50 protein-coding genes, 1 pseudogene and 1 riboswitch (1 of these 52 cut by a window edge) are annotated in these 57,671 nt (G+C 49.8%); of the genes and pseudogenes, 42 read left to right on the top strand and 9 right to left on the bottom strand.

Features of this window, described 5'->3' with window-relative positions:
- The 11 genes from HMPREF9469_RS21145 to HMPREF9469_RS21090 all read left to right on the top strand — a co-directional run.
- Positions 1–125 carry the final stretch of a PTS sugar transporter subunit IIA gene (locus HMPREF9469_RS21145; RefSeq protein WP_007866538.1) on the top strand. The gene continues 271 nt to the left of window position 1, outside the view, so 125 of the gene's 396 nt are visible here — the last part of the coding sequence; its start codon lies off the left edge, out of view; its stop codon occupies positions 123–125.
- Positions 126–281: 156 nt separating this feature from the next.
- A complete protein-coding gene (locus HMPREF9469_RS21140) occupies positions 282–770 on the top strand; it encodes a PTS sugar transporter subunit IIB (RefSeq protein ID WP_007866535.1) in 489 nt (162 codons plus the stop codon).
- Positions 771–788: 18 nt separating this feature from the next.
- Positions 789–1,535, top strand: coding sequence for a PTS mannose/fructose/sorbose/N-acetylgalactosamine transporter subunit IIC (locus HMPREF9469_RS21135; protein ID WP_007866533.1), 747 nt, complete (start codon positions 789–791; stop codon positions 1,533–1,535).
- Between the two features lie 23 nt (positions 1,536–1,558).
- Positions 1,559–2,392 carry a PTS system mannose/fructose/sorbose family transporter subunit IID gene (locus tag HMPREF9469_RS21130; protein WP_007866530.1) on the top strand — a complete coding sequence of 278 codons (834 nt, stop codon included), beginning with the start codon at positions 1,559–1,561 and terminating at the stop codon, positions 2,390–2,392.
- A 16-nt stretch (positions 2,393–2,408) separates the two neighbouring features.
- Entirely contained in the window at positions 2,409–3,137 is a 729-nt protein-coding gene (locus HMPREF9469_RS21125; protein WP_007866527.1) for an amidohydrolase family protein, read from the top strand.
- 85 nt (positions 3,138–3,222) lie between these two features.
- A complete protein-coding gene (locus HMPREF9469_RS21120) occupies positions 3,223–4,197 on the top strand; it encodes an IF-2B domain-containing protein (protein WP_007866524.1) in 975 nt (324 codons plus the stop codon).
- Positions 4,198–4,221: 24 nt separating this feature from the next.
- Positions 4,222–5,010 carry a BtpA/SgcQ family protein gene (locus tag HMPREF9469_RS21115; RefSeq protein ID WP_007866521.1) on the top strand — a complete coding sequence of 263 codons (789 nt, stop codon included), beginning with the start codon at positions 4,222–4,224 and terminating at the stop codon, positions 5,008–5,010.
- A 406-nt stretch (positions 5,011–5,416) separates the two neighbouring features.
- A riboswitch (glycine riboswitch) is annotated at positions 5,417–5,500 on the top strand.
- Between the two features lie 190 nt (positions 5,501–5,690).
- Positions 5,691–7,295 carry an AbgT family transporter gene (locus tag HMPREF9469_RS21105; RefSeq protein ID WP_007866517.1) on the top strand — a complete coding sequence of 535 codons (1,605 nt, stop codon included), beginning with the start codon at positions 5,691–5,693 and terminating at the stop codon, positions 7,293–7,295.
- Positions 7,296–7,402: 107 nt separating this feature from the next.
- Positions 7,403–8,191, top strand: a complete 789-nt coding sequence (locus HMPREF9469_RS21100) for an SDR family NAD(P)-dependent oxidoreductase (RefSeq protein WP_007866515.1) — start codon at positions 7,403–7,405, stop codon at positions 8,189–8,191.
- A gap of 57 nt (positions 8,192–8,248) precedes the next feature.
- The gene (locus HMPREF9469_RS21095; RefSeq protein WP_007866513.1) at positions 8,249–9,982 is read left to right on the top strand and encodes a M28 family peptidase; all 1,734 of its coding nucleotides are present in this window, start codon (positions 8,249–8,251) and stop codon (positions 9,980–9,982) included.
- Between the two features lie 20 nt (positions 9,983–10,002).
- Positions 10,003–11,070 carry a ketopantoate reductase family protein gene (locus tag HMPREF9469_RS21090; protein WP_007866510.1) on the top strand — a complete coding sequence of 356 codons (1,068 nt, stop codon included), beginning with the start codon at positions 10,003–10,005 and terminating at the stop codon, positions 11,068–11,070.
- Between the two features lie 282 nt (positions 11,071–11,352).
- Here HMPREF9469_RS21090 and HMPREF9469_RS21085 read toward each other — a convergent pair whose 3' ends face one another.
- Positions 11,353–12,141: an IclR family transcriptional regulator gene (locus tag HMPREF9469_RS21085; RefSeq protein ID WP_161797504.1), complete on the bottom strand. Its 789-nt coding sequence runs from the start codon at positions 12,139–12,141 to the stop codon at positions 11,353–11,355.
- Between the two features lie 599 nt (positions 12,142–12,740).
- Here HMPREF9469_RS21085 and HMPREF9469_RS21080 point away from each other — a divergent pair.
- From HMPREF9469_RS21080 to tuf, 18 genes are all read left to right on the top strand, one after another.
- A complete protein-coding gene (locus tag HMPREF9469_RS21080) occupies positions 12,741–13,847 on the top strand; it encodes a TRAP transporter substrate-binding protein (RefSeq protein ID WP_007866497.1) in 1,107 nt (368 codons plus the stop codon).
- A 64-nt stretch (positions 13,848–13,911) separates the two neighbouring features.
- Positions 13,912–14,430: a TRAP transporter small permease gene (locus HMPREF9469_RS21075; RefSeq protein WP_007866494.1), complete on the top strand. Its 519-nt coding sequence runs from the start codon at positions 13,912–13,914 to the stop codon at positions 14,428–14,430.
- The gene (locus HMPREF9469_RS21070) at positions 14,423–15,727 is read left to right on the top strand and encodes a TRAP transporter large permease (protein WP_007866487.1); all 1,305 of its coding nucleotides are present in this window, start codon (positions 14,423–14,425) and stop codon (positions 15,725–15,727) included. The genes HMPREF9469_RS21075 and HMPREF9469_RS21070 overlap by 8 nt, the downstream gene beginning before the upstream one ends.
- 69 nt (positions 15,728–15,796) lie before the next feature.
- Entirely contained in the window at positions 15,797–16,795 is a 999-nt protein-coding gene (locus HMPREF9469_RS21065) for a uroporphyrinogen decarboxylase family protein (RefSeq protein ID WP_007866485.1), read from the top strand.
- 78 nt (positions 16,796–16,873) lie between these two features.
- Positions 16,874–18,175 (top strand): L-cysteine desulfidase family protein, encoded by a 1,302-nt coding sequence (locus HMPREF9469_RS21060; protein ID WP_007866484.1) that lies wholly within the window; start codon positions 16,874–16,876, stop codon positions 18,173–18,175.
- Positions 18,176–18,221: 46 nt separating this feature from the next.
- Complete coding sequence (locus HMPREF9469_RS21055; protein ID WP_007866483.1) at positions 18,222–19,241, top strand: uroporphyrinogen decarboxylase family protein; 1,020 nt, start codon at positions 18,222–18,224, stop codon at positions 19,239–19,241.
- Between the two features lie 61 nt (positions 19,242–19,302).
- Complete coding sequence (locus HMPREF9469_RS21050; protein WP_007866482.1) at positions 19,303–20,199, top strand: sugar phosphate isomerase/epimerase family protein; 897 nt, start codon at positions 19,303–19,305, stop codon at positions 20,197–20,199.
- Positions 20,196–21,158 (top strand): D-2-hydroxyacid dehydrogenase, encoded by a 963-nt coding sequence (locus HMPREF9469_RS21045; RefSeq protein WP_007866480.1) that lies wholly within the window; start codon positions 20,196–20,198, stop codon positions 21,156–21,158. Before HMPREF9469_RS21050 ends, HMPREF9469_RS21045 begins: the two co-directional genes overlap by 4 nt.
- 40 nt (positions 21,159–21,198) lie before the next feature.
- On the top strand, positions 21,199–22,893 hold the full coding sequence (locus HMPREF9469_RS21040) for a thiamine pyrophosphate-dependent enzyme (protein ID WP_007866478.1): 1,695 nt from the start codon (positions 21,199–21,201) through the stop codon (positions 22,891–22,893).
- Positions 22,894–23,140: 247 nt separating this feature from the next.
- The gene (locus tag HMPREF9469_RS21035) at positions 23,141–24,217 is read left to right on the top strand and encodes a M24 family metallopeptidase (RefSeq protein ID WP_007866477.1); all 1,077 of its coding nucleotides are present in this window, start codon (positions 23,141–23,143) and stop codon (positions 24,215–24,217) included.
- A 58-nt stretch (positions 24,218–24,275) separates the two neighbouring features.
- Positions 24,276–25,673 carry a YfcC family protein gene (locus HMPREF9469_RS21030; protein WP_007866475.1) on the top strand — a complete coding sequence of 466 codons (1,398 nt, stop codon included), beginning with the start codon at positions 24,276–24,278 and terminating at the stop codon, positions 25,671–25,673.
- Between the two features lie 39 nt (positions 25,674–25,712).
- Positions 25,713–27,110, top strand: a complete 1,398-nt coding sequence (locus tag HMPREF9469_RS21025; RefSeq protein ID WP_007866473.1) for a YfcC family protein — start codon at positions 25,713–25,715, stop codon at positions 27,108–27,110.
- Between the two features lie 55 nt (positions 27,111–27,165).
- Positions 27,166–28,347, top strand: a complete 1,182-nt coding sequence (locus HMPREF9469_RS21020; protein WP_007866471.1) for a M20 metallopeptidase family protein — start codon at positions 27,166–27,168, stop codon at positions 28,345–28,347.
- 135 nt (positions 28,348–28,482) lie between these two features.
- The gene (locus HMPREF9469_RS21015) at positions 28,483–29,691 is read left to right on the top strand and encodes a DUF401 family protein (protein WP_007866468.1); all 1,209 of its coding nucleotides are present in this window, start codon (positions 28,483–28,485) and stop codon (positions 29,689–29,691) included.
- A gap of 147 nt (positions 29,692–29,838) precedes the next feature.
- Positions 29,839–30,258: a 30S ribosomal protein S12 gene (rpsL, locus tag HMPREF9469_RS21010; protein ID WP_007866466.1), complete on the top strand. Its 420-nt coding sequence runs from the start codon at positions 29,839–29,841 to the stop codon at positions 30,256–30,258.
- A gap of 188 nt (positions 30,259–30,446) precedes the next feature.
- Complete coding sequence (gene rpsG, locus HMPREF9469_RS21005; protein WP_002568226.1) at positions 30,447–30,917, top strand: 30S ribosomal protein S7; 471 nt, start codon at positions 30,447–30,449, stop codon at positions 30,915–30,917.
- 48 nt (positions 30,918–30,965) lie between these two features.
- A complete protein-coding gene (gene fusA, locus HMPREF9469_RS21000; RefSeq protein ID WP_007866451.1) occupies positions 30,966–33,083 on the top strand; it encodes an elongation factor G in 2,118 nt (705 codons plus the stop codon).
- Positions 33,084–33,192: 109 nt separating this feature from the next.
- Positions 33,193–34,386, top strand: a complete 1,194-nt coding sequence (gene tuf, locus HMPREF9469_RS20995) for an elongation factor Tu (RefSeq protein WP_007866448.1) — start codon at positions 33,193–33,195, stop codon at positions 34,384–34,386.
- A 145-nt stretch (positions 34,387–34,531) separates the two neighbouring features.
- Here the strand turns inward: tuf and HMPREF9469_RS30775 are convergent, their stop codons facing one another.
- Positions 34,532–35,422 carry a LysR family transcriptional regulator gene (locus HMPREF9469_RS30775; RefSeq protein WP_007866446.1) on the bottom strand — a complete coding sequence of 297 codons (891 nt, stop codon included), beginning with the start codon at positions 35,420–35,422 and terminating at the stop codon, positions 34,532–34,534.
- Between the two features lie 157 nt (positions 35,423–35,579).
- On the opposite strand from HMPREF9469_RS30775, the gene HMPREF9469_RS20985 reads away from it, so the two are divergent.
- Genes HMPREF9469_RS20985 through HMPREF9469_RS20970 form a run of 4 tightly spaced genes read left to right on the top strand, consistent with a single transcriptional unit; the run spans position 35,580 to position 40,408 of the window.
- Positions 35,580–37,058: an SLC13 family permease gene (locus HMPREF9469_RS20985; RefSeq protein ID WP_007866443.1), complete on the top strand. Its 1,479-nt coding sequence runs from the start codon at positions 35,580–35,582 to the stop codon at positions 37,056–37,058.
- An 11-nt stretch (positions 37,059–37,069) separates the two neighbouring features.
- The gene (locus HMPREF9469_RS20980; RefSeq protein ID WP_007866440.1) at positions 37,070–37,807 is read left to right on the top strand and encodes a hypothetical protein; all 738 of its coding nucleotides are present in this window, start codon (positions 37,070–37,072) and stop codon (positions 37,805–37,807) included.
- A complete protein-coding gene (apgM, locus tag HMPREF9469_RS20975; protein ID WP_007866437.1) occupies positions 37,804–39,063 on the top strand; it encodes a 2,3-bisphosphoglycerate-independent phosphoglycerate mutase in 1,260 nt (419 codons plus the stop codon). The genes HMPREF9469_RS20980 and apgM overlap by 4 nt, the downstream gene beginning before the upstream one ends.
- Positions 39,064–39,121: 58 nt before the next feature.
- The gene (locus HMPREF9469_RS20970) at positions 39,122–40,408 is read left to right on the top strand and encodes an MBL fold metallo-hydrolase (protein ID WP_007866434.1); all 1,287 of its coding nucleotides are present in this window, start codon (positions 39,122–39,124) and stop codon (positions 40,406–40,408) included.
- Positions 40,409–40,444: 36 nt separating this feature from the next.
- Here HMPREF9469_RS20970 and HMPREF9469_RS20965 read toward each other — a convergent pair whose 3' ends face one another.
- Positions 40,445–40,669: a hypothetical protein gene (locus tag HMPREF9469_RS20965; RefSeq protein WP_007866431.1), complete on the bottom strand. Its 225-nt coding sequence runs from the start codon at positions 40,667–40,669 to the stop codon at positions 40,445–40,447.
- Between the two features lie 320 nt (positions 40,670–40,989).
- Here HMPREF9469_RS20965 and HMPREF9469_RS20960 point away from each other — a divergent pair, with 320 nt between their 5' ends.
- Positions 40,990–41,910, top strand: coding sequence for a YitT family protein (locus HMPREF9469_RS20960; RefSeq protein WP_007866429.1), 921 nt, complete (start codon positions 40,990–40,992; stop codon positions 41,908–41,910).
- Here the strand turns inward: HMPREF9469_RS20960 and HMPREF9469_RS20955 are convergent.
- Together HMPREF9469_RS20955 and HMPREF9469_RS20950 are read right to left on the bottom strand one after the other, a co-directional pair.
- Positions 41,883–43,652, bottom strand: coding sequence for an FAD-binding protein (locus HMPREF9469_RS20955; RefSeq protein WP_007866426.1), 1,770 nt, complete (start codon positions 43,650–43,652; stop codon positions 41,883–41,885). The two genes, HMPREF9469_RS20960 and HMPREF9469_RS20955, sit on opposite strands and share 28 nt — an antisense overlap.
- Positions 43,653–43,666: 14 nt before the next feature.
- Positions 43,667–44,380, bottom strand: coding sequence for a FadR/GntR family transcriptional regulator (locus HMPREF9469_RS20950; protein WP_007866423.1), 714 nt, complete (start codon positions 44,378–44,380; stop codon positions 43,667–43,669).
- A 280-nt stretch (positions 44,381–44,660) separates the two neighbouring features.
- Between HMPREF9469_RS20950 and HMPREF9469_RS20945 the strand changes: the two genes are divergently transcribed.
- The 6 genes from HMPREF9469_RS20945 to HMPREF9469_RS20920 all read left to right on the top strand — a co-directional run bounded on the left by HMPREF9469_RS20945 (position 44,661) and on the right by HMPREF9469_RS20920 (position 51,605).
- Positions 44,661–46,397 (top strand): ABC transporter substrate-binding protein, encoded by a 1,737-nt coding sequence (locus HMPREF9469_RS20945; protein WP_007866420.1) that lies wholly within the window; start codon positions 44,661–44,663, stop codon positions 46,395–46,397.
- A gap of 166 nt (positions 46,398–46,563) precedes the next feature.
- Positions 46,564–47,523 (top strand): ABC transporter permease, encoded by a 960-nt coding sequence (locus HMPREF9469_RS20940; protein ID WP_007866418.1) that lies wholly within the window; start codon positions 46,564–46,566, stop codon positions 47,521–47,523.
- A gap of 10 nt (positions 47,524–47,533) precedes the next feature.
- Entirely contained in the window at positions 47,534–48,445 is a 912-nt protein-coding gene (locus HMPREF9469_RS20935) for an ABC transporter permease (protein WP_007866416.1), read from the top strand.
- A gap of 182 nt (positions 48,446–48,627) precedes the next feature.
- A complete protein-coding gene (locus HMPREF9469_RS20930) occupies positions 48,628–49,635 on the top strand; it encodes an ABC transporter ATP-binding protein (RefSeq protein ID WP_007866413.1) in 1,008 nt (335 codons plus the stop codon).
- Positions 49,636–49,639: 4 nt separating this feature from the next.
- Positions 49,640–50,689, top strand: a complete 1,050-nt coding sequence (locus HMPREF9469_RS20925) for an ABC transporter ATP-binding protein (RefSeq protein ID WP_007866410.1) — start codon at positions 49,640–49,642, stop codon at positions 50,687–50,689.
- Complete coding sequence (locus HMPREF9469_RS20920; protein WP_007866407.1) at positions 50,682–51,605, top strand: dihydrodipicolinate synthase family protein; 924 nt, start codon at positions 50,682–50,684, stop codon at positions 51,603–51,605. The genes HMPREF9469_RS20925 and HMPREF9469_RS20920 overlap by 8 nt, the downstream gene beginning before the upstream one ends.
- Positions 51,606–51,691: 86 nt before the next feature.
- Here HMPREF9469_RS20920 and HMPREF9469_RS20915 read toward each other — a convergent pair whose 3' ends face one another.
- Positions 51,692–52,240, bottom strand: coding sequence for a CDP-alcohol phosphatidyltransferase family protein (locus HMPREF9469_RS20915; RefSeq protein ID WP_007866404.1), 549 nt, complete (start codon positions 52,238–52,240; stop codon positions 51,692–51,694).
- A gap of 255 nt (positions 52,241–52,495) precedes the next feature.
- Between HMPREF9469_RS20915 and HMPREF9469_RS20910 the strand changes: the two genes are divergently transcribed.
- Entirely contained in the window at positions 52,496–53,350 is an 855-nt protein-coding gene (locus HMPREF9469_RS20910; protein ID WP_007866402.1) for a MurR/RpiR family transcriptional regulator, read from the top strand.
- Here the strand turns inward: HMPREF9469_RS20910 and HMPREF9469_RS20905 are convergent.
- On the bottom strand, positions 53,331–54,257 hold the full coding sequence (locus HMPREF9469_RS20905; RefSeq protein ID WP_007866392.1) for a LysR family transcriptional regulator: 927 nt from the start codon (positions 54,255–54,257) through the stop codon (positions 53,331–53,333). The two genes, HMPREF9469_RS20910 and HMPREF9469_RS20905, sit on opposite strands and share 20 nt — an antisense overlap.
- A 284-nt stretch (positions 54,258–54,541) precedes the next feature.
- Between HMPREF9469_RS20905 and ilvD the strand changes: the two genes are divergently transcribed.
- Positions 54,542–56,281, top strand: a complete 1,740-nt coding sequence (gene ilvD / locus HMPREF9469_RS20900; RefSeq protein WP_007866389.1) for a dihydroxy-acid dehydratase — start codon at positions 54,542–54,544, stop codon at positions 56,279–56,281.
- Positions 56,282–56,464: 183 nt separating this feature from the next.
- Here the strand turns inward: ilvD and HMPREF9469_RS20895 are convergent, their stop codons facing one another.
- Entirely contained in the window at positions 56,465–57,190 is a 726-nt protein-coding gene (locus HMPREF9469_RS20895) for a DUF975 family protein (RefSeq protein ID WP_007866387.1), read from the bottom strand.
- Positions 57,191–57,438: 248 nt separating this feature from the next.
- Positions 57,439–57,671 (bottom strand): annotated as a pseudogene (locus HMPREF9469_RS33870) (hypothetical protein); the annotation flags it as partial.

Here is a 57,671-nt window from a genome sequence, read left to right as displayed (position 1 = left end):
GGATGAACCTTCCTATACTGATCGAGGCCATTGTACAGTGCGGAAACCCGGATATTAAACTTAAGGACCTGGCTGAGTATTTACAGCAGCAGAGCGGCTCCACCATTGGATTAAGTGAACTGTAGGATCGCACGTAGGAGACCAAAATACGGTCTCCAAGTGCTCATAACGAGCCACTGCACTAAGCTCGTGGGAGACCTCGCTAAGTGCCAGTGACATGTATCGCACGTAGGAGACCAAAATACGGTCTCCAAGTGCTCATAACGAGGAGGTTATAAGAGATGGATATAAGCGTATTTCGTATTGATGACAGATTGATTCATGGACAGATCATTACGGCGTGGATTGCCTACGCTGATGCAAAGACTATTATTGTGGCGGATGACAAGGCGGCTAAGGATGAGTTCCAGCAGTCCCTTCTTAAGATGGCCACACCGGATTCCATTGCCCTGAAGATCCTCAGCGTGGATGACGCCATTGCCTATATCCAGTCAGGCGAGGGGAGCGGAAAGGTGCTGCTGCTTATGCGCGGTCCGGAGCAGGCCCTGAAGTTCATAGAGGCGGGGATTGAGAAAGATCAGATCAATGTGGGAAATATGAACATGAAAAAGGGCAAGACCAAAGTGCTTGGCAACCTGTGGGTGTTCCCGGAGGATGTGGAGGCCATTAAGGGGATCTATGGACATGGCGTAAGACTGGAAGTGCGGGCGGTTCCAAATGAGCGCAGCCAGGATGTGATGGAACTTCTGAAAAAGTGTAAGTTGGCATAATAAGGGGAGGATAAGGTTATGAGTTTATTTATGCAGGCATTATTGGTAGCAGTGTTTGTGACGGTTGCTTTTATTGATTCCCATACGACCCAGACGCATATATTCCGTCCGGTGGTGGTCGGCCCGGTGGTGGGTCTGATCATGGGGGATGTGCAGACCGGCTTTGCAGTGGGTGTTACGGTGGAACTTATGTTTTTGACTGTTATCTTTGTGGGTACGGCAGTGCCGCCCAATCCCACCATCAGCACAGCCATTGCAACCGGGATCGCTATCCTGGGCGGAGGCGGAACGGATCTGGCCGTGGCGACCGCACTTCCTGTTTCCTTTATCGGACAGATGGCAGAGACATTCCAGAATTCAGTGATCAACGTATACCTGATGCACCGCGTGGAAAAGGCGGCGGAACGCCTGGATACCAGGGGGATCGTTGCCAATAACCTGATCTTTCCCATGGCAGCCAACGCCCTGTTGTACGGCGTTCCCACATTTCTGGCCATTTATTTTGGGGCATCTTATGTGCAGGCGATCATCAACGCCATCCCGGCCAAGGTCATCACAGGCCTGTCAGTGGGAGGCAGCATGATCGGAGCGGTCGGTTTTGCGTTGCTGCTCAATTCCATTAAGGTAAAGAAGTTTTGGCCCTTCTTCCTTTTAGGCTTCTTTGTGGCAGCATACCTGAATATCAACATGATCGGGATCGCCCTTTTGGCAGTGATCTGTGTGGCCATGTACTATTACTTTAAGATTGCGGATGCAAACGCGTGATTGGGGAAAGGACGGAGAATGATATGAGTACAGAGAACAACGGGAATGAGAACAAGCTTACAAACCGCGACTTATGGAAGGTATTCCTGCACCAGCTTACCATCAGGGGTACCAACAACTATGAGCGCCAGCAGAACGCGGGATTTACAGAGGCAATGATGCCTGTGATTGAAAAGTATTATGAGGACCCTGAGGAGAAGAAGGAAGCATATGCAAGGCATATGGAATATTTCCTTACCAATGACATCACTTCAGCCATTCCCGTGGGAGTGGCCGCGGCCATGGAGGAGCGGTACGCTACGGAGGGCGATATTGACCCTGATTCTATCAATGCTGTTAAGACCGCCCTGATGGGACCTCTGGCAGGACTGGGGGATTCCCTCTTAAACGGTACGGCCAGACCCATCCTGGCAGGTATCGCCATTTCACTTATCACAGCGGGACTCGGCTGGATAGGGCCCATATTCTTTGTGATCGGCATGTCCATCGTGTCGCTGGGCGTAAGGTATCTGGGGGTGTTCCAGGGCTATAAACAGGGCGTTAAATTTGTGGAAAAGATACAGTCCAGCGGACTGATCAGCAGGATCTCAGAGCTGGCGGCCATTGCGGCTTATGTGATCGTGGGCGGATTTATACCGGCCCTTGTGGTCATTTCCATTCCCATTGTGTACCAGAGCGGCGATACGGTGCTCAGCATCCAGGAAACCCTTGACGGGCTGATGCCGGGCATACTGGGGATGCTGTACACTGGGCTTATGTATCTGCTGATCTCCAAAAAGAAGATATCCGCAGTTAAACTGATCCTGGTTACCATGATCGTGGGTATTGTGGGAACTTACTGCGGTATTTTGGGATAAGACTGGAGGTAGAAGGATGATCGTTGATATCCATTCGCATATTAAGAGGAATCCTGCAGGACAGGAAGAAGAGGAGAAAAAACTCCTTTTGGATATGGAGAAGAACGGGATTGACTTCCGCGTGGTTTCTGCCCTGGATGGCTGGCCTGTGGAAGCGGGGAACCGGTATATATCAAAGCTGGTGTCCGCTTATCCGGACCGTCTGGCCGGCTGCGCGGTCATCAACCCAAAGGAGGATAACTGCGCCGAAACAGCCAGGAAAGCCCTAAAGCTTCCCGGCATGGTGATGTTGGAATTTAATTCCGTGGAGCACGGCTATTATCCCGATGCATGCAGCGGGATTGAGGATGTGCTTGCAGTGGCTGAGGAACGCAGGGTTCCGGTCAAGGTATTTACCGGAATCGGCTCCCGCTCCATGCCGCAGCAGTGGCTGGGACATGTGAGAAGGCATCCGGACCTTGTGTTCCTGTTCCTTCACATGGGATGTTTCGATTATGGATATGGCTGCGTGGACCTGGGAAAGGAGATCCCTAATATTTATCTTGAGACCTCCAACCAGTATGAGGTCCAGATTCTGAAGAAAGCAGTGACCAGCCTTCCAAAGGAGAAGCTGGTGTTTGGCTCATCCTATCCGGAACGGTTGACCAGATGCTCTTTGGATGTGTTTGATATGTTCCATCTGGATGAAACATACAGGGAGTATCTGTTTGGAAAAAACGGCGCCAGGATACTGGGGCTTGACTGAGTCAACGGAAACTGCTGAGGCAATTGAGATAACAAAATGCGGGGCGGATCCTGTATCCGCGCCGCACAAGGGGAGATTTGTTAAAATGGAAAACAACGTAAGGAATATACTGCCCGGCCCTATGAGGGAAGTATTTGATTCAATTGTGGAGCAAAGGGTCCTGGGGGCGAGCAATCATATCGCCATGGTCGGGGATATGATCGAAGCCGTGGTCCGAAGGGGAGAGGATGAACAAAGGCCCGCGGACCAGGTGATTGATGAGATCCTGGCGGTGGCGGATTTTTTTATCGCCACAAGAGGGGAGGCCAGCCAGGCGGTCAGCAATGCGATCCTGCTTATGACTCATAATATCAGATCTTATGCAGGGATGGACTTGAAGGAAGCGGCGCCCCTGATACTGGAGACAAAGAACAGCTATGCCAGGACGGCTGCTGAGGCAGTGAAGCAGTGTGTGGCTTATGGGGTCAGACTGGCGGAGACCATGGAGACCATATTTGTATACGATTATTCCAGCACGGTTGAGAAGTTCCTCCGGGGATTAAAGGAGAATGGAAAACAGTATACGGTCTATATTGCGGAGAGCCGGATCATTGACGGGGGAAGGCCTTTTGTAAAGGCGTGCCTGGAGTCCGGGCATAAGATCAAGTTTATCCCGGAGGCGTCCATGATGTATTATCTTAAGGACTGCCATGGCGCCTTCATGGGCGCGGAGACATTTTATCCGGACGGCACGGGCTTTAATACCACAGGCTCTGATATAGTGGGCCTGATATGCAGGCATTACGGGGTACCGCTGTATTTCCTTACACCTCTGATCAAGCTTGATATAAGGCCGGTGTTTGGCGGCAGGAAGAAGCTGGTATATGATGACCTGAAGGAAAAGCTGACAGCGAACTGGGGAGAGGACCTGGACAGGGGGTCCGTTGATTTTATCACCCCCGAGCTGGTGGGTGTGGAACCGGAGTTCATCCGGGGGTTTGTGACTGAAAAGGGTGTGATACCCTCTGGTCAGATGTATGGGATCAGCATGGAGTACAGCCGGAATTTAAGGGGAGTATAGGATGAGGAAAAGGAGAGAACGCAGATGAATTGTTTAGGACGCGGTTCAAAGATCGTATTGTCCATGATCCAGCCGGAGCCGCTGCCCGGCAGTTACCGGCACGCGGGGATGGGGATCCGGGAGATCGTGGATATGGCCCTGCGGGAGACGGAAATGGTGGCGGAGAACCATTTTGACGGAATCATTGTACAGAATATGAACGACATGCCCATTAAACAGGAATCCAGTCCCGAGGCGATCGCCTACATGACCAGGATCTCCTATGAGATCAGGAGACGTTTTCCTGAACTGCTCATGGGGATCCTTATGAACTGGGACGGAGTGGCCGGCCTTTCCGTGGCCGATGCGGTGGGAGCGGACTTTGTAAGGGTGGAGCACCTGTTTACAGGAGCAAGCGTTACCAGCGCCGGTATCCTTCAGGCCCAGTGTGTGGACATCGCAAACCTTAGAAAACGCACCGGATCCAAGGTGCCCGTCTATGCGGATGTGTACGAGGTGCACGGAATCCCCCTGGGCAGAAAGCCGGTGGGGGATGCTGCATGGGAGTGTGTCCATGAGGCGTTTGCAGACGGCCTGTTTATGTCCGGTAAGTCTGTGGATGAGAGCATCCGTATGGTCAAGGAAGCCAGGGAGAGGGTAAAGGACACGCCCATTTTTCTTGGCGGAGGAGCCACCGGAGACAACATCCATGAGCTGATGCAATATTTTGACGGCGTGTCCGTTGCCACCTGGATCAAGAACGGGGATATGAAGAATCCAATTGACTCGGAACGGGCCAAGGTCTTTATAAGTGAGGCAAAGCGGAAGTCATAGGATGGGACTCTGAACAGTTGTAAATAAGTCTGAATTTGATTTGCTTTTTTATAAGACATCATCTTTTATGGTTATTGTTGTTTATTAAGCATAAACAGCGTATAACAAAAGAGTATGATGTCTTAATTTGTTTAATTTTCAGATTTGTGCATTTATAATTGAGATAAAACTTTGGACGGAGGGGGGTTATTGTATAATTTCACAATATAATAGTGCGAAATTTATTAAAAAAAACATTTTTTAAAAAAATCTGCTTATAATACCTCTGATTAATTGAAAATTACATAGTTAAAACTGCCAAAATTCAAGAACTTTATCTATTGACTGAAATCGTTAATTGTGCTAATATAGGTTCAGCAAGAGTGGACGAAGAGTCAAATATTTACGGACAACTACATATTATCGGATGATAGATTCGGGAGAGACCGCGCAGGACGCGGCGCCGAAGGGGAAGCGGAGAACTCTCAGGCAAAAGGACCGAATACTGGACGATACTCTGGAAAGCAATGATGCACCGACGAAGCCAAATCTTTCAGGTCAAAAAGACAGAGCGCATGGACATGTTTATTTGTTCATGCATTTTTTTTGCAAAAAGTGAATAAAACCTTAAAATCTAAGGTTTTTAATAAAAAATGGAGTGTTGGATTTGACGCTTCCATACAAAAGAAAGGGGAATGTTAATGAAAAAGGAAGATGATGAAAAAGTAGTTAAGAAAAGCTGGCTAGAGCGATCCATGGGCGCCATTGAAAAGGTGGGGAATCTCTTGCCGCATCCATTTTGGCTGTTTGCAAGCCTGGCTCTGATTACGGTGGTACTCAGTGCTGTTTTGCACGGCATGAATTGGTCAGCTTCTTACGAAACCGTGGTGGATGGGGCCATTCAGGTAACCACTGCCCAGGTCACGAACCTGATGACTTTCGAGACCCTGGCCCATTATCTCACAAACTTTATTAGTATCTTCGTAAATTACTATCCATTGGGCATGCTGATTTTTATGACAGTGGCTGTGGGATATGCAGAAAAGCTGGGCCTTTTTGATGCTCTGATGCGTAAGGCGGTAATTGGCGCTCCCATCATGATCGTTTTCATCGCTGTGTCTTTTGTGGGTGTCAATTCCAGCATAGGATTTGGCGCCGGGGTGGTGTTTACCATGGTTATAGCAGCCGCTGTGTTTAAATCTCTGGGACTGCATCCGTGGATTGGAATCATCATGGGGTATGCGGCAGCCAATGGCGGTTACACGGCCTGTTTGATGATTGCGGCTACAGATACAACTCTGGCTGGAATATCTGCTCAGATTGTTGAGGCTAACCATATTGTGGATGCCACCGGTGCGCTTGCGCCTACCCATGCGGCTATTAACTATTATTTCGTGGCAGCGGCAACCTTTATTATCACTGCTGTCTGTGTGGTAGTCACTAAATACGTAACAGTTCCTCACCTGAACCGCCAGCATCCGGAACTTGTTCTGAAAAAGGACGCCAGCGAACTGGAAAAGATGAAGGTGACCAGCCAGGAAGCGCGGGGGCTTAAATTTGCAGGATGGGCTACTGTGATCTATATAGCTCTTCTTGTAATTGCCTGTATTCCAAAGAACTCTTTTATGCGCAGCCCGGATGGAACTTTGATACCTAATTCACCGTTCTTGAACATGATTATACCGCTGCTGTTCTTTTTCTTTATGATTATAGGCTCGGCTTATGGTATTGGGATCGGTAAGATAAAGGCATGGAAGGATGTTCCTCTGATGATGGAAAAATGTCTGGATATGGCGGCTTCATTTATGGTTGTCTGTCTGACTGCCTGTATTTTTGTGGATCTGTTCTCACGTAGCGGTATTGCTACTGTTCTGGCTGCCAAAGGAGCAGAACTTTTGATCAGTCTGAATATGGGGAATATTGGTCTCTTTATCCTGATCATCCTATTGTCCTGCTTCTGTAACCTCTTTATCACAAGCAATAGCGGAAAGTGGGTTATGCTGGCACCTTTCCTGGTTCCCATGCTGGCCATGCTGAACATAAGTCCGGCCATGACACAGGTCCTGTACCGTATTGGTGACTCATGCTTTAATATCCTGTCTCCTGTTGAACTTAATGTCCCCATCGCATTGGGGCTCCTGGAATCCTATAAAGTGAGCCAGAAGGACAAGGTTGGACTTGGTACATTGATTTCGATGCAGATGCCTTATGCGTTCGCGTATCTGATCGCATTTTTCCTTTTGGTCCTGGTATTCTATTTCCTGAAGCTGCCTCTTGGACCGGGAGCCGGTATTTTCCTGAATTAAGGAAAGCGGGATATGATCATTGGCGTATGTATCATCATTATAGCAGGCCTTCCGGCTTATGAGGGCCTGCGTAGGAAAAATAAGGCAGTCATGAAAGGAGAAGGTATATGATTTCCATGGATTTATCCAATCAAATAGCAATGGTAACAGGCGCCGGAGGAGGGATCGGCGGAGCTCTCAGTCTGGATCTGGCAGGTCTGGGGGCTGATATGGTTCTGACCTGTAGAGGGTCCAGGGCGCGGTGCGAGGAACTGGCTGATCAGATAAGGGAAATGGGGCGCAGGGTTTGCGTCCTTCAGGGAGATATCTCCCATTCGGAGGACTGTAGCCGCATGGCGGAGGAGGCCATGGAGTTTTATGGCAGGCCGGTTCAGATACTGGTCAATAATGCGGGATATTTTTATGATGTAGCCCCTCTGGTAGAGATGAGTGATGATCAGGTGAACAATACAATTGATATTAACTTAAAGGGAACCATGTATATGTCAAGAGAGGTATGCCGGCGTTTGGTTGACGCGGGTACGCCTGGCCGGGTCATAAATATTACTTCAGGTGCGGCTCATTCAGGCCGTGTGAATTTCAGCAATTATTGTGCCAGCAAGGCGGGGATACTGGGCCTGACCAGGGCTATGGCTCTGGAGCTTGCGCCTGCGCATATCAATGTCAACTCGGTTTCGGTGGGATACGTGGAGGTTGGACGCTGGGAGGGCGATCCAAGCAAGGATGCTGTGCGGGCCAATATCATCCCGCGTATTCTTTTGCGGCGTCCTGGTGCGCCCAGGGATATTTCCAGAATGGTCTGCTTCCTGGCAAGCGAATGTGGGGATTGGATTACTGGAAGTGACTTTATCATAGACGGAGGAGAATCCTGCGGACGGGTACCATTTGCAGACTGAGATTCCAGGTTTTGTACCTGGGAATATCGGATCAGACAAGAGAGGGAGTGTAATAAGATGATAAATAAAGAGTTAGAAATCAAGCTGATGGAGGAGGTGGACGGCAAAAAACTGATGGAGCACGCCGAATACATCACAAGCCAGGACAGGGAATCGGGTAGCCCGGGAGAAAAACGGGCGGCTGAGTATTTTCGCAGTGTGATGGGGGAACTGGGGCTGGATGTGGACATCCATTATGTGGAGAATTACATCAGCCTGCCTGTTTTTGGCAGCCTGACCCTTCAGGACGGGACTGAACTATCTTCCTGCATTACCCACAGCTATGGCGCTTCCACAGGGGAAGCAGGCCTGGAGGGGAAAGCGGTTTACGTGGGCGGTAAAAAGCCTGCCAACGGACAGGAGGATATCACGGGCAGGATCGCCGTGATGAATGGTCTGGCTTCGGCGGTTCCCTGCAAGGCGCTGGAGAACCGTGGGGCTGCCGGGATCATCTGCATTACCAGCGGAGACTACCCGTACAATATGTCCATCAGCCCCATCTGGGGCCAGCCGGTTCCCTCCACAGTGGGCATGCTCTCCAAGATACCTGTGGTGACGGTAAATGCATCAGACGGCAAACGGCTTTTAGACAGTCTGGACCGGGGAGAGACCTGCGTAAAGATGGTAACCGAGGTGTCTACTAAATTTCGCACCGTGCCTGTGTGTGTGGCAGAGCTGAAGGCGGACAAACCCACGGACCGGTTTGTCATGTTTGGAGGACATGTGGACTCCTGGCATAAAGGGGGCGCGGACAATGGCGGTTCTAATGCCGTGGTCCTGGAACTGGCCCGGGTGTTCAGCAAATACAAGGACAAGATGAACGTAAATATCCGGTTCGTATGGTGGAGCGGCCACAGCAATGGGCGCTACAGCGGCAGCAATTGGTATGGGGATACCTATTGGGAGGATCTGCATGATCATGCAGTGGCTAACTTTGATATAGACACGGTAGGAACCAAAGGATCCAACAACTTTTCCCATATAGAGTGCAACAAACAGTGCTATGCCCTGGGGCGTCAGGTGGTCAGGGAAAGGACCGGTCAGGATCCGGAATACATGCGTATTCAGCGGAATGGAGACCAGTCCTTCTGGGCTCACGGCGTACCGACCCTGTTTGAATGCCTGTCCCTGCAGCCGGTGGATGGACAGGGGGAGGGAACCTTTATGCCCGGACTTCCCTGGTACTGGCATACCACCCAGGATGTATTTGAACATCTGGGGGAGGAGGAACTGCGCAGGGATGCCCAGATATTTGCATTAGCGATCGCCCGAGTGGTTATGGCCAATGTATATCCATTTTCCTATGCGGAACTGGCGGATGAGATGATGGGGAATTTGGAACATTACCAGAGTGTTGCGTCAGGCGCCTTTGATCTGACGGAGGTGATGAAACTGGTTGGGGGGTTAAAAGATAAATTCTTGACCCTGGACAGGGAAATTACCCGCCTGAACACCCTGGAACAGCTGAATGAATCTGATACTCAAAAGGCAGGCATGCTGAACGATCTCTGCATGGATCTGAACAGGATCCTTATACCGGTGCATTACTGTAAAGACGGCGACCTGTTCCAGGCCGATCTGGCTGTACCCATTCCGGCTTTTCCGGAATTTGACCAGCTGTCCGAACTGGCATCCATGGACAGGAACAGCAATGAATTCAAATTTCTTGAACGCCAGCTGCTGCGTAACAGAAACAGGGTCCGCCATTTTCTCATACAGGCCGCCAGACGGCTGGAGAATGCCGGAATGTGACAAAACAGGGGAGGGTACAAATGAAATATACATTAGTGGGAGCCGGGGCGATCGGAGGTTCCATGGCAGCCTGGCTTACTAGAGCCGGGGCGGAGATCCTGTATGTGGACGCTGTTCCTGACCATATCCGGGCTATGAATGAGAGAGGGCTGACCATCCGTGATCCCCGGGGAGGGGACTTCACGGTTCCGGTAAAAGCAGTCCATATTGATGACTTGGGGGAACCGCTGGAGGTGGTGTTTCTCGCGACTAAAACCCAGCATACCAGAGCGGCCATGGAGAAGATCGCTCCTCTGCTAAAGAAAGACGGATATGTGGTCAGTCTGCAAAATGGCATCAACGAATATGTAATCGCTGAGTATGTGGGCCAGAACCGGGTGGTAGGCGCCTTTGTAAACTGGGCGGCAGATTACATAGAGCCAGGGGTCATCCAATTCGGAGGACATAGCAATTTTGTGATCGGGGAACTGGACGGAAGGATAACAGAGCGTTTGGAACATCTGCGGGAGTTTATTAGTCCCTTCCAGCAGGTGGAGATCAGCGGCCAGGTGATGCGTCAGCTTTGGAGCAAACAGGTGAATATCTGCGCCATGTTTGCCACGGGGATCACCCATCTTCTTATTCCTGGCGGGATGGAGTATGGGCCCACCCAGGAAACCATTGCATGTATTGCGCTGGAGGCCATGCAGGTTCCTGAAAAGCTTGGGATAGAACTGGTGTCCTTTGACGACTTCCGGCCGGATCTGTACCGTCAGGGCCGCTTTAAGGAGGCGCTGCAAGTTACTGCGGACCATTACCGGCCTATGGTCAAAAACTATACAGGTCTATACCGTGACCTGGCGGTGCGTCATCGCAAAAGTGAGATTGATGGTACTGTAGGGGTTACGGTCCAGATGGGGGAAAAACTGGGGCTTTCACTTCCCCTTAACAAAAAACTGGTAGACATGGTAAAGGAGATAGAAGCAGGGCGGCGTACCATCTGCACGGAGAATCTGATGGAACTGAAGGCTGAATATGAGAGGATATATCCGTATGGTATTCCTGATACCATGGTCCATCCGTCAGATGAGGGAAGATGCCCTTTGTAAAGCTTAGCACAAATGCTTCAGCGCTTCTATTACGTCTGTGGTGAGATATGATATGCAAAAGAGAGGATTCCTCGGGCTGTTTCGGCCAGAGGAATCCTTTTTAGGTCCGGCCAGTGTGACCAGTCCTTTTTAATTGTACAATTTGCCCTATTGCGGGGGAGCGGTGCTGGAAAAAGATTGACTTTGATCATGAGGAGTGCTAAGATGACTTCAATACGGATAAAGGGTGAGGGGGGATTGGCGGGCGTTGAACGCCCCCATGAAAATCCATTGAAAAATCCCTTATCCCGTATATCCCAATTCCTTCCGCAGCCTTCCTATGATCTGAAGGGCCGGCTGGAGTTTTAGCTGGATCTGCTTAATGGACATGCGCGCGGTAGGGCCGGTTACGCTTACTCCGGCGATCACTTTGCCTTCCACGTCATATAGGGGGAAGGCGATGCAGCGTGCGCCGATTTCGCACTCCTCATCATCATAGGCATACCCATTCCAGCGGATGCTTTGCAGCTCCTCCACCAACTGTTCCTTTGTGGTTATGGTGCTTTCTGTAAATTTGGTCAGACCTTTGTCGGCGATCACATGGTCCAGCTGTTCGTCCGTGTAGTTCAGTAAGAGCAGTTTGCCGATCGCGGTGCAGTGGAGCGGTGCTATGTGGCCGATGCGCTGCATGCTTCTGAGCATCTTCGTGGAACTTTGGACAATATCAATATAGATTACTTCCCGGTCCTGTTCCACGGCCAGACAGACAACCTCTCCGAACAACATGGAGAGCTCGGTCATATAAGGACGTGCTACATCCTTGATACCGATATGGGAACTTACCTTGCTTCCAAGGGTACATATCTTATAAGTAAGGCTGTACCTGGCTGTTTCCGGCTCCTGCTTGGCATAACCGTTATCCACCAAAGCAGTGAGAAAGCGCAGCACTGTACTGGAGTTCATCTTCAGTTCCTTGGAGATATCCATGAGACGGACTGGCTCGGATTTATCTGCCAGACATTCTATAATCATAAGCAGCTTTCCTGCGGAATGATTTGACTGTGTTCCGTCCTTGCCGGTTGCTTTTTCCAAAATTGCACTTCCTTTCAACATACTTTGAAACCTTCCACCTATTATAACATGCCCTGCTTTGTTTCCACAATAGACAGCCGCCGCTACATTTCCGTTAAGATCCCATGGGGCGCCCGGGGCAGGTTTCTGCCGGTTACAAGGTCTTTCGCGTATTTGTATTTTCATAAAATATCTATGTCATGATATTTCAATATTTAAAATCTTATTTCATGTTATTTTATTATATAGTATCTAAACCAGGTTTGTCAATGTCTTTTAAATCTTATAAAATATTCCTAAAATATATTATAGTTCCCGTATTGACTTATGCAAAATGCACTGTTATAATGACGATATCAAATAGTGAAACGTGATTTTATTTATTAAAATTTTGCTTATGGGTTAGCAGGAACTAAACACCGCCGCTAAGCTACAGGGCAGAATAAAAAGAAGGGGTGGATCACCCTCGATCAAGCCATATGCCTTAATATATATGGGCCCGAGGTATATGACTAAACGATATGTTGTCAGGTGAATTTGACAACAGGGGGATATCATAAAAATGATGAAAAAGAAATGATGAAAAAGAAATGATGAAAAAGAAAGGTGGAAAAGAATTTATGAAAAAAAGACTTATGGCATTTGTGCTGGCAGCTGCAATGACCGCTTCTATGGTAGGATGCGGATCCGGTTCAAGCAACGCAAAGACCTCAGCAACAGAGGCTCCGGCCAAATCTGAGGAGGCTACCACAAAATCTGATTCTGATTCTTCCTCAGCAGCAACCGAATCCAAGTATAAAGAGGGCGAGTTTAAATTAAGGATCGCCACTGTTGTAACAGGCGACCATGCATGGGTCCAGATGGGGCAGTACATGGCTGATCAGTTGAAAGAGCGTTCCGGCGGTGCTATTGAAGCCACTGTTTTCCCGGGCGGTCAGTTGGGAAATGATGAAGGAACCATTGATGACATGCGTACAGGTGCCCTGGACATCGTAATCGGATCCACCCAGAATGCAGCTCCTTTTGTAAACCAGTTCCAGATCTTATCACTGGCATACCTGTTCCCGGACCGTGATGCATTTGAAAGCGTTCTGACTCCGGACGGCGAAGTGTTTAACTACATACAGAAAATGTATGATGATAACGGATTGGGCCTGATTCTTCTGGGACTTAGCAACGGAGGTCAGAGAGACCTGCACACCAATAAGCCCATTGAGTCAGTTGCAGATTTAAAGAACCTGAAGATCAGGACCACCTCCTCCGCTACGGAAGCAATGGTTTGGGAAGCCCTGGGAACCATCCCTACATCCATGAGCTTTAATGATATTTATTCCGCGATCCAGAGTAATACGGTTGCCGCGTTTGAGTGCACACTGGCTGCATTTGATACCAACGCTTTGTATGAGGTTGCCAATTACCACATAAAGACAGCTCATCAGTTTACACCAACCCACATTACCATGGGTGAACTCAGCTACAACAAACTGCCTGAGGAATACCAGCAGCTGATCAGGGAAGTTGCCATTGAGGCATCGGAACTGGGCACCAAGATCGCAGATGAGGCGGATGATACACTGCTTGACAAGCTGGTAGCAGACCATGGTCTGATCGTATGCGAGCCTGACATGGCTGAGTTTAAAGAAATTGTTGAAAAACTGTATCCGCAGATTGCCTCCGGTTGCAACGGACAGGAATTCCTGGACCTGATCAACGGACTGATCAAGTAATCACAGATATCAATGTGAAAACTGGTGTTTTCAGTACCTTTACGCAATAGGAGAGGAAAATTATATGAAAGCTATTTCAAACTTTGTAAAAGTATTCTCAGACCTGATTGAAAAGGTCTGCGAGGGTATTGGCACTTTGTCGGTTGCCGCCTTTGTTGTTATAATTTCCCTGCAGGTTGTCTGCCGTAATTTTTTGAAGATTCCCATGGTATGGGCAAATGACATCAGTGTTGTGTGTTTTGTATGGGCGGTATTTCTTGGAAGCGCCATTGCTGTCCGCCACCGCGCCCACTATGTGCTGGCATTCCTGCCTGACCGTTTTGAAAAGTCCAACTGCCTGTTGGACATTATCAGTAATATTGCGGGCATTATCTTCTTTTATGTATTGATCCGTTATGGCTCGGTTTACACCATTATGGGTATGAAGCGTTTATCCACAGCTATTAACATTCCGCAGGCATATTTCTTTATGTGCATTCCTCTGTCCGGGTGTTTTATGATGTGGTACACCTTGATTCATATGGTCAATGATGTAAGACGGATGATTTCACTATTTAATAAGAAGGGGGATCTCAATGGATAACGGTCAATTGCTTTTAATTTTGTTAGTGAGTTTCGCCATTATGGTCATGATCAAGATCCCGATTGCTTACGCTTTAGGACTTTCCTCCATGATCGTTATTATAAAGATGGGCCTTCCTCTTACCAGCGCCATTAACAGTATGTACAGTTCGGTGAACAACTTTTCACTTCTGGCAGTTCCACTGTTTATGCTTTTGGCGCAGCTGATGGATAAGGGAGGTATCACGGACCGGCTCTTTGCCATATGCGATGCCTTTGTGGGGCACATACGGGGCGGCTTGGGCCATGTAAATGTTTTGATCAGCCTTTTATTCGGACATCTTTCAGGTTCCGCTCAGGCTGATGCCGCCGGTATCGGCGCCATGATTATTCCGGCCATGAAGAGAGCCGGCTATGACAGCGGCTTCTCCGTTGCCATCACTGCCTGTTCATCCACTCTGGGTGTTATCATTCCTCCCAGCGTCCTGCTGGTTGTGTACGGAGCCATGAGCGGCGCTTCCATCGGCGCACTGTTTATTGCAGGCTTTGTTCCTGGTTTCCTTATTGCATTTGCCCAGTGTATGTATACATATTATATGGCAATTAAACATAACTACCCCAGAGGGGAGAGATACACATGGAAAGAGCGGGGCAAGGCTCTTCGCGCAGCCCTTCCGGTTATCTTCCTTCCCATGATCATCCTGGGCGGCACCAGCAGCGGATTGTTCACTGCCACAGAGTCAGCATCCATTTCCTGCTTTTATGCACTGATCCTGATGTTCTGTGTGTACCGTACCTATAAGATCAAGGATGTTCCAAAGATCCTGCTGAAAACAGCCATGGACTTTTCCCTGAGCATGTTTGCAGTGGCTGCCGCAGGTGTTACGGGCTGGCTGATCGCTTACCTGAACGCACCGCAGATGATCGCAGATGCGATCCTGGGCATCACGGACTCCTACCTGGGCGTTTACCTGCTCCTGATCTTGTTCCTGCTGTTTATCGGAACATTCCTGAGCCCCATTACAGCTATTATTATTTTCCTTCCTATTATAAAGCAGCTTGCAGCTGTGGTTGGTATCAATGATGTCCATATGGGACTGATCGTTGTGCTGACACTGTCACTGGGCATGGTTACGCCACCATACGGCACCTGCCTGATGATCACTTCCCAGATTGGAGAGATCACCATACCCCAGGCATTTAAGAGCGTTGCGCCCATCATTGGAGTGACCCTGCTGGTGATTTTCCTGGGCGTACTGTTCCCCAACCTGTTCCTGTTCCTGCCAAAGATGCTGGTTCCCACCGCATTCCCGGCTTAACAACTGAATCCTTACAAAAGGAGACTTTTTTACAATATATCACACATTATGAGAGGAGATAGTATTATCATGACTAAGACCGAGAGAATCAAAGCTTTATTAGAGGGCAAAAAACTGGATACACAATCCATGAACCTTTGGAAACATTTTCCACCATATGACGAGGATCCGAAGGAACTTGTTAAGAAGATCATTCAGTTCCAGGACCGTTTTCAGTGGGATTTCGTTAAGGTAACATACCAGGGCCTTTACAGCGTTCAGGACTGGGGTTCAGCTATTAAGTGGCCGGAGCGCGACAATGTATGGCCGGAGACCTGCTCCAGCGTAGGTGTTGTTACAGATTTCGGTATTAAACATGACGAAGACTGGGCTAAGCTGAACGTACTTCCTATGGATCAGGGTTCCATGGCTGCTACCATCGAGGCTGCAAAGGGCGTTGTTGACCACTATAAGGGCGAGGTTCCTGTTGTTATCACAATCTTCAACCCACTGACAACCGCTATTAAGATGGCTGGCGACAAGATGTTCGTACATATGCGCCGCAATCCTGAACTGTTCCACAAGGGCCTTGAGACCATCTGCCAGACAACCATTAAGCTGGTTGAGGAAATGGCTAAGATGGGAGCTGACGGTATCTTCTTTGCCAGCCAGCTGGGAACCTACGATAAGATGAGCGTTGCTGAGTACGAAGAATTTGGCCGTCCTTACGACCTGAGAGTTCTGGAAGCAGCTAAGGATATGTGGTTCAATATCATGCATATGCATGGAAATGCACCTATGTTCGATATCATGTCACAGTATCCTGTTGCAGCACTGAACTGGCATGACCAGCTGGTGGATATCTCCCTGGCTGATGCACGCAAGAAGAGCGATAAGCTTCTCATCGGCGGCGTAGAGGAACTGAAGGTTCTGGGCACAGCATCTGATGAAGAACTGAAGGCTCACCTGAAAGCTTCCATGGATCAGGTTCCGGATGGCCGTCTGATCCTTGCACCAGGCTGCTGCGTACCGCTGTATGTACCGGAGGATCGTCTGGCTAAGGCTCAGGAAATACTGGCAACAATTTAATCAACCAAGGAACCGCTGCCCCTTTGGGGTAAAGCGGTTCCTACAATTAGGATAAGGATAGATAAAGGAGTAAGTTCAATGAATAAGAACGATATCGATTATACGAATTTTATAAAGATCCTGGAGGAAGAGCTTCTTCCTGCAATGGGATGTACGGAGCCCATTGCTGTTGCTTACTGTGCGGCAATGGCCAGAAAAACACTGGGAGCAGCTCCCGACCGTGTGGTAGTGGAAGCCAGCGGCAACATTATCAAGAATGTAAAGAGCGTAATTGTTCCTAACACAGGACACCTGCGCGGTATCCCGGCAGCAGCGGCAGCAGGTATTGTTGCGGGCAATGCTGATAAGCAGCTGGAAGTAATCGCTTCCGTAACCAAGGAAGAGCAGGAATCCATCCGTGTATTTATGGAGCAGGTTCCCATCGCAGTAAATATCGCTTCCTCCCCACTGATCTTTGACATTGTTGTTACCGTATATGCAGGCGAATCCTATGCTAAGGTTCGTATTGCCAACTACCACACTAATATCGTACTGGTTGAAAAGGACGGAGAAGTCCTTCAGTCCAGCGAGGTTAAGGATGACAGCGAGTCCGATATGACAGACCGTTCCTGCCTCTCTGTTGAGAAAATCTATGATTTTGCAAATACCGTTGATGTTGAAGATGTTAAGAAGCTTCTGGATGTTCAGATCGCTTACAATATGGACATTTCCGAAGAGGGCCTTAAGAACGATTACGGCGCTAACATCGGTTCCGTACTTTTGAAAGCAAACAAGGAAGTTATGGACAGCTGCAATGAGTCCGCACTCCGCCTGAAGGCAAGAGCTATGGCTGCTGCCGGAAGCGATGCGCGTATGAACGGCTGTGAACTGCCTGTTATCATTAACTCCGGTTCAGGAAACCAGGGTATCACCGCTTCTGTACCGGTTATTGTTTATGCCAGAGCAATGGGCGTAGGCGAAGAAAAACTTTACCGCGCACTGGTTCTGTCCAACCTGTTAGGAATCCATCAGAAGACCCCCATCGGCCGTCTTAGCGCATACTGCGGCGCAATCAATGCAGGCGCTGCTGCCGGCTGTGGTATTGCTTACCTCAAGGGCGCTGACCTGGATGGAATCATCCATACACTTGTAAATGCTCTTGCTATTGCTTCCGGTGTTGTATGTGACGGTGCCAAGGCATCCTGCGCAGGCAAGATCGCACTGGCAGTTGACAACGGTATCCTGGGCTATGAGATGTATCAGGAAGGCCAGCAGTTTGTCGGCGGAGACGGTATTGTAAAGAAGGGCGTAGAGAACATGATCGCCAGTGTTGGACGTCTGGGCCGTGACGGTATGGCAGAGACTGACAAGGAAATCCTGCGCATCATGGTTTCTGACTAAAGCAGCTGAAAACATATTAAATTGATTGATACAGGAGAGGATGTTTATGAATAGGGAAGAACGTGTACGTGCGGCCATAGAGGGCCGTGAACCGGACCGCATTCCGGCCAGTGTGTGGATGCATATATCTGACAAGGATCAGGATCCCCGCTCCCTGGCAGAGGCTATGGTGGAGTTTAACGAAACCTATGATTATGATTTTATCAAAATGATGCCCTTTGGCGCTTATACCGTCTCTGACTGGGGCGCAAAGCTGGATATCTACTGCGACAAATATAAGGAAGTGGAAATTGCGGCTCCTGGTATTGAATGCAGGGAAGACTACAAGAGGATCCAGCCATTGCCGGCAGTTTACGGAACCTGGGGCAAAGTGCTACAGCTGTCCCAGTGGCTGGAGAGGCTGGTTAAACCGGGAACCCCTTACATACAGACCATTTTCTCCCCTGCCACCACCCTGAAAAAACTGGCAGGAAACCGTATGCTTCAGGATATGCTGGAATGCCCTGAACTGGTACACGGAGCATTGGCAGCCATTACGGAGACCACGATTAATTTTGTGAAGGCCAACATTGAGGCTGGTGTAAGCGGATTCTTTTTTGCAAAACAGTGCGCAAGCTACGATTTTATGGGCGATGCCATGTTTGCGGAGTTCTGTAAGCCGTATGATATTCAGATCATCAACGCTTATAAGGATGTAACCTGGTTTAATGTGGTTCATATCCACGGCAGCAACATCAGATTTGATGAAGTATCCGCTTATCCGTGCAACGTGATAAACTGGCATGACCGTCAGAGCGGACCATCCTTAAAGGAAGCCAGGGAGAAGTGCCCCAAGGCATTTCTGGGAGGACTTTATGAGGGACCGGCCATTGTTGGTTCATCCCTGGAATATGACAGCATCATGTCACGCCAGGGCACCACTCCGGACATGATCAAGAAGCATATCCGCGAGGCCATCGACATGGTGGACGGAAAGGGCCTTCTGATCGGCCCGGGCTGTGTGGCAGACCCGCGTTCACCGGAGGAAAATCTGCGCGCTGTGCGTGAAGCGGTGGAGCGCAGCTGATCACAACATTTAGGGAATATTGACACACGTAATTTAGGATTCAAGTAAGGAGCAGAGAGCCATGAAGGAATCAATTCACAAATATTTTCAGGTAGGAACCATTCAGTGGATGAGCTATCCCCAGAGAGATCCCATGGAATCATTGAAGGCCATTTGCAAAGATGATTTCTTTGACGCCATTGAGTTAAAAGGCTACGGCGATAAGAATGAGGAGGCGAAAAAGCTTCTGGAACAGAGCCATCTGAAGGTTTGCTACGGCGCGCAGCCACGTCTTCTGGGCGGAAAGTTAAACCCCAATGACCTTGACGAGGAAGGGCGCAGGAAGGCGGAAGCAACACTGATCGAAGCAGTTGATGAGGCTGAATACCTGGGTGCAAAGGGAATTGCATTTCTGGCAGGTAAATGGCAGCCGGAGACAAAGGATCAGGCTTATGCGCAGCTTTTAAAGACAACACGGTCAGTATGCGATTATGCCGCGGCAAAGGGCATGATGGTGGAGCTGGAGGTGTTTGATTACGATATGGATAAGGCTGCACTCATCGGCCCGGCGCCCTATGCAGCGGAGTTTGCCGCTGATATGCGCACCACCCACAGCAACTTTGGACTTCTGGTGGATTTAAGCCATTTCCCAACCACCTATGAAACAAGCAGGTTCGTAATACGCACACTGAGGCCGTATATCACCCATTTCCACTTTGGAAATGCAGTTGTCGTGAAAGGCTGCGATGGCTACGGTGACCTTCATCCAAGATTCGGATATCCCAACAGCGCCAATGACACACCACAGCTGCTGGATTATCTCAAAGTTATGAAAGAGGAAGGCTTCTTTGATGCAGAGAACCCTTATGTACTGTCTATGGAAGTGACACTGCGTCCGGGTGAGGATGAGGACATTGTCCTGGCCAATACCAAGAGGGTGCTGAACCGGGCATGGGCTCTGCTGGAGGATAACGCATGAAAATAGTAGTTCTGGATGGTTATACGGAGAACCCAGGGGATTTAAGCTGGGGAGAACTGGAAAAGTTAGGTGAGCTTACGGTTTATGACAGGACCAGCGTAACGGATGAGAATGAGATCATTTCCCGTATCGGAGATGCTGAGGTGGTCATCACCAACAAGACACCGATCACAAAGAATATCATGGATGCATGCCCTGGCATAAAATACATCGCCATGCTGGCCACCGGCTATAATGTGGTGGACTATGTATATGCAAGGGAAAAAGGGATCCCCCTTTCCAATGTGCCTTCTTACGGAACAGCTTCCGTGGGCCAGTTTGCAATTGCCATGCTGCTGGAGCTGTGCCACCATGTGGCTCATCACAGCCAGACGGTACATGAAGGCAAATGGGAACACTGCCAGGACTGGTGCTATTGGGATTACCCCCTGATCGAGCTGGACGGCAAGACCATGGGTATCATTGGTTTCGGACGCATCGGACAGCAGACAGGAAAGATCGCCAAAGCCATGGGTATGAATATCCTGGCCTATGACAACTATCCCAATGAGTCCGGGAAAGAGATTGCCGAATATGTGGATCTGGATACGCTGTACGCGAAATCAGATGTCATTGCCCTTCATTGCCCGCTGTTCCCTGAAACACAGGGGATCATCAACAAGGATGCCATTGCAAAGATGAAGGACGGGGTAATGATCCTTAACAATTCCCGCGGTCCTCTGATTGTGGAGCAGGATCTGGCAGACGCACTGAATTCCGGCAAGGTTTCCGGTGCGGGTCTGGACGTGGTATCCACAGAGCCGATCAAGGGAGACAATCCGCTTCTGAAGGCAAAGAACTGCATCATTACGCCTCATATTTCCTGGGCACCAAAGGAGAGCAGGCAGAGGATCATGGACCATACGGTAGAGAACGTAAAAGCATATCTTGCTGGCGCTCCCATCCATGTGGTGAACTGATAAAGGAACCATTTATTTTAAGCATAAAAGGAGAAAAACAATGAAAATGACAGTTGCGCAAGCCATTGTAGAGATTATGTGCAAAGAGGGAATCCATACTGCATTTGGTATTCCCGGAGCAGCCATCAATCCGGTATACAAGTACATGGAGAATGCCCCCATCGAGCATTTCACCATGAGACATGAAGAGGCATGTGTCCATGCTGCTGACGGTTACCAGAGAGCAAAGAATGAAATTGCCCTGGCAATCTGCTCCGCAGGTCCCGGCGCTACCAACTTTGTGACCGGTCTTTACACCGCATTCATCGATTCCATGCCCGTACTCTGCGTAGTAGGCCAGGCCAATGCGAATCAGTTAAAGCAGGAGCCTTTCCAGTGTGTGGATATGCCGGACATTGTTAAGACCGTTACCAAGAAAGCATGGAGCGTGTTAAAGGCAGAGGATATCGTGGATGTAATGAAAGAAGCATTCTACCTGATGAGGGAAGGCCGTCCGGGCCCGGTTCTTGTTGAACTTCCTCTGGATGTACAGAAGGCAGAGCTGGATTTTGATATTGACAGCTATGTTCCAATGGAAATCCCCGTAGTTGCACCTGACATGGATAAGATCAAAGAAGCGGTACAGATGGTAAAAGCAAGCAAGGCGCCGGTTATCATCATGGGCGGCGGATGCTTTATCAGCCATTGTACGGATGAGGTTGTTAAGCTGGCAGAAATGCTGCAGGCACCAGTTGTTACCACCTATCAGGCAAAGGGCGGAATCCCAGAGGATCATCCTCTTAATGCCGGCCATGTGGGTATCCAGGTAGGACAGCCCATCGGAAACAAGATCTTCCTGGATTCCGATCTTGTGATCGGTATTGGAAACCGTTTCTCAGACCGTCATACAGGCGACCTGGCAACCTATTGCAAGGACCGTAAGTTCATCCACATCAATATCGAGCCAAGCCAGATCGGCATGGTATTTGAGCCGGAGCTGGGAATCGTGTCCGATGCCAAGCTGGCAACCGAAGCCCTGATCGAAGAAGTAAAGGCAGCAGGCGTACAGCCGATCAATCCTGCCCGCGCAGCAGAGATATCCAAGCTGCGTGAGGAACTGGCACGCAAGACCGATTATGACTGCAGCCCAATCATGCCTCACCGCGTATTCCAGGAAGTGAATGAAGCCTTTGATGATGAGACTTATTACACGGTTGGATGCGGTATCACCCAGATCTGGAGCGGCCAGCTTCAGAAGATCAACAAAGCCGGAAAGTATCTGCCATCCGGTGGTGCAGGCACTCTTGGATACGAAGTACCAGCAGCATTCGGCGTAAAGGTAGCACATCCGGAATGCAACAGCGTAACAGTTGTAGGAGATTTCGGCCTGACATTCATGGGCGAAGAGATCGCAGTTGCATCTGCATTTAAGAAACCCATCATTGTAGTTGTTGTTAACAATGCATACCTGGGACTGATCCGTCAGAACCAGAAGGGATACGGATTTGAATATGCAGTGGAAATGCCATACAACCAGGATGGAACCATTGACTATGTGAAGCTTGGAGAGGCTTACGGCTGTGTGGCTGAGCGTGTATTCAGCCCAGAGGAACTGACTGCCGCTCTGGTAAGAGCAAAAGCATCCACAGAGGCATCCGGACGCTGCTACCTGATCGATGCGATCTGTGTAAAGACACAGCTGTGCGATATGGGCGGCTCCATTGCAGCTGTTAAATCCTGGGCGCCTGAAGCATAAAGGCACCTGCTGTGGTACATTAAATAAAAAAGAGGGTTGACCTGAGAGCGGGGAGGCCTGGAACCAGCCTCCTCCTCTTTGCCCTTTGCTGATAACGATCTTTCTGCCTCCTTATAAGGAGGCTTAAAGGCTGTGAAGAAAAGGTCAAAAGCGTTTCAGCGCACCGGCCGTTTATCGCGCGCGGACGCGCGTTTATAGTTTATAAATTAACGGTTTATGCATACAGCAAGAATTTGGAGGCCCCATAATGAGAACGGACCGTATTGAAAAAATTATTAACAGCATGAGACAACATAATATGGATCAAATGGTCATCAGCGATCCATCCACTATCTTTTATCTGACCGGTAAATTTGTTGCCTCCGGTGCACGCCTGTTTGCCCTGTGTCTGGACACTCAGGGTGCATGTACCTTTTTTATTAATTCCCTTCAGACCGACTACGCTCCTCTGGCAGAGGGCGCTGAGATCGTCTGGTATACTGACAGTGATGATTCCATTCAGATTCTGGCAAAAAAGATCCGTACCGGCGGGACCGTGGGTATTGATAAAAACTGGCCTTCCAGTTTCCTGCTGCGCCTGATGGCAGCGGCAGATGCCAAATATGTGTTGAACAGCGGGATCATTGATTACATACGCATGGTAAAGGATGACGGGGAGATCCAGCTGATGCGCGAAACACAGGCTGTGAATGAAAAAGTAATCAGCGAGATGTTTCAATATGTTTCCCCGGAACTCACTGAGCAGAAGCATCACCGCATGCTTCACGAGATGTACTGTGCCCATGGTGCGGACGGCTACAACATTATAGGCGTGGTTGCCTATGGAAAATCCTGCGGCTATGCCCATCATAAGCCTGACGGGACCACACCTGTGGCTGGCGACTGCATCATGATTGATGCCGGTGCGCGTCTGAACGGCTACCGTTCCGATATGACCCGCACCGTGTTTTACAAATCTGTTTCCGATGAGATGAGGAATATCTATGAGGTGGTAAAGGAAGCCCAGCTGACAGCAATGGATGCCATAAAGCCGGGCATGCGGTTCTGCGATATTGATAAGATCGGCCGTGACATTATCACCAAATACGGATATGGAGAATATTTCACTCACCGGATCGGTCATAACATCGGTATTGACGGCCATGAGTTCCCGGATGTTGGGGGTGCAAATACCATGGAAGTACTGCCGAATATGACTTTTTCTGTGGAGCCTGGGATCTATATCCCCAATCTGGGCGGGGTCCGGATCGAGGATTTGGTGGCTGTCACTGAAAACGGCTATGAATGCCTGAATAAGATGAGCAAAGACCTGCGGATTATTTAAAACGGTTTGTGACCGCTGCAGGAATACAAATGTAGAAATGTAGGAGAGGTAATATATAATGAACGATACGAAAACAAAAAAGAAAATGGCGTTTCCGCATACCCTGATCATTATCCTGATCATGATCGTGTTTGCGGCCATTCTAACCTATCTGATTCAAGCGGGTCAGTACGACCGTATAGAGGTTGCAGGAAGAAAAGTTGTAGACCCGGCCAGCTATCATACGGTGCCGTCCAACCGTGCAACCCCATTTGATATCTTTGTGGCAATCCCTGCAGGCATGCAGGCCGTGGCATCCATATCAAACATGGTTCTTATTATCGGCGGTTCCTTTGCCGTAATCGAGGCAACCGGCGCAACCAAGGCAATCCTTGCCAAAGTGCTTAAAATGGGCGGCCACCTGGGCGCAGGTCTGCTTCCTATCGTTATCATCGCGTTCTCCATGCTGCCAGCATTCACCGGCAATGCTGAGAGTATGCTGGCATTCGTGCCCCTGGGCATCCTCTTTGCCCGGACTCTGGGCTTTGATGCCATGGTAGGTTTATCCATCACCATTGCAGCCGGTAATGCCGGATTTGCAAGCGGCCTGTTTAACACCATGACCACCGGTGTGGCTCAGACACTTCTGGGTATTGAGATGTTCTCCGGCCTGTGGTTCCGTGCCATCGGCTACGGCCTGCTGCTGTGCTCCGTTTGTTTCTGGACTGTATGGTATGCAGTGAGAGTTAAGAAGAATCCTGCAAAGAGCGTTTGCTATGATGTGGAAATGGCTGCCAAGGCAGAACAGGCAAACGTTAGCGAAATCGACTCTGAACTGACCACAAGAAGGATTCTTGTACTTGTGGAATTTGCATGCGGTATCGGCTTTGTTATCTATGGTGCTTTAAACGGATGGAATTTTGGAACCCAGATTGCTGCGGTATTCCTGATCATGGCTGTGATCTGCGGACTGACCGGCGGTTTCAGCGGCAACAGGATCTGTGAAGAGTTTGTTATAGGCGCTAAGAGAGTTTTAGTGGGCGCACTGGTAGTTGGCTTTGCAAAGGCGATCAGCCTTGTTATGGACCAGGCCTGCATTACCGATACCATCGTATACGCATTCTCAAGCATGCTCAGCGGTATGCCTAGAGTGATCGGCGCACTGTTTATGTATATATTCCAGGTTATTATGAACTGCTTTATCATCTCCGGTTCCGGCCAGGCGGCGGCTACTATCCCGATCATGGGACCTCTGGGTGATGTTCTGGGCCTGACACCACAGACTGTTGTTACTGCGTTTATCTTTGGTGACGGTCTGACCAACCTGCTTCTTCCTATGTCCGCAGCTACCATGGGTGCGGTTGCCATTGCGGGCATCACCTATGGCCAGTATGTGAAATACATCTGGAGAATCATTGTGACCAACCTGTGTATCGGTGGTGCTATGGTGGTGATCGCCACCATGATCGGTCTGTAAGCTGGCCGGCATATTAAGGCAGGTAGGAGAAAAAATAAAATGAACCAAACCAACAACAAAAAGAAAATGGAGTTTCCCCATACGCTGATCATCATCCTGATCATGATCGTGTTTGCGGCCATTTTAACTTATTTAGTTCAGGCGGGGCAGTATGACCGTATCGAAGTTGCGGGAAGAAAGGTGGTAGACCCTTCCAGCTATCATACGGTTCCAGCGAACCGTGCAACTCCATTTGATATTTTTGTTGCAATTCCAGCCGGTATGCAAGCCGTTGCCGGAATTGCCAACATGGTCCTGATCATCGGCGGTTCCTTTGCCGTGATCGAGGCCACAGGCGCAACCAAGGCTGTTTTGGCCAAGGTGCTTAAAATGGGCGGCCATCTGGGCGCAGCCCTGCTTCCCATTGTTATTGTGGCATTCTCCCTGCTGCCGGCTTTTACCGGCAGCGCGGAGAGCATGCTGGCATTTGTACCCCTGGGCATTCTCTTTGCCCGGACCCTGGGCTTTGACGCCATGGTAGGCCTGTCCATCACCATTGCGGCCGGCAATGCCGGATTTGCAAGCGGACTGTTCAACACCATGACCACGGGTGTGGCCCAGACCCTTCTTGGGATTGAACTGTTTTCCGGTCTTTGGTACCGTGCCATCGGCTACGGACTGCTGCTGTGTTCCGTCAGTTTCTGGACCGTATGGTATGCCCTGAAACTCAGGAAAAACCCTGCAAGAAGCTGCTGCTATAATGTGGAACTGGCTGCCAAGGAGGAAATGACGGAGGCGAGTGAGATCGACTCTGAGATGACCCCAAGGCGGATCCTTGTCCTTATAGAGTTTATTGCCGGCATTGCTTTTGTTATCTACGGCACTTTAAACGGCTGGGATTTTGGACCAAAATTAGGCGGCGTGTTCCTGATCATGGCGGTTGTATGCGGCCTGACCGGAGGCTTTAACGGCAACCAGATCTGCAATGAGTTTGTGGAAGGGGCCAAAAAGGTTCTGGTAGGCGCTCTGGTAGTGGGCTTTGCAAAGGCCATCAGCCTTGTTATGGACCAGGCATGTATCAGTGATACCATTGTATATGCGTTCTCCAATTTGTTAAGCGGTATGCCCAAGGTTGTGGGCGCTCTGTTTATGTATATATTCCAGATCATTATGAACTGCTTTATTATTTCCGGCTCAGGCCAGGCAGCAGCCACCATTCCGATCATGGGACCTTTGGGCGATGTACTGGGCCTTACCCCTCAGACCGTTGTAACTGCATTTATCTTTGGTGACGGTCTGACCAATCTGCTTCTGCCAATGTCGGCAGCCACCATGGGTGCGGTTGCCATTGCGGGAATCAGCTACGGCCAGTATGTGAGATACATCTGGAGGATTATCGTAACCAATCTGTGTCTTGGCGGCGTTATGGTGGTGATCGCCACCATGATCGGCTTGTAACACAGTTGGATGAAAAGAGAACCCGTGTACAAAGGCGCATGAAAGGAGAAACATGATGGACTATTTAAAGAGAGCACATGAACTGACAGAAGAGATCGTTGAAAACAGAAGGTTTCTGCACCAGCACCCGGAGATAGGCTGCGACATACCTGTAACCAAAGCATTTGTCGAGGATAAGTTAAAATGCATGGGATACGAGGTCGCGCACGTAGGCCCGGGCCTTGTTGCCATGGCCGGCCACGGAAGCCCTGTGATCCTGCTGCGTGCCGATATGGACGGACTGCTTATGGAAGAGGAAAGCGGACTTCCCTTTGCCTCCGTAAACCCTGGAAAGGCTCATTGCTGCGGCCATGACAACCACACCGCCATGCTGTTGGGGGCGGCTAAAATGTTAAAGGAAAATGAAGCGGATCTCAAAGGTACGGTAAAGCTGATGTTCCAGCCAGGTGAGGAGACCGGAAACGGCGCCCAGGAAATGATCAATGGCGGCCTTTTGGAAAACCCAAGGCCGGATGTCACCATGGCCTTCCATGTGGATGCCCTTCTTCCACTGGGAAAACTGAATTACAGCAAGGGACCTGCATTCTGCTCCAATGATGTATTTAAGATCGAGGTAATGGGAAAAGCCGGCCACGGGGCGCGTCCTCATCAGGCGGTGGATGCCATCAATGCTTCCGCCCATATCATTACCGGACTGGAGGCGCTGATCAGCCGTGAGTGCACACCCACTGAGATATGCATGCTGACCGTGTGCTCCATTGAGAGTGATACCAAGACATTTAACGTATTCCCTCAGGTGGTCACCATGACAGGCAGTATACGTACCTATAATACAGGGCAGAGAGCGCTCCTGGTACGCCGTCTTCAGGAAGTGGTGGATGGGATATCCAAGACCTTTAACTGTACCAGCAAGGTGACATTCGGCCATCAGAATGATCCACTGATCGTGGACGACCAGGTGGAGACCGAGATGCGGGGTTACCTGGAGGAGGTTCTGGGTGATGAAGCCTCCGTGGTGGAGCCGCCGATCATGAAAATGGGATCAGAGGATTTTGCCAGTGTTACTGTACAGATCCCCTCCGCCTATTTTTACATTGGTGCGGGACCGGACCGGGAAAACGGCTATTTCTGCAGCCAGCATAACGCCAAGGTCCGTTTTAATGAGGAGATGCTGCCGTATGGCGCGGCCGGTTTTGCAAACTGTGCGGCCAGATGGCTGGAGAACCACAGCAAATAACATATGATATCTGAAAAGACGTAATAAAACAGATTGTGTGGAATACAGCTGCCATGATAAAATCAATATCGTGGCAGCTGTATATTTTTTGTATTTTATCATAAAGAAGTGAAATAATGGAGATAGGAGATCCAAATGAACCTCTTGATCGCAAAACTTTGTCTTGTCTTCCTGGTGATCATTGCCATCCTCTGGATGAAGCGCCCTCTGTTTATGGCCATTTCCGGCGGCCTTGTGGCGGCCCTGGTGCTCTATGGCATTCCTGTAACGGATGCGGTTGTGATCATGGGCAGGTCCATGGCCAGCAGGGATACCATCACCGTGGTGCTGAGTTTTTATTTCATTACCTTCCTGCAGCGGATGCTGGAATGCCGGGGCCGTCTAAAGCAGGCGGAGGAATCCTTAAACGGGCTGTTTAACAACCGGAGGATCAACGCATCCGCCGCTCCTGCGGTGATCGGACTTCTGCCCTCGGCTGGGGCCATGAACCTGTGCGCGGAGATTGTAAAATCCTCCTGTGAGGATTACATGAGCAGGGAGGATATGACAACGGTCACCAGCTTTTTCCGCCATATACCGGAGTGTTTCCTGCCCACCTACTCCTCCATCCTCATTGCCCTGGCGGTGTCGGGCATAGGCGCGGGGGAGTTTGTGGTGGCCATGGTTCCCCTGGTGGCGGTGCTGTTCCTGATCGGATATGTGTTCTACCTGAGAAAGCTGCCAAAAGCCACGGGACGCGCTCCCAAGGGCGGCAGGATCGAGTCCGTAAAAATGCTGGTCCGGAGCCTGTGGTCCATCCTGCTTATTGTGGTTCTGATCATTGCGGCTGACATTCCCGTGTATGCGGCCACCCCGTTGGTGGCAGTGCTCAATGTGTTTGTGGACCGTTTGGGGATGGAGGAGATCAGACCCATGTTCCGTTCCGCCTTTGAGTCCATTATTATTTTTAATACCATTTTGATCATGATGTTTAAGGATATCATTACCTCCACCGGGGTGATCCACGAGCTCCCCGCTTTTTTTGGAAGCCTTCCGATCCCCATGCCTCTTGTCTTTGCCCTTATTTTCTTTTTTGGATCCATTATCAGCGGTGCAAATGCCATCATTCCCCTTTGTATGCCCATGGCCATGGCCGCCATGCCCCAGGGAGGAGTGCCTTTGCTGGTGCTGCTTATGAGTTCCTCCTATGCTGCCATGCAGATCAGCCCCACCCATGTATGCCTGTTTGTTGCAGCGGAATATTTTAAGGTAAATATTGGTGAACTGGTGAAACGGAACATACCTATGATACTGCTGTTTTTTGCAGCGGCCCTGGGATATACGGCGGTTCTGGGGGTATTTTAGGGGGAAAAATCGAAAAAACACAAGAAATTCCTTGACAGAACATTTTTGCATGTATATAATGATATGGCGTGCTTAAACACGTAATGTTTTCGTGCGCAAAAAGCTGACATACAGCAACCGCAGACAATATCACAGGAGGTGAAAAGAATGCCAACAATTAACCAGTTAGTGAGAAAGGGAAGACAGACCAGCGAAAAGAAGTCTACTGCACCCGCTCTGCAGAGGGGTTACAACTCCTTACAGAAGAAGGCCACAGAGGTTTCCGCACCACAGAAGCGTGGCGTGTGTACCGCTGTTAAGACTGCTACCCCTAAGAAGCCTAACTCAGCACTGAGAAAGATTGCCAGAGTTCGTCTTTCCAACGGCATCGAGGTTACAAGCTACATTCCAGGAGAGGGTCACAACCTTCAGGAGCATAGTGTTGTACTGATCCGTGGAGGAAGAGTAAAGGATCTGCCAGGTACCAGATATCATATCGTTAGAGGTACACTGGATACAGCAGGTGTTGCTAACAGAAGGCAGGCCCGTTCCAAGTACGGCGCTAAGAGACCAAAAGAGAAGAAATAATTAGTTAGACCGCATATTTGATTTGTAGGAATTGTGCCGGAATGATGATATTGACCTGTGGTTGCAGGATTATATATTGTAAGACCGTGCATGAACGTATTAACTCAATACGAGTACCTATGATCTAATGAAACGCTGTGAGGATCTGCAGCGCAGGTCTGGACAGTTCTATTAAGGAGGGAAGTAACGTGCCACGTAAAGGACATACTCAGAAGAGAGACGTTCTGGCAGACCCGATCTACAATAACAAGGTTGTTACCAAATTGATCAACAACATTATGTTAGATGGTAAGAAGGGTGTTGCTCAGAAAATTGTATATGGTGCTTTCGACCGTGTTGCTGAGACAACCGGCAAGGACGCCATGGAAGTATTTGAAGAAGCAATGAACAACATCATGCCTGTTCTGGAAGTTAAGGCAAAACGTATCGGCGGAGCTACCTATCAGGTACCCATCGAGGTTAGGCCTGAGAGAAGGCAGACACTGGCTCTGCGCTGGATCACCCTGTACTCCCGTAAGAGAGGCGAGAAGACCCAGAAGGACAGACTTGCTAACGAGATTATGGACGCTGCCAACAACACCGGCGCATCCGTAAAGAAGAAAGAAGACATGCACAAGATGGCAGAAGCAAACAAGGCGTTTTCACACTTCCGCTTCTAATCGCGGTCATGTGCTAAACTTGTTTGATTATTTAAGGAGGAAAATCCCTTGGCTGGAAGAGAATATCCATTGGAGAGAACCAGGAATATCGGAATCATGGCCCATATCGATGCTGGTAAGACCACAACGACTGAGCGTATTCTGTATTACACTGGTGTAAACTATAAAATTGGCGATACCCACGAGGGTACTGCTACCATGGACTGGATGGCTCAGGAGCAGGAGAGAGGTATCACCATTACTTCCGCTGCTACCACTTGTCACTGGACCCTGCAGGAAAACTGCAAGCCGAAGCCGGGTGCATTAGAGCATCGTATTAATATTATTGATACACCAGGACACGTTGACTTCACTGTTGAGGTTGAACGTTCCCTGCGCGTGCTGGATGGCGCTGTCGGCGTATTTTGTGCAAAGGGCGGTGTAGAGCCCCAGTCTGAAAACGTATGGCGTCAGGCAGACACTTATAACGTACCACGTATGGCCTTCATCAACAAGATGGACATTCTGGGCGCAAACTTCTACGGCGCTGTAGAACAGATTAAGACCAGACTTGGCAAGAATGCGATTTGCATTCAACTGCCAATCGGCAAAGAAGATGATTTCAAGGGAATCGTGGATTTGTTTGAAATGAAAGCCTACATCTATAATGATGATAAGGGCGATGACATATCCATCGTTGATATTCCTGAGGATATGAAGGATGATGCCGAATTATACCGCTCTGAGCTGATAGAGAAGATCTGTGAGCTGGATGACGATTTAATGATGGCATATCTGGAGGGTGAGGAACCCAGCAACGAGGAGCTGAAGAAAGCTCTGAGAACAGCTACCTGCCAGTGTGCGGCAATCCCCGTATGCTGCGGTACTGCTTACAGAAACAAAGGTGTTCAGAAGTTACTGGATGCAGTAATTGAGTTCATGCCGTCCCCATTAGACATCCCTGCTATCAAGGGTGTTGACCTGGAGGGCAATGAGGTTGAGCGTCATTCTTCCGATGATGAGCCATTTGCAGCTCTTGCATTTAAGATCATGACCGACCCCTTTGTTGGTAAGCTTGCATTCTTCCGTGTGTATTCAGGAAGCCTGAACTCCGGTTCTTATGTACTGAATGCAACAAAGGGCAAGAAAGAGCGTGTAGGACGTATCCTTCAGATGCATGCCAATAAGAGAAACGAGCTGGATCGTGTTTACTCCGGTGATATCGCTGCTGCTGTTGGTTTTAAGATGACATCTACCGGTGATACGATCTGTGATGAGAAGAATCCGGTTATCCTGGAGTCCATGGAATTCCCAGAGCCGGTTATCGATATCGCGATCGAGCCTAAGACCAAAGCAAGCCAGGATAAGATGGGCGATGCGCTGGTGAAGCTGGCTGAAGAGGATCCTACCTTCCGTGTTCGTACGGATGAAGAGACCGGCCAGACCATTATCTCCGGTATGGGCGAGCTTCATCTGGACATCATTGTAGACCGTCTGCTGCGCGAGTTCAACGTAGAGGCCAATGTAGGCGCTCCTCAGGTTGCTTACAAGGAGACATTTACCAAGGCTGTTGATGTTGACAGCAAGTATGCGAAGCAGTCCGGCGGACGTGGACAGTACGGTCACTGTAAGGTTCACTTCACACCGATGGAGGCAAATGCAGAAGAGACCTTCAAGTTTACTTCTTCCGTTGTGGGCGGTGCGATTCCGAAGGAATACATCCCGGCAGTCGGAGCAGGTATCGAAGAAGCATGCAAGACCGGTATCCTTGGCGGATTCCCAGTGCTGGGTGTTCACGCTGATGTATACGATGGTTCTTACCATGAGGTTGACTCCTCCGAAATGGCATTCCACATTGCCGGATCCATGGCATTTAAGGATGCTATGCACAAGGGCAACCCAATCCTGCTTGAGCCTATCATGAAGGTTGAAGTAACCATGCCTGAAGACTACATGGGTGATGTTATCGGTGATATCAACTCCCGCCGTGGACGCATCGAAGGTATGGAAGATATCGGCGGAGGCAAGATGGTAAAAGCATATGTTCCGCTGTCAGAAATGTTCGGTTATTCAACAGACCTGCGCTCCAGAACTCAGGGCCGTGGAAACTACTCCATGTTCTTTGAGAAGTATGAGCCGGTTCCCAAGAATGTACAGGAAAAGGTGCTTTCCGACCACAAGAAATAATTAACAAAAGGCTTGTAAATCAAGGGAAAATGGAATATAATGATTGATAGCCTGACATTAACTATAATAGCCCATTATACAGGGCGCAAATTAAGGAGGACGTTATAAAATGGCTAAAGCTAAGTTTGAAAGAAACAAACCTCATTGTAACATTGGTACCATCGGACACGTTGACCATGGTAAAACCACTTTAACCGCAGCAATCACAAAGACTCTGCATGAGAGATTAGGTACAGGCCAGGCAGTTGCTTTCGAGAATATCGATAAAGCTCCAGAAGAGAGAGAGCGTGGAATCACGATTTCTACTGCTCACGTTGAGTATGAGACAGAGAACAGACACTATGCACACGTTGACTGCCCAGGACATGCTGACTACGTTAAGAACATGATCACTGGTGCTGCCCAGATGGACGGCGCTATCCTGGTTGTAGCAGCTACCGATGGTGTTATGGCTCAGACAAGAGAGCACATCCTGCTTTCCCGTCAGGTAGGCGTTCCTTATATCGTTGTATTTATGAACAAGTGTGATATGGTTGACGATCCAGAGCTGCTTGAATTAGTAGATATGGAAATCCGTGAACTGTTAAATGAATATGAGTTCCCAGGCGATGACACACCTATTATCCAGGGTTCTGCTCTGAAGGCTCTGGAAGATCCTTCCAGCGAATGGGGCGACAAGGTTCTTGAGCTCATGAAGGCTGTTGACGAGTGGGTACCAGACCCAGTTCGTGAGACTGACAAGCCATTCCTGATGCCAGTAGAGGACGTATTTACAATCACCGGCCGTGGTACTGTTGCTACCGGTAGAGTAGAGCGTGGAACTCTGCACCTGAATGACGAAGTTGAGATCATCGGTATCCATGAGGACGTTCGTAAGTCCGTTATCACCGGTATCGAGATGTTCCGTAAGCTGCTTGACGAGGCTCAGGCCGGCGACAACATCGGCGCTCTGCTGCGTGGTGTTCAGAGAACTGAAATCGAAAGAGGACAGTGTCTGTGTAAGCCAGGTTCTGTTAAGTGCCACAAGAAGTTTACCGCTCAGGTTTACGTTCTGACAAAGGACGAGGGCGGCCGTCATACTCCTTTCTTCAACAACTATCGTCCACAGTTCTACTTCAGAACAACTGACGTTACCGGCGTTTGCGAGCTGCCAGCTGGTACCGAGATGTGTATGCCTGGCGATAACGTAGAGATGACCGTAGAGCTGATTCATCCAGTAGCTATGGAGCAGGGTCTTCGTTTCGCTATCCGTGAAGGCGGAAGAACCGTTGGTTCTGGTAGAGTTGTAAGCGTTATCGAGTAATTGATAACTTTGCCTGTATAGGTATATCTGAATAGATATTGTGTCCAAACGTATATGAAAACTGCGCAATCATGGTTGAAAGACCATGGATGCGCAGTTTTTTTTTCACTCTTTTGTTATTTATGTTCGTTTTGTTCTAGGTTTATCATGCTTCCTTAAAAAAGGAATTGATGAACAGCATTTCCTCCTTGGAGAGAATGTGGGATTTCTTATGGATAAAGTAGAGCCTGCGCATAATATCGATTCCCTGCAAAGGCATGGTGCAGATTCGCCCATTCTGTTCCTCGTTTAATACAGAGTACCTGGATAGCACGGAAATTCCCATCCCATTAAGGATCCCCTGCTTAATGGCCTCAGTATTGTACATATTGAGTACATTTCCAAGGTGAATCCCATAGGACTGCAGCCGTGAGAGCACAAATTTCCTTGTGGCTGACTGGATCTGGGAGATCAGGAAGGGATAATCAAGGAGATCCTCAGGCATAATCTGTTTTTTGCCGCTGAGAGGATGGGAGGGAGGGAAGACCACACGCATCTCGTCATCATAGAAGGGCCTGCAGATATAGCCGGGATTCTGGGTGGTTTCCTCATCCTCGGGAATGATGGCAAAACTGATCACGTCCTGGTCCAGCATGTTCAGGATATTAGGAAAAAAGTTCACTGTAAAATTTATCGGTATATCGGGATACTGTTTTTTGAAACCACTGAGTATGGGAGGAAGCAGATAGATACCGATAAAGTTGGTGGCTCCAAAACTGATCTCATGCCCATAGGAATGGTTGGATGAATACAGGTCAGCTTTCAGCTGATTAAAATCCTTTTCCAGATGACGGCCGAACTGATACAGAAGCTGTCCGTTCTTATTCAGGGCCATCTTCTTGCCTGTACGGTCAAACAGTGGGTAGCCGATTTCCGCTTCCAGGGAGTGGATCTGTTTGGAAAGGGCGGGCTGTGAGCAGTAAAGGGCTTTAGCTGCCTGGGAAAGGCTTCCCTGATCGACCACTGCGCAGAAACTGAAGATCTTATGTATGTCCATGGAATACCTCCCTATATTACAAAAAGTTATATGATGACGACAAAAAGGGAATTTGACTTATGGTATAATGAGAAATATAATATAATTACCGATCGGATATATAACCAATAGTTCTATTAAGATGATAAAACATAAATGACGGGAGGTCAAGATATTTATGGAGGTTTCTTCAGGGGTGAAAAAGGAAAAGAGAAGATTGTCCTTTGAGGAATGGATGAAAATCATGGGAATCGCGGTTGCGCTTCTTGTCTTTGCACTCATTTACACAATGGATACACCAATACAGATGACGCTTCAGGGAAAGGCGTCACTGTCCGTGTTTGGCATGGTGTTTGTGCTCTGGGTTACACAGGCAGTGCCCACCTATGCCGCAGCTCTTTTGGCGATCGTTCTTCTTGTATTTACAGGCGGATGGACACAGAAGGATACACTGGCTGTGTTTGGACAGGATGTGATCTGGCTGATGTTGTCCGCATTTATCATTACATCTGGAATGGAGAAGTCTGGTTTTGCAAAAAGGATGGCTCTGTTCATTGTTTCACGGTTTGGCACAACGGCTAAAAAGGCGTTGATCTCCCTGGGCGTGGTAAATCTACTGTTGGCATTTGTGGTTCCGTCCACCACCGCCCGGGCAGCCATGCTTCTGCCCATATGCCTTATGGTTCTGAATGTATATCAGGCAGTGCCTGGCAAGAGCAATTTTGGCAAACAGCTGATGATACAGGAGATCCATTTTAATAATATTTCAACCAGTGGCATCCTTACAGCCACAGCTCCCCAGATTCTGGCAGTGGGATATATCCTAAGCATGGCAAATGTAAACGTGACCTGGGGAGAATGGTTTATTGCCAGTATGCCCATAGCAATCCTGACACTGATCGCTTCCATCATCATAGGAAATATTCTGTTTAAGAGCGAGGTTAAGGCTCCGCCCTCAGGTGCCGGCGACTCAGGTGCCCAGTCCCTGAAGGACCAGCTAAAGGAGATGGGACCGATCAGTAGGAATGAGATAAAGGCCTTGTGCATTTTTGCCCTTACCGTATTCCTGTGGGCAACAGACGGACATCATATCCAACTGTTCGGGTTCCAGATCAGTCTAGTCATGGTAGCATTGCTGGCATCTGCCCTGTTTTTCCTTCCTTATGTAGGAATCCTCAACTGGAAAGAGACAAAGATCCCGTGGGACCTGATGGTATTCTCCGCAGGGGCATATGCAGTAGGGCTTTCGCTGGATGCGTCAGGTGCGGCTTCCTTTCTTCTTAATACGGTATTTGATAAATTTAATCTGGAATCAGCTAATCCGTTTACACTTTATATGATCGTAATGTTTGTTGCCAGTTTCAGCCATCTGGTGTTTACCAGCAAAAATGTAAGGGTTGTCATCCTGCTTCCGGCTATTATCATTCTGGCAGGGAACCTGGGTGTGAATCCTCTGCTTCTGGCATTGCCGGCCTGCTTTACTATCTGTGACAGTATTACACTGCCGCCCCACTGCAAGCCCAATCTTATTTTCTACAGCACCGGTTATTTCTCAGTAAAAGATCAGTTTATCTATGGCATGCTGGTCCTGTTGGCAAAATGGCTGATATTAGGGGTGGCGTATTTCACCTGGTTCAGGATTGTAGGTCTTGTATAGGAGGGAATGTGATGAAAAAAAGAATGAAAACAGCAGCGCTGATGACAGGAATCTTAATAGGAATATTTGTTGCCTCCTTTCAGGTACAGGCAGAGGAATATGTTTCCCTGTCCTCTTATCAAGAGACATTTAAGCCCTCTGGTACAAAAGACGGTATTCTTACCATCCAGCTGGAGGGGGAGCCGGATCAGGAGGGGTATCTGTATGTGATCTCTTCTGTTAAGGATATGGAGCCTTTTGGGGAGGTTTCAGGCCAAAATCTGGAAGGTGTAAACATGGAGCCGGTCTCTGTTGGAAGTGTGGGATTTTATAGGATCAAGGCAGCGGACAAGGACAGCAGTGCGGCGCTGACAGCACAGTTTTTATGTCCTGGTTTCTATAGCAGCAAGAAGGTAGCAGATGTCAATGGAGGAGAGGATTACCCGATCTCCTACAAGTTTACCAATTACTTTCCTGAAAAGATAGGAAAATACACCTTGACCATTGAGCTCCCCCAGGGGAACCAGGTGGTCAAGGTGACAAAACCAACTGCCTACGCGGACTTTATCCTATCAGAGGAACATGGTATAAGGGCAGTAGGCGTGTCAAAGGGAATTGCTCCCGCAGGTACGGTAAACCTGGACTTCACATATGATGTGCCTTTTACTGCATCTATGGCGGGAAAGGCAGCGGTATGGGTAATCTGTCTGGTGCCGGGACTGGCTGTTATGACCGACAGGCTGAAAAAAGCAAGGGAGGGACAGATGTGACAGGGAGATTAAAGCGCAAAGGTATCATGCTCATTGCAGATGGTCTTGGGGACCGTCCAGTGGATGAACTGAATGGAAAAACTCCGCTGGAATATGCCAGAACCCCTGTGTTGGATGAACTGTGCAGGAGAGGAATGACCGGCCTTGTGCATCCCTACCGCCCGGGGGCCAGGTGCGGTACTGACTGGGGACATCTGTGCCTATTTGGTTATGATCCTGAGCCGTATTACACGGGTAGAGGGTCCATTGAGGCCTATAGCGCAGGTATGACCCTTAAACTGGGAGATGTTGCATTTAGAGGGAATCTTGCCACTGTAGATCAAGATCTTAAGGTGATTGACAGAAGGTCGGGAAGGATCTCAGATCCCCGGGATATAGCGGGTTTGGTGGAAGAGGTGAACGGACTTGAAGTAGACGGCTGCCGCTTGATCTTAAAGCCGCTGACAGAGCATCGTCTGGCCATGGTGATACGGGGAAGCGGATTGGGGTGGAGCGTTCCTGATACAGACCCTGGTACTGCCAGGGAAGGGGAAGCAGTCATACGTCCTCAAGATCTTAAGGATGCCGGGAATAAACGGACCGCAGATATCCTGTGGAAATTCCAGCAGCAAATACATCGTATCTGGGAGAAAAGCGATATCAACAGGCAGAGGGTAGAACGGGGCCTGCTTCCGGCTAACTTTATATTAACAAGGGGATGCGGAAAGGCCATGGTGCTTCCGCCCTTTACAGACCGGTATCCGGGCGCCAGGGTTGCTGTGATCGCCGGTGATTCCACAATTACCGGAATCGGCAGGATGTGCGGATTTGACGGTTATCGGGAAGATGGATTTACCGGAGGGTTTGACACAGACCATATGGGCAAAGCCCGACTAGCGGTTAAGCTGTTAAAGGATTATGACCTGGTGGTGGTCCATGTAAAAGGTACGGATTTATGCGGCCATGATAACCTTCCTTACAGGAAGGCTGAAATCATAGAAAAGGTGGACCGGATGTTTTCCTGCTGGCTGGAGCAGATAGGGGAGGAAGACTGTTACTATGGGATGACAGCCGATCATTCCACACCCTGCTGTCAACGGGAACATTCTGCAGACCCGGTACCCTCATTCCTGGCAGGTCCCGGTGTGCGCCGGGACGGGGTGGAGCTGTTTGGGGAAAGGGCTTGTGCCGGAGGCATCCTGAATCAATACACGGGAAGCCAGTTCATGGCTACCATAATGGATTACCTGGAACTTACCAGGAAATATGGTGCATGAGCCAGTGGCCCGTCACAAGGACAGATGAAAGAAATATGAAATAAGGATGTGGAAGAGAATGAAAAAAGATGATGAAGATATGACGGAGGAAGGAATTTACCTGTCATCTTTTGGCGGAAGCGGAGAGAATGGGAGAAACTGCCATCTCATAGGGATTAGGGGTGGATATATATTGCTGGACTGTGGCGTGAAGCGGGAGATCTGCGGGGACAGTGTGGGCTTTTATCCGGAGCTGACCAGGGAGATCGTATCACGCATTCAAGCAGTGTTCCTGTCCCACTGTCACGAGGACCATGTAGCGGCACTTCCTCTTTTGTATGAGCTGGGGTATGAGGGACTGGTGTACGGGACTGCTGAGACTTTGGACCAGGTTCCCGGATTTATTAATAAGTGGATGTCCTATGTAGATTCCCAAGGGGGAACTCTTCCCTTTGGGATGGAGAAAGCGGGCCAGATACGCTATGCCCGAGTCGCTCTGGGGGAGCAGGAAATCGGCGGATTCCATGTGACCGCAGGCCGTTCCGGCCATGTGCTGGGGGGATGCTGGTATATGTTCTCATTGGAAGGAAAAAAGATACTTTATACAGGAGACATGTGCTTGGATTCCTCAGGCCTTGCCATTGATCTGCCTGGACCATGTGATGGTGCTATCATGAACTGCGCGTATGCAGGGAATGTTATGAACCAGGCCCATCAGTACCGGGCGCTATTAGACTCCATACTGGAAACCGTACACTCGGGTGGGAAAGTCCTTTTACCTGTCCCATCCAAAGGGCGGGGTATAGATATACTGATATATCTGGAAAAGAACCTGCCCGGAATCAGATTGTATGCGGAGCAGTCAGTGGCGGACAGCCGGATGGAACTGTCAGGTCAGACCCGGTGGATTAAGCCGGGGATGGAAGGGCGCTCAGGGCCTGAGGTGACAATCATACGTTCCGGGGAAGAACGAAAGGTAGCCCTTAGATCAGAAGGGGCTGCCGTGTATCTGACACCGGATGGAATGATCACAACTCCGGTAAGTCTTGAATATTATGAATTTCTTAAAGGGGACTACGGTAATAAGATCATCATCACAGGCCATGCCGCCCTGGGAACAATGGGATACGCGGTTCTGGACAAGACCTGTAGAGAACAGTGTAAGATCAGGGCAATAGGAGAAAAGATCGTGTTTAAGGTGCACATGGATGATGATGATGTTGTAGCTCTCTGCAGCAGGATCAGGGCCCGGGAGGTCATTCTGTTCCACAGCGGATGGGAGTGTACCGGGGAGGTGGTGCGCCGTCTGGAGAAACTGAATGTGTGCGCTAAGACCCTAAGATACCCTGAAGCAGTGAAGCTGTAGGCAGGTAGATCAAATGCAGATCTTATGGGTGAGCCGCTATTCCTCATCCGCGCACAGAATTTGGACAAAACGCGCCATGAGCGGAATGTAGCTCACCATGAATGTAATGGCGGCTATGGTAAACACAGTTTTCTTCTTGGGGTTGGGAATACGCAGTCCAATGCATATACCCAGGGACAAAAGGCAGAACTTCAGCAGGCTGATGAATTTCCAGTCGGATTCCCAGATGTACTGGTTTGCACAGCGGATGAGTTTTCTCATGGTGGTACCTCCTTGATTTTATATTTATATTTACAGTGTAACACAAGAACTGGAGGATTGGAAGGGCTGCTTGACAGGCTGCACAAAACGTGGTACGATAACCTCTGGATTCGCGTGCGGATCCATCCGGATAAATGGGTTCATCAGGAAGATAATGATGCTGCCCATAGGGAATTGAGGTAATTGACAGATGAAGATCAGGTTAACACAGTACAGGGCCTGGTATGGTAAAACCCAATACAGTATATTATAACAGCAGAGAAATCTGCTGTTTTTTATTGCGGATTTTATTCGGGTAGAGTGGGAAAGGATGAAAGATAATGGAAAAGAAACAGACAGCGGTAAGGGAGATTATAAGGTTGTGCCAGATTGTTCTGGGAAATGCAATGTACGCGGCGGCAGTGGTATTGTTTATCGTGCCTAATGGGCTGATTACCGGAGGGACCACGGGGCTGGCGCTGTTTGCCTCCCATACCATGGGAATTCCCATCAGCCTGTTTGTCAGCATTTTTAATATTACCATGTTCCTGTTCGGGGCATGGATCCTGGGCAGACAGTTTGCCCTGACCACGGCGTTGAGCACGGTTATTTATCCCCTTATGCTGGGGCTGTTGGAGGGACTGGGATTCGGCGGTTTTGTGATGCAGGAAAAGCTGGTGGCCGTGATCTATGCGGGCATCCTCATAGGAGCAGGTATCGGCATTGTCATGAGGGCCGGAGCCTCCACCGGGGGAATGGATATTCCATCCCTGATCCTAAAGAAAAAATTTGAGATCAATGTGTCCTTCAGCCTCTATCTCATGGACTGCATCATCCTGGGTCTGCAGCTGATCTCTGCGGACTCCCATGCCATTCTTTACGGTATCCTGCTGATCATTGTATATACCATGGTACTTAATAAGGTTCTGATGTCCGGAAATGTCAGGATACAGGTGAAGATCGTGTCCAGGAAATACGAAACCATCAACCGGCTGATTGCAGAGCGCCTGGACTGCGGCACCTCCCTTCTCCACATGGAGACAGGGTACCTGCACCGGGAGCAGGAGATGATCCTGGCTGTTATCGCCAGGCGTGACCTGCCCAGGCTGAACCAGCTGGTGATGAATGAAGACCCGGAGGCCTTCATGATCATCAACCAGATCAACGAGGTGAGAGGGCGGGGATTCACATTAAAACGTGTGTATCAGGATTCCGCCTATCAGGAGCAGATGTATCAGGAACAGGAGGAAGGTTCCGTATAACCCGGGGCAGGTGTTTGGGAGACAACATATTTCCCGTCCGTCAGGCTGACCGCGGTACGCCATGCGCCGGCCAGCGGATCTGTCTGAGGATGATCCTCCCTGTAATGGCTTCCTCTGCTTTCCCTCCGGGCCAGCATGGATGCCAGCAGGGCACGGCCCAGATCCAGATACTGGTGGGCTTTTAGGAATGCCTTAAGCTGGGGAGCATCTTCGCAGTCATCAAGCCCCATATTCTGATCCAGAACCAGTCCCATGGCATCCATGGCTTCAAGGGCTGTGACCAGTCCCTTTTCAGTCCGTATAATGCCACCGTACCGCCACATCAGTTCCTTTACCCGCCGGCAAATCTTCTGGGGAGAATCCGGGATACGGCCGGTATCAGACAAAGGCTGTTTTATATAGGGAGGGCAGCATTGGTAGGAGGCGTACAGCTGGCCGCGGATATCATCCACTGGGACAGGGGAAAAGTGATTCTTTCCAGCATGACCGCAGGCAGACCTGGCTGCCAAAGTGCCGAATACCAGGCAGCTTCCTGAGGCCATGCCTCCCAGGCGGTCGGCTCCATGGATGCCCCCGGCTCCTTCGCCGCAGGCAAAGAGCCCCTCCACCCCGGTACAGCAGCCGTGATCCACCCAGATCCCTCCATTGGCCGCATGGAAAAAGGGAGCAATGGAAATGGGGTCCTTTTCAATATGTATATTGTGTTCCCTGAGCAGCCAGTCCGTATAATCCCGTACATAGCCGCGTTTATCCTTCAGGATATCAGGGCTGTAGCGGATCAGACACCCTGAGGACTCATCAAATGTACCTCCTTCTGCCTCGATACGCTGCAGCGCGGACTTCATAAGGGCAATGTCAAAATATCTGGAATTATCCGAGAAGGTAAAAGGGCCGTGGGGTTCCCGGAGCATGAGGCACTCCTCATAATCCGCCTGGTGGGGCAGAAGTCCCTTCAGCACATCTTCTCCATCCGGTCCGATCAGCCCGGTGCAGTATCGCAGGCTACCCTCCCTGAACACGGTTTTATAGAGAGGGGACAGAAAACCCGGAATAAACTGGTTGTATTCCAGATTGATCAACTTGGCACCGGCTTTCAGGGCAATGGCCTGGGTGCTTCCGTTCACATCCGCAGTGTTCAGGTTGTGGAGATAGAGCCCTCCCATGCCTCCCCCTGCCAGGATTACTGCCTTGGCGGATATGGTCAGTATTCCCTCCGGCCCCAGGAGCAGAGCGCCGATGATCCGGTTTTCCGACACCAGAAGCTGTACCAGGTCCGTGTGCTCCATCACCGTGATGCGCCCGGTTTTCCGGATGGCTTGGTGCACCCTTGTCCTCAGCGCGTCCCAGTCCTTCCAGTAATACAGATCCCGGGCCGTATGGCCAAAACATGCCAGCTTCTTTTCAGGAAGCCTGTGAAAATCAATGCCCATCTCAGGCAGGTTCCCTATACACTCTTCAATATGATCGATATAATATCTTCCCATCCATGGGTCGTTCATGCCTTGGCTGCAGTCTTCTATATCCTTAAAGAAACGTTCCCTGTCCTGGGGACCGGCAGTACACAGGCAGTGTATGGTATCCATCAGAGGATAGAAACTGGAGCCGGAACACAGGCGGGAGGAGGTTATGAGGAGTACATTCCGGTTTTCCCGGGCGCAGCTTACGGCTGCCCGTATACCGGCCAGGCCGGCGCCGGTGACCAGAATATCATACTGCATTTGGGATTGTATCAGATGATCCATAAATATCCCCCTGTCTATCTCTTAAAATATCCCACATTAAAATGGAACTGCATTGCATCATAGTACTTCTGATAATCCCGGGCTTTGATGGCATTGCAGATGCGCAGGTGCTTTTCCACGGTGAGCTCCATGTTGCTGTGGGTGGTCTTGACTTTATAATACCGGTCACATGCCCAGAAAAACTCAATAATGGACTTTAACAGGTGATTGTCCACTGCCTGGAACAGTATCTTGTGAAAAGATGCGTCAGCCTCAGCGAACCTGGCACCATATACGGAGGAGCGTGACTGTTTGATCTGGACAAACAGGCTCTCCATGGTTTTGGCTTCCTTGGTCAGGCTCTCCAGGGACTCCGGGGTGATGCTCTCATATGCATCCTTTGCAAAACCCAGCTCCAGCACCCGGCGCAGTTCCTCGATCTCCTTGTGCAGCTGGTCCTCATCGCTGATACTGTAGATCAGGTTGCTGAGGAAAAAATCAGTGTTAAACTCCTGAATGACAATCCCCACACCGGGAGTGGAGCAGACCGTGCCCGTAATCTCCAGGGATTTGATGGCTTCCCTCAGCACATTACGGCTTACCCCCAGCATTTCGCACATCTTCATCTCAGAGGGCAGCTTATCTCCCGGCATCAGATGGTTCTTCTCTATATAACTTTTAATTTCATCGTAAACCTGCAGATATAACTTGCGGGATTTTAGATTTTTCATTCCATTGGCTTTTGCCATACCTGTGATTCTCCCTGTGCTGTATGATTTGTATGATAAAGTTCTAACTATATGTTTATCATATTGCATATTAGTAAAAAAGTCAATGAACTGTTATAAATGTACATAATTCGACAAGATAATATCCATAATACGTACATTATACACACAAGAAAATAAATTATATATTGACATGTATGTGCAATTATCATACAATAAAGTCACGATAGCTTGAAAAAGCAATGAAGGTTACAAAACTTTGTAGTACAAAGTACAAACTAAGAAATGGAGGTTACGGATTATGAAGAAAAGAAGATTAGCAAGCCTGCTTTTGGCAGCAACTCTTGCCGTGGGATCCCTGGCCGGCTGTGGTTCGGGAGGAAAGACGGCTGAGACCACTGCTGCGGGGCAGGGCGCCCAGACCACACAGGCACCTGCAGGCGGGACCTCAGGCAGCTCCGCAGACGGGGCAGGGGCAACAGATCTGGGAACACCTCTGGCGGATGTAAGGGTGCGGCAGGCACTGGCCTACGCCATTGACATGGAAGCCATTGTGGACAGCCTTTTTGAGGGAAAGGCGGAAGTGGCTAAGAGCTTTACCGCCCCCGGCGACTGGCTGAACCCTGAGATCCCGGTCTATGAGTATAATCCGGAAAAGGCCAAGGAGCTGCTGAAGGAAGCAGGATGGCCGGCAGACTATACCCTGGACGTGGTCTACTACTATGATGACCAGCAGACCGTGGATTTGATGACCATTATCGGCCAGTACTGGCAAGAGGTTGGCGTGAAGGCCCAGTTCAGGAAGCTGGAAGGCGACCTGGCAGCCCAGCTTTGGGTACCGCCCGCAGACAAGGAGAAGGGACCGTCCGCTGTGAAGTGGGATCTGGCCTATGCAGCCGTTGCAGCCCTGGCGGAGAGTGAGTTCTATAACCGCTTTGCATCCACTGCATCCAACAACTCCTCGGTTCCCAAGCAGGATGGCTTGGATGAGATGATTGCAGCATCCAACGCAACCATGGATACCAATGAGCAGAAGGAAGCATTTTTTAAGATCCAGCAGTTTGTGGCAGAGAATGAACTGGCCATGCCGCTGTATCACCAGGTATGCTTTATCTATACCAGCGACAAGCTGGACACTGCGGGCAGCAAATTCGGCAACGACCAGTTTTCCTATGAGAAGAACATTCTGGACTGGAAGATCGACCGGGCGGACAATACCATGTACACCAACGGCGGACCGGAAGAATTTTTCTGGTATCCCATGGTTAATCCGGGTTACATGATCAACACTGAGCTGATCTTCGACAAGCTGATCAATGCGGACAGTTCCCTGAATCCCACAGAGGGAATGCTGGCTGAGAGCTATGCTGTGTCTGAGGATGACAAGTCCATTGAGTTTGTCTTAAGGGACGGGTTAAAGTGGCATGATGATGAACCCCTCACTGCAGAGGATGTTAAGTTCACACTGGAACTGATGTTAAGGACCCCGGGAACCAATGCGGTTGCATCCGAGGTAATGAAGGCCATCCAGGGCTCAGCTGATTTCCTGGAGGGCAAGACCGACAACCTGGAAGGCGTTGAGATCGATGGAAACAAGATTACAGTAAACTTTGACACGGTATCAGCTAATGCCCTTGCGGTATTTTCACAGTGGCCCATCCTTCCGAAGCATTGTCTGGAGAAAGCAAGCCCCGAGACGCTGCAGCAAGATCAGTTCTGGCAGAAACCAATCGGTTCAGGCCCATACAAAGTTGATGAGGTGGTCCTCAACAACTATGCAACCCTGAAGAGATGGGACGGATACTACAAGACCGGAACAGGCAATATTGATACCATCTATATGTTTGCCAGCGGAGAGAATGACGGCAATCTGGTTAAGAATGCGGGAGCGGGCAAGATCGATTATGCATGGAGCAAATCCACAGATGATGCAAAGGCCATCGAAGCCATGGACGGTATGACGGTGACGGCGGCAAATATCCGCTATACCAGATGTTTCTATATCAACCAGTTCCCTCATGATGCGAATATAAAGTAGGATGATTGGACTGTGGCGGGCCGGTAATAAAACGGTCCGCCCTGTTTTTTAACAAGAGAACTTCCATGATGCGAAGCTATGGATGATCTTGCTTCGTATTGCGAAGGGCTTTCGCACAAAGCGCCGGAAAACCTGGCGCAAGTGCTCAATGCAAGGAGGAATTTTAATGAGTAATTACATAATACGTAAAATTCTGACCCTCATTCCCATGATGCTGGTAATCAGCTTCCTGATCTATCTGGGCATGGAGCTGATGCCGGGTGATGCGGTTGATTTCCTGATTCCGCCCGATGCCCTTGCCACCATGTCGCCGGAACAGCTGAATGCCATGAGAGAGGCCCTGGGCCTGAACGACCCGTTTTTCCTGCGCTATTTAAAGTGGCTGGCCGGAATGCTTCACGGTGATTTCGGATATAGCCTGCAGAGCGGCGTCCCTGTCATTACCCTGATGAAGAACCACCTTCCGGCAACCATTGAGCTGACCTTTACCTCCCTGGTCATGTCCTCTGTTTTCGGTATTCTTTTGGGGATTGTCTGTGCCCTTAAAAAGGGAACGGTCCTGGACCAGATCTTGAGTATTGTTGGAATGGTAGGTGTGGCGATCCCCCAGTTCCTGCTGGGACTCATCTGCATTAATGCATTTGCACTCCACACCAGCATCCTTCCGGTGGGAGGCCGGATGGCCTATGCGGGACAGAACTTTATTCAACGGCTGCCCTATCTGATCATGCCTGCCACTGTGCTGGGATTTTCCCTGACATCAGGAGTTATGCGTTATGGACGCTCCAGCATGCTGGATTCCATGGGGCGCGATTATATGAAGACAGCCAGAAGCAAGGGCCTGCCTGAGTGGAGGGTCAATCTTCTCCATGGGCTGAGGGCTGCCATGACGCCGGTGGTGGTATTGATCGGTTTCCGCCTTCCCATGCTCATCGGAGGTGCTGTGGTGGTGGAGGAGGTGTTCCAGTGGCCGGGTATCGGTGTGCTCTTTGTCTCAGCTGTGCGCTCCCAGAATACACCCCTGGTCATGATCATCGGTTTCTTCAGTGTCCTGCTGGTGCTTGTGGCCAGCATCATCGTGGATATCATCACAGCAGTGCTGGATCCGCGGATTAAACTGAGTTAGGAGGTGCGGGATGAAAAGTTCACTTGAACGGAAAATGGACCGGATCCTGGAGAGGGAAAACTCCGGCCGTATAAAAAAAGGGATCAAGAACCGTGCCCTCAGAAAGCTGTTTGCCAACAAACTGTCCGTACTGGGATTTATCATATTCTTTGTGATCATGTTCATGTGCCTGTGCGCGCCCCTGTTTACCCAGTACAGCTCCACCAAGGTGGACCTGCGCAACATCCTGAGCCCGCCTACTGCCTCCCATATTATGGGAACTGATAAAATCGGCAGGGATATATGGGCCAGGGTTCTCTATGGGGGGCGCATATCCATAGGCGTGGGCCTTGGAAGCGCGCTGATCGCAACGGTTTTAGGCGTATCCCTGGGAACCATTGCAGGTTACAAGGGCGGCTGGTTTGACGGTATCATTATGAAGATATCAGAGATTCTTATGTCATTTCCCCAGATCATCCTGGTTCTGATCCTGGTGACCATTACGGGCCAGAGTTTATGGAACCTGATATTTATATTTTCCATTACGGGCTGGCCTTCCATGTACCGTATGGCCAGGTCCCAGATGCTGTCCCTGAGGGAGGAAGAATATGTACAGGCGCTGAAAGCTTTTGGAATCGGAAGCATGAGGATCGCATTTGTCCACATGCTGCCCAATGCCATCGGCCCCATTTTTGTAAACATAACCCTTTCCACTGCCATGTTCATCCTCCAGGAGGCATCCCTAAGCTTTCTTGGACTGGGTGTTCCTCTGGAGGTGGCCACCTGGGGCAATATCCTGAATGCGGCCCAGGACCTGATGATACTGAAGAATTCCTGGTGGGTATGGCTGCCAACAGGTATTGTGGTGACGCTGTTTGTGGTGGGTATCAATTTTATCGGTGACGGTCTGAGGGATGCCACGGACCCGTCCCAGATCGGATAACCAATGTGCTTCCGTGAAGTGCTTTCGCACATAAGCATCTAAAAGACAGACGCTAAGTGCCAGGGGAAACTTCACGATACTAAGCTCGAAAGGACCTCGCTAAGAATCGTGAAGTGCTTTCGCACATAAGCATCTAAAAGACAGACGCTAAGTGCTCAATGCAAGGAGTGTGATAATACATCATGAGCGATAACGTAGTATTGAAAGTCCAGGACCTGGAAGTTAATTTTTATAACAATGAGAGATGCAACAAAGTCCTTCGGGGCGTGTCCTTCCAGCTGGAGAAGGGGAAGATCATGTGTATCGTGGGAGAGAGCGGGTGCGGCAAATCCGTGACCGCCAATTCCATTATGGGCCTGCTGCCTGATCTTTCCAGGATTGAGAAGGGGGAGATACATTTTTACGACAAGGGTAAGGATATAAGGATCGACCGGTTAAAGCGGAAGGGAAAAGAGATGCGTGAGATCCGCGGAGATGGGATCGCCATGATATTCCAGGACCCTATGACGGCCCTGAATCCGGTCTTTACAGTGGGATACCAGATCAACGAATCCCTTCTCTATCATAACAGGGCAAAGAGCAAGAGCGATGCAAAGGAGAAGGCGGTCAGCCTGTTAAAGGACATGGGGATCCCCCTTCCTGAGAAGAGGGTGGATGAATACCCTTACCAGTTTTCAGGGGGCATGTGCCAGAGGGCCATGATCGCCATGGCCATGAGCTGCCAGCCCAGGGTGCTCATAGCGGATGAGCCCACCACGGCCCTGGATGTGACGATCCAGGCGCAGATATTTGAGCTGATGCTGGCCCTTAAGAATAATCATGATGCGGCTATCCTGCTCATCACCCATGATATGGGTGTGGTTGCCGAGCTGGCCGACAATGTGGCTGTAATGTACATGGGCAGTATTGTGGAGAGCGGGGATGCCAGAGCTGTGCTGACCCATTCGGCCCATCCCTATACAAGAGCCCTTCTTAAGTCCATACCTGTGCTGGGACGGGGCAAGAAGCAGGAGCTGGAACCCATCAAAGGCTCTACACCCGATCCATATAACCGTCCCAAAGGCTGCCAGTTTGCGCCAAGGTGTGAATTCGCCGCCGACCGGTGTATGGAGGAAATGCCCCCCGAGGTCCAGTTGGAGCCGGGCCATTACTGCAGATGCTTTCATGACCTGATGGGAAAGGAGGGGTGAGATAATGGCAGACAAAAAGGATGTGCTCATTAAGGTAAACGGCCTGAAGACGTATTACCCTGTGAAACAGGGGGTATTTAAGCGGACCGTGGGGTATGTGAAGGCAGTGGATGATGTGAACCTTGACATATACAAGGGGGAAATACTGGGTGTGGTAGGAGAAAGCGGCTGCGGCAAGACCACCCTGGGGAAAAGTATCCTTCAGCTGATCAAACCCACGGAGGGCAGTATCCGATATTCCTTTGAGACAGGGGAGAGGGAGCTGATCGGTATGAATAAGAGGGAGCTGGATGAAGCCCGGTGCAAGATGCAGATCGTGTTCCAGGATCCATATTCCTCCCTAAATCCGTCCTTTACCATATTCGGTTCCATGCAGGAACCCCTGATCCGGTTTGGGGAGAGGAGCAAAAAGGTCAGGAAGGAAAAGATAGCAAAGCTTCTGGAAGCAGTTAACCTGCCTCCGGAGTACATGGAGCGGTATCCCAATGAGTTTTCAGGCGGCCAGAGGCAGAGGATCGGTATAGCCAGAGCCTTGTCCGTATCCCCTGAATTTATTGTGTGCGATGAGGCTGTGTCGGCCCTGGACGTATCCATTCAGGCCCAGGTGCTGCAGCTTCTGAAAAAGCTCCAGGTGGAGCGCGGCCTCACTTACATGTTTATCACCCATGACCTGTCCGTGGTGGAATACATCAGTGACCGGATCGTGGTCATGTACCTGGGGCGGGTAGTGGAGATGGCGGATACGGAAGAGCTATTTGAACATACGCTCCATCCTTACACAAAGGCGCTGCTCAGCGCGATTCCCATTGCGGATATAGATAAGAGGCGCAAGAGGATCCCGCTTCAGGGCGATGTACCCAGCCCGGTGAACCCGCCGTCCGGCTGCACCTTCCACCCAAGGTGCCCGGAGTGTATGGAAAAATGCAGGACCGAGATACCCCATCCCACCATTATCATGCAGGAAGGGAGGGAACATATGGTATGCTGCCACCGCGTCAGCGAGCAGGCAGCTGCAAAGAAAGAGGTTCAAACAACAGGAGGCAATCATGAGTAAATTTAAAATGACACAGATCAAGGGAGTCATCCCGGCAATGATGACATTTTTTGACAAAGAGGAAAATGTTGATATCCAGTGCACCAGACGTATGGTGGATTTTATGCTGGACCATGGAGCAGACGGATTTTATCTCACCGGCAGTACGGGAGAATGCTTTACAATGACCGCCGAGGAGCGGAACCTGGTGGTGGACACTGTGATCGATCAGGTTAAAGGGCGGGTTCCGGTAATCGTACATGTGGGGGATATTGGCACAAAGAAATCCATTGAACTGGCAAAGCACGCCTATGAGGCAGGGGCGGACGCCATTTCGTCCGTGCCTCCTTTCTATTGGAAGTTCAGGGCGGATGATATTTACAGCTATTACAAAGATATCTCTGAGGCAACGCCCCTTCCCATGGTGGTCTATAACATCCAGCTGGCAGGGCTTATGGACATGGGCCTGTTGCTGAAGCTGGCGGACCTTCCCAATGTGCACGGCCTCAAATACACGGCAAGATCCCATGATGAGATGGGATACCTGAAGGAAAAGCTGGGCAGTGATTTCATGATCTATTCAGGCTGTGATGAGATGGCATTTTCCGGCATGTGCGCAGGGGCGGACGGTATCATCGGTTCCTTCTACAACCTGTTCCCGGATCTGTACAAGAAGATTCTGGCCAAGGTGGAGGCGAGCGATATCAAGGGAGGAATGAGGCTTCAGAAGATTGCGGATGAGGTGATCTTCGCGGCCCTGAAATATGATTTCCCATCCGTGCTCCACGGTATGATGAACTGGAGAGGGCTGGAATCCGGGTACTCCAGAAAGCCGTTCTACAACTATGAGGATTCAGAACTCACGGGCCTTAAGGAGGAGATTCTCAGAATTAAGGAAAAGTATCAGGCAGAGGAACTGGATATGTTCCATTTTTAGAAAGGGGAGGAGTGCGATGAGCCAGGAGATATTACAAGGAGGTTTGTAGCGGCGATCAAGGAGGGGATACCGGCTTAAGGCCGGCCCTACATCCGTCTAAACACCCGTACATACATCACAAGAGTCACCGCCATCACTACCCCGCACAGCAGGATCAGCCCATTGACCAGAGGGATAGGCATATGGGGGAACAGGAGGAAAAGGAAGAGGACTACAAAAAGCAGGGCGGTGCAGCATTTCCCAAACCACATGGCGCCGTCTAGCTTTTTGCCCTGGCGCAGCTTGATGGCGCCCATAACGAGCATGAACCCTTCCTTTGCCACAAAAAGGACGACTAACAGGAGGATCAGAGGATAGCGGCTTAAAAGGCAGAGAAGAATGGCGCCGTGGGTCAGTTTGTCGGCCAGAGGGTCCAGGAACTTGCCGAATTCCGTGATCATGTTGAATTTCCTGGCAACCATACCGTCAAACATATCGGTGATGGAGGAAATGCCCATGACCAGGGCAGCCCTGTAATAGTCTGCGTCCGTCACAGCGTGGAGATACAGCCATACAAATACCGGAATCATGACAAGGCGGAAATATCCCATCAGGTTAGGAATTGAGAAAAGTTCTTTTTTAGACAAATGCTTCATAAGAAGTACACCCCTCTCTTGCTAAAAGAAATATTTTTTTTTATAATATAAATAAATTGTAACTGTTCAGTACGGCTCATCTTCTTGACCGGAAAAGCCGGTCAAGAAGCATCGGATGTCCATCCAATGTGAAAATGGGTGCAAAAACGGACTTATGAGCAAGCTTAACGCCCGCTTTTGTACCCATTTTCACGCCGTTCTGAACTGTTAATAAATTTATTTTTCAGGCTTCGGGCAGCCAAAGGAGGAAGGCAAATGACAGCGGATTTTTTAGTGAGGATCAGAGGAGAGTACAACCAGTTTACAAAAGCGGAAAAAAAGGTGGCGGACTATATCCTCAACTATCCTAAAAAAGTTCTGTTCATGTCCATCACGGAACTGGCCGAGGTCTGCAACGTGGGTGATACCAGTGTGTTCCGGTTTTGCAAGACCATGAACTGCAAAGGGTATCAGGAATTTAAAATGCTTCTGTCCCTGAGCCTTAATGAGGGCAGGCAGGGCATGGGACAGATGGAAGGGGATATCGACCTGGATGACACCTTTGACGAGGTGGTCCAGAAGGTGCTTGCTTCCAATATAAACGCACTTAAGGAGACCCAATCACTTCTTAAGAGAGACCATTTTGAACAGGTTATTCAGTGTTTCCACAACGCCACGCGCATCTGTTTTTACGGCGTGGGCACCAGCATGACCACGGCCATGAAGGCGGCCGACAAATTCCTTAAAATAGAGTCCAAGGTGTACTGCGCATCAGACTCCCATATCCAGGCCATGATGGCCTCCACCATGACCAAGGGTGAGGTGGCTGTGGTGTTCTCCTATTCGGGAGCCACCAAGGATACCATCCATGTGGCGCAGCTGGCCAAGCAGGCAGGGGCGGAAATTGTATGTATCACCCGTTTCGTCAAGTCCCCTCTGACTGCTTACGGCGACATGGTACTGCTGTGCGGCGCCAATGAAAGTCCGCTGCAGGCTGGTTCTTCATCGGCGGAGATCAGCCAGCTGTTCCTCATTGACCTTTTGTACACCGAGTATTACAGAAGATACTATGATACCTGCAGTGTGAACAATGAAAAGACATCGGCCTCAGTTATGGAGAAACTCTGCTAGGATCCTGCCAATACTGTGATGCCAGCTGGACCAGGTACATGGCAGGACTGCTCAGGTAACTGTTTTTGCGGTAGCTGGCCACAATCTTCCATGAAGGGTGGTCCGGCAGGCAAAAATAGGATACATCCTCCCGCAGAGCCAGTGTATCAGACTCAGGCACCAGGCCGCAGCACATCCTCGCTCCCACCATATGGAGAATGGTCCGGGCCCTGGCTGTCTCAAACAGTACATTGGGAACAAAGCCTGCCTGCCGGAAGATGGTGTCAACCCATTGGCGGATGGTGGATTCCCTGTACATCAGGGCAAAGGGTTCGTACTTAAGGCCTTCCAGATCCAGTTCCGGATAAGGACCCTTGCCGCCGGGCTTTGCCTGGCTGCACAGGGGATGGACGGACGGGACGGCCAGCACCAGCTCCTCGGTGCTGATAGGCAGATACTCATCATCTGTGCGCTGATTATCCTGCAGGGTCATGAACCCTATGTCCAGGCTGCCCTGGATGATCATCTGCTGCTGCCTTCGGACGCTTACCTCCGATACATTGATCACAATACCTGGATACTCTTTATGAAAAACAGGATAGATACTGGTGAACATGTGGGCGCCTCTTTCCGGCGGGAAACCGATGGAGAGAGAGCCTTTTTTTGCGTCAGTGATATCCTGGAGGCGATGATAGGTCTCACGCTTTAGACGCAGCATTTCCCTGGCAGCGCTGAGGTAGACCTCCCCGGCTTCCGTGGGAGACCATCCGGTGCGCGAACGGAAAAAGAGGGGCGTGCCGATCTCGCGTTCCAGATGGAGCAGCTGCTGGTTCAGGGCAGAGGGGGTGAGGAACAGTTTTTTTGCCGCCCTTGTCACATTGCGCTCCTCCGCGATTTTTACAATATACTCTATCTCCTTTAGATTCATGAAAACCTCCTTGTGCTCCACTACCTTAATTATAAATGGAAATGTGGGGAAATACAACAGGGCAGGAAAGATACTGTTAAAAAAATTAACAGTAAGCGTAAAACTATTAATTTTACTTATCAAAGGTAACGAATTATAATATACACGTAACAGTTAAGGACGGCGGGAAAATGGGTGAAATAGAGGGAACATCCGATGCTTCTTGACCGGCTTTTCCGGTCAAGAAAATGAACCGTCCTGAACCGTTACCTATACAGTAAGCAACTGCATATAAGGAGGGTGTTATGGAGTACGATATGGAGTACAAAGAGGACTACAAAAAGAACTACGAAGATGCGTTTGAGATGAAAGACAGGAAATACCGCAGCAGCACTCTGACCAATGGCCTTGGGCGGTCGGGGCAGAGGGCGCTTTTGTATGCCGCGGGTATGGATGAGGAGGATATGAAAAAGCCTTTTGTGGCGGTCATCGGTTCCTTCAGCGAAATGGTGCCCGGGCATGTGCATCTGCGTGAACTGGCAGAGTATGTGAAACAGGGGATCATAGAGGCGGGAGGCGTACCAAGGCAGTCGGAGACGATCGCTATCTGCGATGGCCTGTGCCAAGGGCATAAGGGGATGTGTTATCCGCTGGCCAGCAGGGACCTGATCGCCGATTCCGTGGAAATGGTGGTGGAGGCCCATCATTTTGACGCAATGGTGCTGCTGCCGGGATGTGACAAGATCATACCGGGCATGCTGATGGCGGCCGCCAGGCTGGATATCCCGGCCGTCATTGTGCCGGGCGGCCCCATGCTTCCCGGAAATGTGGGGGGCAATCCGCTGTTTTGTTCCTCTGAACTCAGGGAATATCCCGGACGTGTGGAAATGGGGACTGTGACTGTGGAGGAGATGAAGGAGGCTGAGAAAGCAGCCCTTCCAACGGTTGGAAGCTGTGCCCACCTGGGAACCGCCAATTCCATGTGTATGCTCACGGAGGTGCTGGGCATGGCCCTGCCCGGAGCAGGGACAGCACCAGCGGTATCCAACAAGAGAAAGCGGATTGCCAAGGCATCAGGCAGATGTGTGATGGAACTCCTGAGAAAGGGGATCACACCCAGGAAGATCCTCACCCGGGAGTCCATGCTGAACGGTGTTGCCGGAGCCATGGCCACTGGTTCCTCCACCAACCTGGTCCTGCACCTGATGGCAATTGCCCATGAGGCAGGAGTAAAGCTGGACCTGGAGGATTTTGACCGGATCAGCCGGCAGGTTCCCTTTGTGTGTAACCTGCAGCCCTCCGGAAAATACCCCATTGTATCACTGGATGCAAGCGGCGGGATCTCAGCCGTGTTAAAAACCATAGAGAGCAGGATCCACGGGGATGTACTTACGGTAACAGGCAGCACCTTAAGGGAACTGCTTCAACAGGTCAAAGCCGCTCCTGATGATGTGTTAAAGAGCATGGAATCCCCCCAGAAGCCTGAGGGCGGCATCGCGGTGCTCCGCGGAAATCTGGCGCCAAGGGGCGCCGTGGTCAAGCAGTCGGGGGTTAAATCTTCCATGTATCATTTTAAGGGGAAAGCCCGTGTATTCAACTCCATGGAGGAGGCGGACGAAGCCATCAGCAACAATACGGTTGAAAAGGGAACCGTGATTGTGATCCGATATGAAGGACCCAAGGGAGGGCCGGGGATGAGGGAAATGCTCTCCACCACGGCTCTGATTATGGGACGGGGAATGGATGAGGATTGCGCCCTGGTAACGGACGGCCGCTTTTCCGGGGCCACCCACGGTCCCTGCGTGGGCCATGTGTCCCCGGAAGCCGCCTCGGGAGGTCCCATCGGACTGGTGGAAGATGGGGACGTGATCGAAATCGATATTGCAGGCCGCGGCCTTCACCTTGAAGTGTCCCAGGAGGAACTGGAGAAAAGAAAAATGGCCTTTGTTCCTGTGAGAAAGCCCAGAAAACCTGCGTTGGCCAAATACGCTGCCCTGGTCAGTTCGGCGGATACAGGAGCTGTGATCGATGTGACCGGACTGTGATGGATGTAACTGCACTGTGACGGGAACCATCCCGGGATAGACCGATCCGCCGCTGTCCCAAAACTAAAAAACAGGATTTACAGGGATTTGCCTCCCTGAAATCCTGCTTTTTCCGTCTTATGGACCGTACCGGCAATTTCCGTCTTCTGGACCATACCGGTAAGCCCTGTCTTCTGGACTGTATCAGTAAGTTCCGTTATATTCCTGTCTGTACCCCATCTGTTTTAATTCCTCATAATATTCCGCATAGGTTGCATTTTCATAAGGAAGCACAAAGATGATACCGATACAGCATGCCAGTATACCTAGAATTTCCCAGCCGATAAAGGACAGCTGCAATACAAAGAACTGGAATTTGTGCCCATCCATCATGTTTCTGCTCTGGTCCAGGGCGCTGCGGTAATCCATATCCGGGTATTCGGCCAGGATATATGGAACCATTGCGTACTGGTATGTCTTGATAATGCCGGGAATGATGAGAAGCAGGGTCCAGCCGAATATGATCAGGTCCTTCATAAACATTGCCTTTACGATCTTAAGATATCTGCCGCCGCCAAATCCGTAAAACAGGCGTTCAAAGCCCGCGTCCGCCTGTCTCTGCCTGCTTTCAATAAAGTAGGAGCACAGTCCCACCCGCACCACGTTGCTCAGAAAGGTCTGTATCAGGACACATACAATAAAAATGATGACAGACATGATGATAACGATGAACATAACAGCGATCAGGGCCGCCAGATCAAAGTCTTCCGTCAGATAACGGGAGCCGGAACGGCCCGGTATACTGAAATTAACGGAGGTATTGCCGCCTCCGCCCAATATGGTTGCCACAAGGCTCACCAAAAGAGCCATCCAATAGTATTTTTTTAAACATGCTTTTGCCCGCGCTTTTAATTCTGCTCTGCTAGCCAAGTTAGTTACCTCCTTATGTGTTGGAAGGATCCAGACATTCAATTCACACTTCCATTATATACCTATCCATATTATCATGCCATAAATTGGATAAAAAATCCACTTAAAAATCGGGAATCCATCATACAAATAATTAAGATACATGTAATAAAAAGTTCACGGAAAAAGTAAACTTCTTTTTGTATGATGTACCTTGTATCCTATTCTGGAGAAAGGGTAGTGTCAAGTAATCTATGAAAAAACGGAGTCTAAAAAATAGGCTCAACCGAACCTTGAAAATTGCAGATATTAATGGTTTTAAGATCTTGGGGCCTTGCCCCAACCCCCACAAGGGACTCGTCCCTTGACCCGATTTCGGGCTTTGCCCGAACCCATCCTCGCCGGAAGGCAGGAAAAGGGTGCAGTTGCCCCTTTTCTGCTGGACAGGATAATCCGTGGGCTTATGTCAATAGACTTTCGCGGCATATCCTCACAGGCGGCC

Source organism: [Clostridium] citroniae WAL-17108, assembly GCF_000233455.1.
In the GTDB taxonomy this organism is placed as follows: domain Bacteria; phylum Bacillota; class Clostridia; order Lachnospirales; family Lachnospiraceae; genus Enterocloster; species Enterocloster citroniae.
Note: the sequence above shows the minus strand (reverse complement) of the source record. Positions and strands in the feature narration are given on the sequence as shown.

Coding starts and splice junctions, on each gene's coding strand:
- HMPREF9469_RS21140 (WP_007866535.1), top strand. CDS start 282: ATGGATATAAGCGTATTTCGTATTGATGACAGATTGATTCATGGACAG.
- HMPREF9469_RS21135 (WP_007866533.1), top strand. CDS start 789: ATGAGTTTATTTATGCAGGCATTATTGGTAGCAGTGTTTGTGACGGTT.
- HMPREF9469_RS21130 (WP_007866530.1), top strand. CDS start 1,559: ATGAGTACAGAGAACAACGGGAATGAGAACAAGCTTACAAACCGCGAC.
- HMPREF9469_RS21125 (WP_007866527.1), top strand. CDS start 2,409: ATGATCGTTGATATCCATTCGCATATTAAGAGGAATCCTGCAGGACAG.
- HMPREF9469_RS21120 (WP_007866524.1), top strand. CDS start 3,223: ATGGAAAACAACGTAAGGAATATACTGCCCGGCCCTATGAGGGAAGTA.
- HMPREF9469_RS21115 (WP_007866521.1), top strand. CDS start 4,222: ATGAATTGTTTAGGACGCGGTTCAAAGATCGTATTGTCCATGATCCAG.
- HMPREF9469_RS21105 (WP_007866517.1), top strand. CDS start 5,691: ATGAAAAAGGAAGATGATGAAAAAGTAGTTAAGAAAAGCTGGCTAGAG.
- HMPREF9469_RS21100 (WP_007866515.1), top strand. CDS start 7,403: ATGATTTCCATGGATTTATCCAATCAAATAGCAATGGTAACAGGCGCC.
- HMPREF9469_RS21095 (WP_007866513.1), top strand. CDS start 8,249: ATGATAAATAAAGAGTTAGAAATCAAGCTGATGGAGGAGGTGGACGGC.
- HMPREF9469_RS21090 (WP_007866510.1), top strand. CDS start 10,003: ATGAAATATACATTAGTGGGAGCCGGGGCGATCGGAGGTTCCATGGCA.
- HMPREF9469_RS21080 (WP_007866497.1), top strand. CDS start 12,741: ATGAAAAAAAGACTTATGGCATTTGTGCTGGCAGCTGCAATGACCGCT.
- HMPREF9469_RS21075 (WP_007866494.1), top strand. CDS start 13,912: ATGAAAGCTATTTCAAACTTTGTAAAAGTATTCTCAGACCTGATTGAA.
- HMPREF9469_RS21070 (WP_007866487.1), top strand. CDS start 14,423: ATGGATAACGGTCAATTGCTTTTAATTTTGTTAGTGAGTTTCGCCATT.
- HMPREF9469_RS21065 (WP_007866485.1), top strand. CDS start 15,797: ATGACTAAGACCGAGAGAATCAAAGCTTTATTAGAGGGCAAAAAACTG.
- HMPREF9469_RS21060 (WP_007866484.1), top strand. CDS start 16,874: ATGAATAAGAACGATATCGATTATACGAATTTTATAAAGATCCTGGAG.
- HMPREF9469_RS21055 (WP_007866483.1), top strand. CDS start 18,222: ATGAATAGGGAAGAACGTGTACGTGCGGCCATAGAGGGCCGTGAACCG.
- HMPREF9469_RS21050 (WP_007866482.1), top strand. CDS start 19,303: ATGAAGGAATCAATTCACAAATATTTTCAGGTAGGAACCATTCAGTGG.
- HMPREF9469_RS21045 (WP_007866480.1), top strand. CDS start 20,196: ATGAAAATAGTAGTTCTGGATGGTTATACGGAGAACCCAGGGGATTTA.
- HMPREF9469_RS21040 (WP_007866478.1), top strand. CDS start 21,199: ATGAAAATGACAGTTGCGCAAGCCATTGTAGAGATTATGTGCAAAGAG.
- HMPREF9469_RS21035 (WP_007866477.1), top strand. CDS start 23,141: ATGAGAACGGACCGTATTGAAAAAATTATTAACAGCATGAGACAACAT.
- HMPREF9469_RS21030 (WP_007866475.1), top strand. CDS start 24,276: ATGAACGATACGAAAACAAAAAAGAAAATGGCGTTTCCGCATACCCTG.
- HMPREF9469_RS21025 (WP_007866473.1), top strand. CDS start 25,713: ATGAACCAAACCAACAACAAAAAGAAAATGGAGTTTCCCCATACGCTG.
- HMPREF9469_RS21020 (WP_007866471.1), top strand. CDS start 27,166: ATGGACTATTTAAAGAGAGCACATGAACTGACAGAAGAGATCGTTGAA.
- HMPREF9469_RS21015 (WP_007866468.1), top strand. CDS start 28,483: ATGAACCTCTTGATCGCAAAACTTTGTCTTGTCTTCCTGGTGATCATT.
- rpsL (WP_007866466.1), top strand. CDS start 29,839: ATGCCAACAATTAACCAGTTAGTGAGAAAGGGAAGACAGACCAGCGAA.
- tuf (WP_007866448.1), top strand. CDS start 33,193: ATGGCTAAAGCTAAGTTTGAAAGAAACAAACCTCATTGTAACATTGGT.
- HMPREF9469_RS30775 (WP_007866446.1), bottom strand. CDS start 35,422: ATGGACATACATAAGATCTTCAGTTTCTGCGCAGTGGTCGATCAGGGA.
- HMPREF9469_RS20985 (WP_007866443.1), top strand. CDS start 35,580: ATGGAGGTTTCTTCAGGGGTGAAAAAGGAAAAGAGAAGATTGTCCTTT.
- HMPREF9469_RS20980 (WP_007866440.1), top strand. CDS start 37,070: ATGAAAAAAAGAATGAAAACAGCAGCGCTGATGACAGGAATCTTAATA.
- HMPREF9469_RS20970 (WP_007866434.1), top strand. CDS start 39,122: ATGAAAAAAGATGATGAAGATATGACGGAGGAAGGAATTTACCTGTCA.
- HMPREF9469_RS20965 (WP_007866431.1), bottom strand. CDS start 40,669: ATGAGAAAACTCATCCGCTGTGCAAACCAGTACATCTGGGAATCCGAC.
- HMPREF9469_RS20960 (WP_007866429.1), top strand. CDS start 40,990: ATGGAAAAGAAACAGACAGCGGTAAGGGAGATTATAAGGTTGTGCCAG.
- HMPREF9469_RS20955 (WP_007866426.1), bottom strand. CDS start 43,652: ATGGATCATCTGATACAATCCCAAATGCAGTATGATATTCTGGTCACC.
- HMPREF9469_RS20950 (WP_007866423.1), bottom strand. CDS start 44,380: ATGGCAAAAGCCAATGGAATGAAAAATCTAAAATCCCGCAAGTTATAT.
- HMPREF9469_RS20945 (WP_007866420.1), top strand. CDS start 44,661: ATGAAGAAAAGAAGATTAGCAAGCCTGCTTTTGGCAGCAACTCTTGCC.
- HMPREF9469_RS20940 (WP_007866418.1), top strand. CDS start 46,564: ATGAGTAATTACATAATACGTAAAATTCTGACCCTCATTCCCATGATG.
- HMPREF9469_RS20935 (WP_007866416.1), top strand. CDS start 47,534: ATGAAAAGTTCACTTGAACGGAAAATGGACCGGATCCTGGAGAGGGAA.
- HMPREF9469_RS20930 (WP_007866413.1), top strand. CDS start 48,628: ATGAGCGATAACGTAGTATTGAAAGTCCAGGACCTGGAAGTTAATTTT.
- HMPREF9469_RS20925 (WP_007866410.1), top strand. CDS start 49,640: ATGGCAGACAAAAAGGATGTGCTCATTAAGGTAAACGGCCTGAAGACG.
- HMPREF9469_RS20920 (WP_007866407.1), top strand. CDS start 50,682: ATGAGTAAATTTAAAATGACACAGATCAAGGGAGTCATCCCGGCAATG.
- HMPREF9469_RS20915 (WP_007866404.1), bottom strand. CDS start 52,240: ATGAAGCATTTGTCTAAAAAAGAACTTTTCTCAATTCCTAACCTGATG.
- HMPREF9469_RS20910 (WP_007866402.1), top strand. CDS start 52,496: ATGACAGCGGATTTTTTAGTGAGGATCAGAGGAGAGTACAACCAGTTT.
- HMPREF9469_RS20905 (WP_007866392.1), bottom strand. CDS start 54,257: ATGAATCTAAAGGAGATAGAGTATATTGTAAAAATCGCGGAGGAGCGC.
- ilvD (WP_007866389.1), top strand. CDS start 54,542: ATGGAGTACGATATGGAGTACAAAGAGGACTACAAAAAGAACTACGAA.